The sequence below is a fragment of the Streptomyces sp. NPDC127117 genome (genome assembly GCF_042677325.1).
In the GTDB taxonomy this organism is placed as follows: Bacteria; Actinomycetota; Actinomycetes; order Streptomycetales; family Streptomycetaceae; genus Streptomyces.
The window spans coordinates 112474-164798 of sequence record NZ_JBHXTM010000016.1 but is presented as its reverse complement, the minus strand read 5'-3'; the positions used below and the strand labels follow the sequence as shown (position 1 = coordinate 164798).

At 68.2% G+C, this 52325-nt stretch carries 48 protein-coding genes and 12 pseudogenes (1 of these 60 running past the window's edge); 22 read left to right on the top strand and 38 right to left on the bottom strand.

All coding sequences use genetic code 11. The features are described from left to right. Positions 1–369 (top strand): annotated as a pseudogene (locus tag ACFVH0_RS16945) (LysR family transcriptional regulator); the annotation flags it as partial. Positions 370–685: 316 nt separating this feature from the next. Beyond that, positions 686–1351: a nitroreductase gene (locus ACFVH0_RS16940; RefSeq protein WP_385820844.1), complete on the top strand. Its 666-nt coding sequence runs from the start codon at positions 686–688 to the stop codon at positions 1349–1351. A gap of 1238 nt (positions 1352–2589) precedes the next feature. Here the strand turns inward: ACFVH0_RS16940 and ACFVH0_RS16935 are convergent. Both ACFVH0_RS16935 and ACFVH0_RS16930 read right to left on the bottom strand, forming a co-directional pair. Next, positions 2590–3519, bottom strand: coding sequence for an NAD(P)H-binding protein (locus ACFVH0_RS16935; RefSeq protein WP_385820842.1), 930 nt, complete (start codon positions 3517–3519; stop codon positions 2590–2592). 282 nt (positions 3520–3801) lie between these two features. Next, the gene (locus tag ACFVH0_RS16930) at positions 3802–4026 is read right to left on the bottom strand and encodes a hypothetical protein (RefSeq protein ID WP_385820840.1); all 225 of its coding nucleotides are present in this window, start codon (positions 4024–4026) and stop codon (positions 3802–3804) included. A gap of 204 nt (positions 4027–4230) precedes the next feature. On the opposite strand from ACFVH0_RS16930, the gene ACFVH0_RS16925 reads away from it, so the two are divergent. Then, the gene (locus tag ACFVH0_RS16925; protein WP_385820861.1) at positions 4231–4644 is read left to right on the top strand and encodes a zinc-binding dehydrogenase; all 414 of its coding nucleotides are present in this window, start codon (positions 4231–4233) and stop codon (positions 4642–4644) included. Here ACFVH0_RS16925 and ACFVH0_RS16920 read toward each other — a convergent pair. Next, positions 4601–5185 (bottom strand): annotated as a pseudogene (locus ACFVH0_RS16920) (alpha/beta fold hydrolase); the annotation flags it as partial. The gene ACFVH0_RS16925 and the pseudogene ACFVH0_RS16920 overlap by 44 nt on opposite strands. Between ACFVH0_RS16920 and ACFVH0_RS16915 the strand changes: the two are divergent. After that, positions 5144–5353, top strand: a complete 210-nt coding sequence (locus ACFVH0_RS16915; RefSeq protein ID WP_385820838.1) for a hypothetical protein — start codon at positions 5144–5146, stop codon at positions 5351–5353. The pseudogene ACFVH0_RS16920 and the gene ACFVH0_RS16915 overlap by 42 nt on opposite strands. Before the next feature lie 541 nt (positions 5354–5894). Here ACFVH0_RS16915 and ACFVH0_RS16910 read toward each other — a convergent pair. The 5 genes and pseudogenes from ACFVH0_RS16910 to ACFVH0_RS16890 form a co-directional block, all read right to left on the bottom strand. Then, entirely contained in the window at positions 5895–6602 is a 708-nt protein-coding gene (locus tag ACFVH0_RS16910) for a hypothetical protein (protein WP_385820836.1), read from the bottom strand. 374 nt (positions 6603–6976) lie between these two features. Beyond that, positions 6977–8341, bottom strand: a complete 1365-nt coding sequence (locus ACFVH0_RS16905; protein ID WP_385820834.1) for a glutamate decarboxylase — start codon at positions 8339–8341, stop codon at positions 6977–6979. Between the two features lie 291 nt (positions 8342–8632). Next, positions 8633–8776 (bottom strand): DUF2776 family protein, encoded by a 144-nt coding sequence (locus ACFVH0_RS16900; protein WP_385820832.1) that lies wholly within the window; start codon positions 8774–8776, stop codon positions 8633–8635. A 286-nt stretch (positions 8777–9062) separates the two neighbouring features. Further along, positions 9063–9444 (bottom strand): annotated as a pseudogene (locus ACFVH0_RS16895) (transcriptional regulator); the annotation flags it as partial. Positions 9445–9658: 214 nt separating this feature from the next. Beyond that, positions 9659–10018: a hypothetical protein gene (locus tag ACFVH0_RS16890; protein ID WP_385820830.1), complete on the bottom strand. Its 360-nt coding sequence runs from the start codon at positions 10016–10018 to the stop codon at positions 9659–9661. A 162-nt stretch (positions 10019–10180) separates the two neighbouring features. Here ACFVH0_RS16890 and ACFVH0_RS16885 point away from each other — a divergent pair. Beyond that, a protein-coding gene (locus tag ACFVH0_RS16885; protein WP_385820828.1) for an IS5 family transposase occupies positions 10181–11013 on the top strand; the annotation gives its coding sequence in 2 pieces (ribosomal slippage) (positions 10181–10529 and positions 10529–11013; 834 coding nt in all). On the opposite strand, the gene ACFVH0_RS16880 is transcribed toward ACFVH0_RS16885, so the two are convergent. Continuing rightward, complete coding sequence (locus ACFVH0_RS16880; RefSeq protein ID WP_385820859.1) at positions 11010–11354, bottom strand: DUF2750 domain-containing protein; 345 nt, start codon at positions 11352–11354, stop codon at positions 11010–11012. The two genes, ACFVH0_RS16885 and ACFVH0_RS16880, sit on opposite strands and share 4 nt — an antisense overlap. 81 nt (positions 11355–11435) lie before the next feature. Then, positions 11436–12198 (bottom strand): annotated as a pseudogene (locus ACFVH0_RS16875) (transposase); the annotation flags it as partial. 93 nt (positions 12199–12291) lie between these two features. On the opposite strand from ACFVH0_RS16875, the gene ACFVH0_RS16870 reads away from it, so the two are divergent. Continuing rightward, positions 12292–12843, top strand: a complete 552-nt coding sequence (locus ACFVH0_RS16870; protein ID WP_385820826.1) for a hypothetical protein — start codon at positions 12292–12294, stop codon at positions 12841–12843. 351 nt (positions 12844–13194) lie between these two features. On the opposite strand, the gene ACFVH0_RS16865 is transcribed toward ACFVH0_RS16870, so the two are convergent. From ACFVH0_RS16865 to ACFVH0_RS16820, 10 genes are all read right to left on the bottom strand, one after another. Continuing rightward, positions 13195–15696, bottom strand: a complete 2502-nt coding sequence (locus ACFVH0_RS16865; protein WP_385820824.1) for an ATP-binding protein — start codon at positions 15694–15696, stop codon at positions 13195–13197. Next, complete coding sequence (locus ACFVH0_RS16860) at positions 15693–16109, bottom strand: hypothetical protein (protein WP_385820822.1); 417 nt, start codon at positions 16107–16109, stop codon at positions 15693–15695. The genes ACFVH0_RS16865 and ACFVH0_RS16860 overlap by 4 nt, the downstream gene beginning before the upstream one ends. A 252-nt stretch (positions 16110–16361) precedes the next feature. Then, positions 16362–17378 (bottom strand): DUF4158 domain-containing protein, encoded by a 1017-nt coding sequence (locus ACFVH0_RS16855; protein WP_385820820.1) that lies wholly within the window; start codon positions 17376–17378, stop codon positions 16362–16364. A gap of 459 nt (positions 17379–17837) precedes the next feature. After that, the gene (locus ACFVH0_RS16850; protein ID WP_385820818.1) at positions 17838–19055 is read right to left on the bottom strand and encodes a cytochrome P450; all 1218 of its coding nucleotides are present in this window, start codon (positions 19053–19055) and stop codon (positions 17838–17840) included. Continuing rightward, positions 19036–20268 (bottom strand): acyltransferase family protein, encoded by a 1233-nt coding sequence (locus ACFVH0_RS16845; protein WP_385820816.1) that lies wholly within the window; start codon positions 20266–20268, stop codon positions 19036–19038. Before ACFVH0_RS16845 ends, ACFVH0_RS16850 begins: the two co-directional genes overlap by 20 nt. A gap of 83 nt (positions 20269–20351) precedes the next feature. Continuing rightward, entirely contained in the window at positions 20352–21446 is a 1095-nt protein-coding gene (locus tag ACFVH0_RS16840; protein WP_385820814.1) for a glycosyltransferase, read from the bottom strand. Between the two features lie 334 nt (positions 21447–21780). Next, positions 21781–22074: a hypothetical protein gene (locus ACFVH0_RS16835; protein ID WP_385820812.1), complete on the bottom strand. Its 294-nt coding sequence runs from the start codon at positions 22072–22074 to the stop codon at positions 21781–21783. Then, positions 22071–22364, bottom strand: coding sequence for a DUF6247 family protein (locus tag ACFVH0_RS16830; protein ID WP_385820810.1), 294 nt, complete (start codon positions 22362–22364; stop codon positions 22071–22073). The genes ACFVH0_RS16835 and ACFVH0_RS16830 overlap by 4 nt, the downstream gene beginning before the upstream one ends. Positions 22365–22387: 23 nt before the next feature. Beyond that, positions 22388–22681 carry a hypothetical protein gene (locus ACFVH0_RS16825; protein ID WP_385820808.1) on the bottom strand — a complete coding sequence of 98 codons (294 nt, stop codon included), beginning with the start codon at positions 22679–22681 and terminating at the stop codon, positions 22388–22390. A gap of 25 nt (positions 22682–22706) precedes the next feature. Beyond that, positions 22707–23027, bottom strand: a complete 321-nt coding sequence (locus tag ACFVH0_RS16820) for a hypothetical protein (protein WP_385820806.1) — start codon at positions 23025–23027, stop codon at positions 22707–22709. Between the two features lie 117 nt (positions 23028–23144). Between ACFVH0_RS16820 and ACFVH0_RS16815 the strand changes: the two are divergent. Next, positions 23145–23325, top strand: a pseudogene (locus ACFVH0_RS16815) (transposase family protein); the annotation flags it as partial. 484 nt (positions 23326–23809) lie between these two features. On the opposite strand, the gene ACFVH0_RS16810 reads toward ACFVH0_RS16815, so the two are convergent. The 3 genes from ACFVH0_RS16810 to ACFVH0_RS16800 are packed head-to-tail and all read right to left on the bottom strand — an operon-like array spanning position 23810 to position 26893. After that, entirely contained in the window at positions 23810–24925 is a 1116-nt protein-coding gene (locus ACFVH0_RS16810) for a hypothetical protein (RefSeq protein ID WP_385820805.1), read from the bottom strand. Beyond that, on the bottom strand, positions 24922–26121 hold the full coding sequence (locus tag ACFVH0_RS16805) for a CynX/NimT family MFS transporter (RefSeq protein ID WP_385820804.1): 1200 nt from the start codon (positions 26119–26121) through the stop codon (positions 24922–24924). The genes ACFVH0_RS16810 and ACFVH0_RS16805 overlap by 4 nt, the downstream gene beginning before the upstream one ends. Before the next feature lie 46 nt (positions 26122–26167). Beyond that, the gene (locus tag ACFVH0_RS16800) at positions 26168–26893 is read right to left on the bottom strand and encodes a FadR/GntR family transcriptional regulator (protein ID WP_385820801.1); all 726 of its coding nucleotides are present in this window, start codon (positions 26891–26893) and stop codon (positions 26168–26170) included. Between the two features lie 889 nt (positions 26894–27782). Here ACFVH0_RS16800 and ACFVH0_RS16795 point away from each other — a divergent pair. Then, positions 27783–28502: a site-specific integrase gene (locus ACFVH0_RS16795; protein WP_385820799.1), complete on the top strand. Its 720-nt coding sequence runs from the start codon at positions 27783–27785 to the stop codon at positions 28500–28502. On the opposite strand, the gene ACFVH0_RS16790 is transcribed toward ACFVH0_RS16795, so the two are convergent. Continuing rightward, complete coding sequence (locus ACFVH0_RS16790) at positions 28480–28956, bottom strand: nuclear transport factor 2 family protein (protein ID WP_385820797.1); 477 nt, start codon at positions 28954–28956, stop codon at positions 28480–28482. The genes ACFVH0_RS16795 and ACFVH0_RS16790 overlap by 23 nt on opposite strands. 161 nt (positions 28957–29117) lie before the next feature. Between ACFVH0_RS16790 and ACFVH0_RS16785 the strand changes: the two are divergent. Further along, positions 29118–29480: pseudogene (locus ACFVH0_RS16785) on the top strand (ATP-dependent DNA ligase); the annotation flags it as partial. Positions 29481–29554: 74 nt separating this feature from the next. Continuing rightward, positions 29555–29748 (top strand): annotated as a pseudogene (locus tag ACFVH0_RS16780) (IMP dehydrogenase); the annotation flags it as partial. A 58-nt stretch (positions 29749–29806) separates the two neighbouring features. Here the strand turns inward: ACFVH0_RS16780 and ACFVH0_RS16775 are convergent. The 5 genes and pseudogenes from ACFVH0_RS16775 to ACFVH0_RS16755 form a co-directional block, all read right to left on the bottom strand. Beyond that, on the bottom strand, positions 29807–30439 hold the full coding sequence (locus tag ACFVH0_RS16775) for a DUF2461 family protein (RefSeq protein WP_385820795.1): 633 nt from the start codon (positions 30437–30439) through the stop codon (positions 29807–29809). Positions 30440–30666: 227 nt separating this feature from the next. Continuing rightward, positions 30667–31218 (bottom strand): annotated as a pseudogene (locus ACFVH0_RS16770) (transcriptional regulator); the annotation flags it as partial. Between the two features lie 297 nt (positions 31219–31515). Beyond that, the gene (locus ACFVH0_RS16765; protein ID WP_385820793.1) at positions 31516–32214 is read right to left on the bottom strand and encodes a DUF1326 domain-containing protein; all 699 of its coding nucleotides are present in this window, start codon (positions 32212–32214) and stop codon (positions 31516–31518) included. A 176-nt stretch (positions 32215–32390) separates the two neighbouring features. Beyond that, a complete protein-coding gene (locus ACFVH0_RS16760; RefSeq protein WP_385820791.1) occupies positions 32391–32627 on the bottom strand; it encodes a hypothetical protein in 237 nt (78 codons plus the stop codon). Between the two features lie 254 nt (positions 32628–32881). Then, complete coding sequence (locus tag ACFVH0_RS16755; protein ID WP_385820789.1) at positions 32882–33787, bottom strand: AraC family transcriptional regulator N-terminal domain-containing protein; 906 nt, start codon at positions 33785–33787, stop codon at positions 32882–32884. A 144-nt stretch (positions 33788–33931) separates the two neighbouring features. Here ACFVH0_RS16755 and ACFVH0_RS16750 point away from each other — a divergent pair, with 144 nt between their 5' ends. From ACFVH0_RS16750 to ACFVH0_RS16740, 3 genes are all read left to right on the top strand, one after another. Then, on the top strand, positions 33932–34249 hold the full coding sequence (locus tag ACFVH0_RS16750) for a putative quinol monooxygenase (protein ID WP_385820787.1): 318 nt from the start codon (positions 33932–33934) through the stop codon (positions 34247–34249). Between the two features lie 100 nt (positions 34250–34349). After that, a complete protein-coding gene (locus ACFVH0_RS16745; RefSeq protein ID WP_385820785.1) occupies positions 34350–35318 on the top strand; it encodes an alpha/beta hydrolase in 969 nt (322 codons plus the stop codon). Positions 35319–35370: 52 nt separating this feature from the next. Next, entirely contained in the window at positions 35371–36129 is a 759-nt protein-coding gene (locus ACFVH0_RS16740) for an SDR family NAD(P)-dependent oxidoreductase (RefSeq protein ID WP_385820783.1), read from the top strand. A gap of 203 nt (positions 36130–36332) precedes the next feature. On the opposite strand, the pseudogene ACFVH0_RS16735 reads toward ACFVH0_RS16740, so the two are convergent. The 3 genes and pseudogenes from ACFVH0_RS16735 to ACFVH0_RS16725 form a co-directional block, all read right to left on the bottom strand. Then, positions 36333–37321 (bottom strand): annotated as a pseudogene (locus ACFVH0_RS16735) (1-deoxy-D-xylulose-5-phosphate synthase N-terminal domain-containing protein). Between the two features lie 465 nt (positions 37322–37786). Further along, the gene (locus ACFVH0_RS16730; protein WP_385820781.1) at positions 37787–38749 is read right to left on the bottom strand and encodes an alpha/beta fold hydrolase; all 963 of its coding nucleotides are present in this window, start codon (positions 38747–38749) and stop codon (positions 37787–37789) included. A gap of 169 nt (positions 38750–38918) precedes the next feature. After that, complete coding sequence (locus tag ACFVH0_RS16725) at positions 38919–39062, bottom strand: hypothetical protein (protein ID WP_385820779.1); 144 nt, start codon at positions 39060–39062, stop codon at positions 38919–38921. A 269-nt stretch (positions 39063–39331) separates the two neighbouring features. Here ACFVH0_RS16725 and ACFVH0_RS16720 point away from each other — a divergent pair. Further along, positions 39332–39793, top strand: a pseudogene (locus ACFVH0_RS16720) (IS5 family transposase); the annotation flags it as partial. A gap of 325 nt (positions 39794–40118) precedes the next feature. Here the strand turns inward: ACFVH0_RS16720 and ACFVH0_RS16715 are convergent. Beyond that, complete coding sequence (locus tag ACFVH0_RS16715) at positions 40119–42917, bottom strand: hypothetical protein (RefSeq protein ID WP_385820778.1); 2799 nt, start codon at positions 42915–42917, stop codon at positions 40119–40121. A 732-nt stretch (positions 42918–43649) separates the two neighbouring features. Here ACFVH0_RS16715 and ACFVH0_RS16710 point away from each other — a divergent pair. The 6 genes and pseudogenes from ACFVH0_RS16710 to ACFVH0_RS16685 all read left to right on the top strand — a co-directional run bounded on the left by ACFVH0_RS16710 (position 43650) and on the right by ACFVH0_RS16685 (position 47325). Next, complete coding sequence (locus tag ACFVH0_RS16710) at positions 43650–44273, top strand: DUF6000 family protein (protein ID WP_385820777.1); 624 nt, start codon at positions 43650–43652, stop codon at positions 44271–44273. 81 nt (positions 44274–44354) lie between these two features. Then, positions 44355–44492: pseudogene (locus ACFVH0_RS16705) on the top strand (IS30 family transposase); the annotation flags it as partial. A gap of 17 nt (positions 44493–44509) precedes the next feature. Beyond that, complete coding sequence (locus ACFVH0_RS16700) at positions 44510–44836, top strand: antibiotic biosynthesis monooxygenase (RefSeq protein ID WP_385820857.1); 327 nt, start codon at positions 44510–44512, stop codon at positions 44834–44836. 297 nt (positions 44837–45133) lie between these two features. After that, positions 45134–45421 carry a transposase gene (locus ACFVH0_RS16695; protein WP_385820775.1) on the top strand — a complete coding sequence of 96 codons (288 nt, stop codon included), beginning with the start codon at positions 45134–45136 and terminating at the stop codon, positions 45419–45421. Further along, on the top strand, positions 45418–45744 hold the full coding sequence (locus ACFVH0_RS16690) for a hypothetical protein (RefSeq protein WP_385820773.1): 327 nt from the start codon (positions 45418–45420) through the stop codon (positions 45742–45744). The genes ACFVH0_RS16695 and ACFVH0_RS16690 overlap by 4 nt, the downstream gene beginning before the upstream one ends. A gap of 237 nt (positions 45745–45981) precedes the next feature. Then, on the top strand, positions 45982–47325 hold the full coding sequence (locus tag ACFVH0_RS16685; RefSeq protein ID WP_385820771.1) for an endonuclease domain-containing protein: 1344 nt from the start codon (positions 45982–45984) through the stop codon (positions 47323–47325). Between the two features lie 246 nt (positions 47326–47571). On the opposite strand, the gene ACFVH0_RS16680 is transcribed toward ACFVH0_RS16685, so the two are convergent. Continuing rightward, positions 47572–47886 (bottom strand): hypothetical protein, encoded by a 315-nt coding sequence (locus tag ACFVH0_RS16680; protein WP_385820769.1) that lies wholly within the window; start codon positions 47884–47886, stop codon positions 47572–47574. 119 nt (positions 47887–48005) lie between these two features. After that, positions 48006–48272 carry a DDE-type integrase/transposase/recombinase gene (locus ACFVH0_RS16675; RefSeq protein ID WP_385820767.1) on the bottom strand — a complete coding sequence of 89 codons (267 nt, stop codon included), beginning with the start codon at positions 48270–48272 and terminating at the stop codon, positions 48006–48008. Between the two features lie 364 nt (positions 48273–48636). Here ACFVH0_RS16675 and ACFVH0_RS16670 point away from each other — a divergent pair, with 364 nt between their 5' ends. After that, positions 48637–49086, top strand: a complete 450-nt coding sequence (locus ACFVH0_RS16670; RefSeq protein WP_385820765.1) for a hypothetical protein — start codon at positions 48637–48639, stop codon at positions 49084–49086. A gap of 926 nt (positions 49087–50012) precedes the next feature. On the opposite strand, the gene ACFVH0_RS16665 is transcribed toward ACFVH0_RS16670, so the two are convergent. From ACFVH0_RS16665 to ACFVH0_RS16655, 3 genes and pseudogenes are all read right to left on the bottom strand, one after another. Further along, entirely contained in the window at positions 50013–50381 is a 369-nt protein-coding gene (locus tag ACFVH0_RS16665; RefSeq protein ID WP_385820763.1) for a hypothetical protein, read from the bottom strand. Between the two features lie 87 nt (positions 50382–50468). Next, positions 50469–51092, bottom strand: coding sequence for a DinB family protein (locus ACFVH0_RS16660; protein WP_385820760.1), 624 nt, complete (start codon positions 51090–51092; stop codon positions 50469–50471). Positions 51093–51269: 177 nt separating this feature from the next. After that, positions 51270–51704, bottom strand: a pseudogene (locus ACFVH0_RS16655) (MFS transporter); the annotation flags it as partial. A gap of 528 nt (positions 51705–52232) precedes the next feature. Between ACFVH0_RS16655 and ACFVH0_RS16650 the strand changes: the two are divergent. Continuing rightward, positions 52233–52325 carry the start of a class I SAM-dependent methyltransferase gene (locus ACFVH0_RS16650; RefSeq protein ID WP_385820758.1) on the top strand. It continues 561 nt past the right edge of the window, so the window shows 93 of its 654 coding nt (coding positions 1–93); the start codon lies at positions 52233–52235; its stop codon lies beyond the right edge, outside the window.

The following is a 52325-nucleotide window of genomic DNA, read 5'->3' as shown; positions in this document are numbered from 1 at the left end:
CCGATCCCCTACTCGATCGTCCGGGCCACGCAGTTCATGGAGTTCATCGACGCCGTCCTGTCCTGGACCACCGACGGCGACACCGTCCGGCTGCCCGCCACTCCGATCCAGCCGATCGCCGCCGGGGACGTGGCCGAAGCGGTGGCGGAGGTCGCCGCGGGCGCCCCGCTGAACGGCAGGCGCAACATCGCCGGCCCCGAGGTCTTCAGCCTGGACGAACTGGGCCGGATCACCCTCTCCCGCAAGGGCGACGACCGCACCGTAGTCACCGACCCCACCGCCGGCATGTTCGCCGCCGTCAAGGGCGACGTCCTCACCGACAAGAACGCCCACCTCGCCCCCACCCACTACGCCGACTGGCTCTCCTGACCCGCTCGCCTCCCGCATGTCCTGTCCCAGCCAGCCCGGCAGTCTTTCCGTTGCGCACGCCGGGCGTCGCGCCTTGAGCCGGACGTGGATCCTGCTGCGGTCCCCCGATCCCAGGTCAGGCGGAGGGCGGGAGACTCGCATGCAGCCATCCGGCCCCGACGGAATAGACGCGCCACGCCTCTCGGGGTGGGACGGGCCAGCGGACGCCGCAACGGTCGGCCGCCGGCATGGTGCTGGATGCGCCGATGCCGGTGGTCCCAGCGGTCCCGGATTGTCACTGAGCGGACAGGTGGAAAGATGAGGGAGGCAGATGATCTTGGATGTCTATGAGGCGGTCACGAGCCGACGGGCGGTACGCGGGTTCAGCGACCGGCCCGTTACGAGGCAGGTGCTGGAGCGGGTCCTGTCCGCCGCGGCTTGGGCACCGTCCGGATCGAACGTCCAGCCGTGGTACACCTACGTGGTGACCGGTGAGCCGCTGGCCGAGCTCAAGAGGCGCGCCGGTGAGCGCGTGGCGGCAGCCGACACCTGGGACGAGCGGGAGTACGAGATGTACCCGCCCGCACTGAAGTCTCCGTACCATGAGCGCCGATCCGCCTTCGGCCATGAGCGCTACAGCGCACTTGGTATTGAGCGCGAGGACTGGGAGGCGCGCCAGCGGGCTGCTGCCGCGAACTGGGACTGTTTCGGCGCGCCCGCCGCCCTGTTCTGCTACATCGACCGCGACATGGGCCGGCCTCAATGGTCCGACGTCGGCATGTATCTGCAGACCGTCATGCTGCTGCTGCGCGCCGAGGGGCTGCACAGTTGCCCGCAGATGGCGTGGTCGGTGTATCGCAAGACCGTCGCGGAGATCCTGTCACCACCGGACGAACTCATGCTCTTCTGCGGCATGTCGATCGGGTTCGAGGACGCCACGGTGGGTTATACCCGTACGGGCCGGGCGCCGCTCGACGAGACCGTCACGTTCGTCGAGGGGTAGATTGGCGACTGCATGACGATCACGGTCGGCCGGGACGCCATCCTGATCGGCGACGACACCGGGTTCCTGACCTGATCGCGAACTCACACCCCTGAACTTCCAACTGATCAGCAGGCCCTTCTGCGTGAGCGGATGGCAGAGAACGAGTCGCCATGAGGCGGGTCGCACCTCAGATCCGGACTCACCCACCACAGCCCCACCAGGACTTCGCACCGGGCAGGCGGACTCTTTCGAACGTCTCGTCCTCGCTGGTGGCTGCGCGAGCAACAGGAGATTCACCGGGCTTTGGGCGACCGAGGATCCGGCCCTCCAGGTCAGCTGACACTGCCGAACCACCAGCGCTTGGTGGGCAGCGCCTACATGGGTGCTGCCCACCGGGCGATCCGACACCCCAGGATGAAACGCAATCCACAGGATGAAACATCGGACGAAAACGACCTGTCGGTCAGGCTCCCGTGTGCCGGGCCGCGCATCCTGAGCGTCCCGCGACAGACGGCTCGGTCCAACCTCAGCGGCTGTACGGGGCAGTTGCTGTCGGCCGTGCACCTGCCTGTGTGTCGAGGAGTTGGGAAACGGGGCCAGGGCTCGCGGTCAGGCATGACGGTCACCTGGTGCTTGACCAGCTCCGCTGCGAGGGCCGTGAGGTCCTCCGGTGCCAGAGGGTGTGCTGCCCTGGCTGGCTCGGGACGGCGAGCATCGCCCTGTCGGCCCTCGACGAGCACCTGCACGGCCCTTGGGATTTGCGGCGCCAGTAGGCGCGTTTGCCTTCGGTGGCCATCGGCAAGGCCGGGAAGTCATGTGGGGGAAGCGCCGCTGACAGTCCGTCCGGTTCTGATAGAAGAGCGCGTTCACGACTCCCAGGACCCGGGATCTCCGGTCGCCGACCGTGCCACCCTGTCCTGCTTCCACGCCGTGATCGGCGGCTGATGATGCCCTGGAGAGGCAGAACCGGTCCAAGGTCGGCCTTGGTCCCGGCGACTGCTTGGAGGCGCGCCCGCCTCACGCCGTCGGCGGGAGGCGGTACGGACGGACGAGAAGCGGTCGATGGCTCGGAACGGGGCACGTTGCCCTCCTGGGATCGGCCGAAGCAACGACCCCCCGCGCAGACCGGTCACTCATTCCGGTTTCGAGATCGACACCTGTACCCGTGCAGCGGCCGGACCCGTGCATGATGGCCGGCCGACGCCCCCAGCGGTCAGCCCGCGAGACGCTCGACAGCACACGACGGGGAAGCGGTTTCAGGAGCTGAACAGGCTGGAATTCTTACGGACGAATTCAGCCACCCCTGAAGGAGGTCGTCCGGTGACCTGCTCGACGCCTTCTGCCTTGCGGTCGTATCGGTTCTCCGCGTGAAGGCGTCCCATGGTGGTGATGTGCTGGAAGACGTGGTCGGGCAGCCCCAGCGGCCGCAGATCGTGGTCGACCCATTCCCGCAGGGGAACGTCGGTGTACGTAACCGGTCGGCCCAGAACTGTGGAGACCTCCGCCGCCATGGCGGCGACGTCCTCCGAGCGCGGGCCGGTCAGCTCGTAGGTCCTGCCGATGTGCGGGGCCGGGTCGGCCAGGATCTCCTCCACGACCGCGGCGACGTCGCCGGCCGCCACAGGGGAGGTTTTCGCCCGGCCGAAGGGCAGTCTGATGGTTCCGTACTTCGCGACCGAGGAGAAGCCGACCCGGAACAGGGGATTTTCCATGAACACGGTGGGCCTGACCTGGACAACGGGCAGGTCCGACCAGTCGAGAACCTGCTCCACCAACCACTGCTGCCGCTGCTGCACGGACTCGAAGGTGCTGGTAAGGCCCATCTCGGCGACTGTCAACTGGGACATGTTCACGAACGCTTCCAGGCCTCCGTAAGCACGCGCGACGGCCGCCGCCGTCACGGCAGCCTGCAGATACTGCGCCGACACACCCATGCCGAAATACATGCGTGCACAGCCTTCCAGGGCATCGGCGATGTCGCCCGCGCGCGTCAGGTCTCCGACGACGACCTCAGCGCCGGTCGCGCGCAGCGCCTGCGCCCGCTCGTCGTCCCGACGCACCATGGCCCGGACGGGCAGGTCCCGTTGTCGAAGCCCTTCGACCACGGATCGTCCGACGGCACCGACACTGCCCGCTGCGCCCGTCACCAGGATGGGCGGCACTCCGACTTCTCGGGTGCGGTTCATAGGGGCAGCCTGCGGTCCGCACGACTGCGACGCAACCGGAGCCCGACGAACCTCGGACGCAGGCTCTATCAGTCGCATGCCCGCGCCTTGGAGACGCGATACGGCCGGTCGGCGACTCGCTGCACCGGTTCGGAGTCGAACGGTGGCCTTGAGGAGCGGAAGAGCACAAGGCTGGGGGCTCGAACCGCTCCGAGTCCTCGTCCGAGACCGGCTCCCGGTACTCGCGCAGGTCCTGCAACACCGCCAGCACAGACAGCCCCCGCCTCCTCACCTTCGACCGCACTACAGACACGCCGTACGGGATCGCGAGGGGTCCTGCAGCGGGCCCTCGACCGCCGACGGGCCGTGCTTCGCCCGGGTGTCGGGGCCACTGCTGACCGGCAGCTCGTTCACGTTCCACCAGGCTGCGGGCCGGACAAGGTTCTTCCGGCTGTACGCCGAGAACGCGGCGCACCAGCTCACCGGCTCGGCGATCCTCACCATCACCACCCTGAGAAAGCCCGGCATACGACTGGTCCCGAAGTCGACCCGCGACGATGTAGTGGACGCGCTGCACTGGCCAGATTCCGGACCCTGTCGTCGCTATCCCCGACCAGTTGTACGGCGGCGGCAGTCACCCAGTGCCGCGTACAAGCTCATGCGCAGGGTGGAGTGCGAGATCACGTGCAGGGGCAGGGTGCCAGGCGCCGTACAGGGTGAAGAGTCAGTGCCCTGGGCTGGGGCACGCACAGCATCGCCCCGTTCTCCTTCTGCGGCGCCACCTACCCGGGGGGCTTCACCCTGCTGCCCACGCACGGTGAAATCCTGCGGGAAGTCATTGCCCTCGTCGATAGCGGGACACTCAAGCCCGTCCTTGATCCCCGCCATTTCGCGCTGGACACCGTCATCGACGCTCACGCCGCAGCGGAGACTGGTCGACCACCGGCGGAGTCGTCGTCGACATCGAGGCGTGTTTCCCCGGGCCGTGCAGGACGGGTTGTATCGGCCGGCCCTGCTGATCGGGGGCCAGAGCCACAGGGGCCGAGTGGGCACACCCGGGGCGGGCCCCACGCGCGATCCGCCGCCGTTGGCCCGTCGGCCAACTGCGAAGGAGGGCCGGCAGGTCGGCGTCGAACGTGTCCTTGAAGGCAGCTACCATCGACAGTCCGTGCGGGCCCCCTTCGTACACCGTGAACTTCGCGCCCTTGATGATCTTCGACGACTTCTCGTCGGCGGCCACGATCGGGACGATCTGGTCGTCGCTGCCGTGCACGATCCGGGTCGGAATGTCGAAACGCTTCAGATCCTCCGTCGGGTCGGTCTCGGAGAACGCTTTGACGCAGTCGTGGGCGCCCTTGATGTCTGACTGCATCGACCAGAGCCAGAACGCGTCGCGGGTGCCCTGCGACATCTGGGAACCCGGTCGGTTGGCGCCGTAGAAGGGCGCGCTGAGGTCTTCGTAGAACTGCGAGCGGTCGGTGGCGACGCCTTGGCGGATCTCGTCGAACACCTTGAGGGGCAGGCCCTCGGGATTGGCGTCGGTCTTCAGCACCGGCGGAGGGATCGCGCCGAGCAGGACAGCCTTGGCAACCCGGCCGGTGCCGTACTTGCCGATGGAGCGGGTCACCTCGCCACCGCCGGTGGAGTGACCGACGAGGACGATGTCGCGCAGGTCGAGGAGCTGCGCGCGGCCGGTCGCCCCGTCCCCTCGGCGGCCGGCGCGATGACCGAGGCCCGGCAGGATCAGCTGGATGCGATCGATCCGGGGTGGTACCCGGTATGGGACACCGGGCGGCCACGGCGGACTGGGGGCGGCCGGGGTGTGGGCGACGCCGAGCAGCCGGGACGCCCGTGACCGGCTGACGCCGGGCCCACCCCTCTTGGAGCTCCCGCCCCGCCGACCACGTATTCCTCACTCAGCGACCAACCAGTCCCCACTGCTTGTCCAACACCAGCGTCCGGCCATCGCTGCTCAACACCCCATAGAAGCAACCGAACCGGCCCGGCCCACAGCGCCCAAAACCGGACACCGGACTGAGAACCGCCCCGGACACAGAAGCGAGAACTCCCACACGGACACCTGTGCCACCTCGGTCCTCTCTCGCAAGACGCACGCGATCCCCGCCGGGCCGGACGTGCGTGCAGGCTCCGAACACGTGGAACCCGGCGGTCGACATGACCGGGTTGCGACCGACGCCTCCCCGGTCACGCCGTGACTGCCTCGACCCTGATGCGAAGGCCCACCGCTGTCCACACATAGCGCGCAGCTCCACGTCCCGAGGGGGCGGCACACCGTACGGCGCTCCCATGGGCGGACCGCACCCACTGACGATGTCGTCCCGCATTGCCAAAACACTCGTGACCCCATCGGTCACGGTCTTCCGGGCTTGGCGGGTTCAGGCGAGGACGTTGACGGCTCGGGCGATGATGAGTCCGAGGATGACCAGGGAGACGAGGGACTGGATGGCCATGACGATCTTGGCCCAAGGGGCCAGAGGCATGACGTCGGTAGGGCTGAACGCAGTGGAATTGGTCAACCCGAGGTAGAGGTAGTCGATGTAGCGGGGACGCCAGTGCGCGGGTCTCACTTCGGGGCTGAGGTGTTGGGGAAAGGCAAGGTCGGGGGTGGTGGGCATGTGATGGGCTCGGGCCGCTGCTCCGCCGCTGTCGAGTTCGAAGTACAGCAGGGAGAACGTGAGGACGCTGGAGATCCACACGCTGCCGCCGGCCTGCAGCAGGGCATCGGCGGAGTTGGTCTCTGTGCCACCGTGGATGAGATCGTCGATCAATTGAGCGGTCGACCAGATGGCGCCGCATGCCAACACACTGACCAGGGCGATCGATACCCCGCGCATGGCAGCCGAGCGGCGGCTGATCCGAACCGGGTCGCCCGCGATCAGCGCCACCAGGAGCAGTCCTTCGGCGAGAGGGAGCGCCCAGCGGGGCCCCAGCCGCAGCTCGTCGGGCAGCAGCAGGGTCAGCACCGCGGCGGCGATGACGGCTCCGGCCATCGGCCAGCGGGCCTCGGCGTACGCCGCCTGGCGCGGCTCCGGCCCGTGCGGACTGCTCGGATCGCCGGGATCGGTGGGATGACGTCCTGTCATGTTCGGCTGCCGCGCGTGGTGTCGTCATGCCCACTGGACAGGGGGCCGTCCGGCATTTCCTCACCCCAGTCTCCTCGGGGGCCGGGCGGCGCGTCCGCCCGCTCCGCCACTGAACGTACCTCGAAGCCAGGCGGGGGCACCTTCTGCCGGGGGCGTGTCCCGTACCCGACCGACGCGGGCCTGTCCGCCCCTGGTCCGGCCACCTCTTCTGGACCGCCCGCCCGGCGCACGTGCCGATACCCCGGCCACTCCCGGCTCAGAATGCCGAGGACCTCCCCGCCGACGCGGGGGCGTTCCGTTCCAGGCCGCGCTGACCGTCCATGCCGAGGCGTCACACTCAACCGCCTCCACCCTGGGGTGCCGGGTTGGGGGCGTCAGTAGCCGGTGCCGCGCTTGACCTGCGCCCGCTCGATCTCTGTGGTCGCACCCTTGTGATCCAAGGTGCTGCACGCGTCGGCGATGTCCTGGGTCAGGCGGTCGATCTGGTCACGGCTCAGGGTCTCCTTGACCAGGGCACGCAGGATCTTCACCCTCTCCGCGTTGGGAGGGAGCGTGTACGCCGGTACCATCCAGCCGCGTTCGGCCGAGAGCTGCCAGGCGACGTCGGACTCGTCGTAGGCGTGCTTACCGGCGAGGCGGAAGGCGACCAGCGGCAGCTGCTCGAGGTCGCTGCCGATCACTTCGAAGCGGCCGCTGCTGCGCAGGTTGTCCGCCAGCGCGCGGGCGTTCTCCTGCATCGTCTTCATGACGTAGGTGTAGCCCTGGCGACCCAGCCGCACGAAGTTGTAGTACTGGGCGAGCACCATCGCCGCACCGGTCGAAAAGTTCAGTGTGAACGTCGCGTCGGTCTTGCCCAGGTAGTTCTCGTGGAACACGAGGTTCTTGGGCAGGTCGGACTCCTCGCGGAAGACCAGCCAGCCGATGCCGGGATAGACCAGGCCGTACTTGTGTCCCGAGACGTTGATCGAGCGAACCTGCTCGAGCCGGAAGTCCCATTTCGAGTCCGGGTAGAGGAAGGGCCACACGAAGCCGCCGCTGGCTCCGTCGACGTGGATCGGGATGTCGAGGTCCCGCTCCTTGCGGACCTCCCGCAGGAGCTTGTCGATCCCGACGACGTCGTCCTTGTGGCCGGTGAACGTGGTGCCGAGGACGGCGACGACGCCGATCGTGTTCCCGTCGAGGTGGGCCTTCACATCTTCCGGGCCGATCGTGTACTTGCCCTCGGCAAGCGGCACGATCCGCGGCTCGACGTCGAAGTAGCGGCAGAACTTCTCCCACACGACGTGGACGTCGCCGCCGAAGACCAGGTTGGGCCGGTCGACCGACAGGTTGGCCGCCTGGCGGCGCTCCCGCCACTTCCACTTCAGCGACAGCGCGCCGAGCATGATCGCCTCGGACGAACCCTGTGTCCGGCATCCGGTGGTCTTGCCCGGTGCGTGGAAGAGGTCGGCGAGCATGCGCACACAGCGCTGCTCGATCTCGGCGGAGATGGGGTACTCCGCGTGATCGATGAAGTTCCGGTGGAGGTTCTCGGCGATGATCCGTTGCGCCTCCGGCTCCATCCAGGTGGTGACAAACGTGGCGAGGTTGCGCTGCGGATCGCCCTCCATGACAAGATCCTCATCCAGCAGCCTCATGGCGTCCGTCGCCGTCATGCCCTCCTCGGGGAAGGTCTTCGAGGGAGCGGGCACGGTCAGGAACCGGTTGCCGAACAGGGCCGCGACGTCTCTCTTGGTCATGGCGACGATTCAAACAGTTCCGGAGTCTGCCCCGGCGAATAACACGCCGAGGCAGAACAACCAGCCTCGGCCTCCGTCATATCCATCGATATTGTCGCAGCGGATATCTACGCGGTCACCCTTATCCTGGGTCGCTCGCGACCCTCAATCGCCAGCGAGGTTTCTGCGATCTGGAATTCGGAATTGGCGGCGCTACCGAGACTGGGAAAAGGCCAAGTCCGAGATGAAGGTCGGGCAAGGTTTCCGATATCCCGCGCCATGTGCGACCGAAGAAGAACTTTGATTTGGGGGTCAACAGCTCTCCCAGCTCACGAGCGCCCATGCGGCTATGAAAACGCTTGAGTCGACCACCACTGGTTGGACCACGAACGCCGCCAAGAAGAGACAGGTGAGTGCCGTGAGAATCGGGAGCGAGGGTTGACGTCCCTCCGCCATTCCATGAATTCACGGTCGCGGCCATGGACAAATTTCAGCAGATCACCGAGTGCCGATCATCGGCTTACTGTGAAGGCAGCGAATCGGGGAGCCCGAGTAGCATGAGCCTGGTCAGCCGGAAGGCCATGCGAAGTCCAGTGGACTCACCACCCGTTGTCACGCGGCGGTCAGGTTGCGCATTCCGGCGATGATTCCCGACAAGCCCAGGGCTCTGTCGGACACCTCATGAACGCAGCCAGAGTCGAATGGAGGCCATAGTGACGGTGCCATGGAACACAACGGAGATCGACCGCATGAGCGGGTGGATTTCCACCCTGGTCCCGCGCCCGTCACAGCTGAGACGGGCCAGGAGATGCTTGGCAACGTTGCGGCGGCGCACCCGTCCGGTAGGCGGCGTCGATGCGTTCCAGGTTGGCCCTCGACGGCCGGCGCTTGCCCTCCAGCCACGCCTGCAGGGTCCGGTCGGTCATCGTCAGGCCGGCGTCCTTGGCCGCGGCGCGGCTGTGGTCGGTCTTCGTCAGGTAGTGCAGGCGGGCCATCAGGCCACGCTTCACGGTGACCGGGGTGACGATGCCGCCCGCGAGGTCATCGAGCCGCCGCATGACGGCGTCGCTCCCATTGATACCCCGGGCGCCGAACTTCCCGAAGTCAATGGCGCTCTCCGGCACTTCACACTCTTTCTGCCGAACTCCGGTGGTGGCGTTCAGTCTCAGAGCCCGGCGGCGGCTCCGACGGAGGCGCTGCCTGCGACGATGCGCTGGTGAGCCATGACAGGCACGTAGGCACTCCTCCGCTCACCTGCTGCCGGTCGGGTCTCCCCCAGACCCACGTACGCCCGGCTCTGCGACTGCCCCACTACGCCGGGGCAGTCGCAGGGCCGCCTCATATCCCGGTGGTTTGCGGCTCAGGCCGGCGGCCCCTGTTGGACACCACGGCGCAGACCGCGAAGGTCACACCGAGCAGACCGAAGATGATCGCCAAGTTGCCCTTCGCCTGGATGGCGGCCTGCCGTGCTGCAGTCTCCCTTTCCCAGAGCGCCGCGCCCTGTTGATTGGCCGACTGGTACTGGAAGAGGCACTTCATGTACGGCTGAGTGGGTGCGGCGTCGCGTTCTGCTTCGCAGCGGGGGTCCTCGAAAAGAATCGACGTGCCGCCGTGTTCGCCCTGTGGCTCATCTGCCACCTTGGAGGCCGCGTCCAACGCGACCGCCGACAAGATCACTGCCGTGATCATGCTGATCATGGCCACGACGATGCACAAGACGGCTCCGGCACTACGCCCTTGGGATGTCATGCCCTGGAGAGTAACGACACGCATAAACCACCGCCCCACCAACCGCACTCAGAACTCCTAACGAAATGATCTCCAAGGTGGTTGGATCACCCCGGGACTGATGATCCGGGGGTGCGGGGTGGCACGCCGAAGCCGTGGAACGTCGATGACGAGTTGTGGGCGGTGATCGAGCCGCTGTTGCCCCAGGTCGAGCGTCGGACCCGGCATCCCGGGCGCAAGCGGCATCCGGACCGGCTGGTGTTCCAGGGCAGCTTGTTCGTGCTGCATACGGGGATCACCTGGGAACACCTGCCGCAGGAACTCGGCTTCGGCTCGGGCATGACCTGCTCGCGTCGCCTGGCGGAGTGGACCGAGGCCGGAGCATGGCCCCGGCTGCACGAGGTCCTCCTGGCCAAACTCCGCAGCGTGAACGCCCTGGACTTCTCCCGGGCGGCAGTCGACGGCTCCCACATCCGCGCGCCAAAGGGGGATCCAAGACCGGACGAAGCCCAGTGGACCGGGGCAGGACGGGCAGCAAGCACCACCTGATCACCGACGCCACCGGCATCCCGCTGACAGCCACCTTGACTGGTGGCAACCGCAACGACGTCACCCAGCTGATTCCACTGCTCCGATCCGTGCCGCCGGCGCGCGGGCGCCGGGGCCGGCACCGGCGCCGCCCTGACGCAGTGCTAGGTGACCGAGGCTACGACCACGACAAGTACCGCCGCCTGGTCTGGGATCTCGGCGTGAAGCCGCTGATCGCCCGCCGCGGCATCGAGCACGGCTCCGGCCTGGGCGCCCAACACTCGCTCATGCAGCGCGCGTTCGCTCACCTTCACCGGTTCCGCCGCCTACGGATCCGCTGGGAGATACGCGACGACATCCACGAAGCCTTCCTCGCTCTCGGATGCGCTCCGATCTGTTGGCGGCGGCGCTCTGTGTTGAGCGGCGCCGCTGGCTAATCACCCGCTGCGAGTCGGTTGAGAACTTCCACCGGGGTGAAGCTCCAGCCGACGAGGCGCGGTCCGCTCCAGTTGATGCCGATCATGTATCCCTCGCGGGCAGCATCAGGCAGATCGCGATCGCGCCAGGCTTCCAGGGGCATGGACTCAACACGTAGCCCGTGCCCCCAGATCTCCGCCGCCCGCTGAGCGCGGGCCGTGGTCGACCAGTAGGGAAGACTTCGCGTGCCATCCGCGGAGAGGGGAGCCGGGCTTCCCTCGTCATCCCGGACGAACCAGACCACTCCGCTCTGGCGGGCCTCTCGGAAGAACGCTGCCGCTTGCGAACCACTCTGACTCATGCCACGGGAGCCTAAGGGGTGTCCCGTAAAAATCTTGGAGTCGCCTCGGGCATAGCGGGCCACCGTGCTACCTGCGACCTGTCCGGCGACGGCGAGGTTGTGCATGCGGGCGATGCCGAGCATGGCCTGGTGGACGCCTTCACCTTTGAGGCGCCAGTCGCGAAGGATCTTCCAGGTCTTCATACGCGCGAAGACGTGCTCGACACGGGCTCGGACCTGCTTGTGGGACTTGTCCTGGTCTTCCTCCCAGTCCGGGAGGTCGCTCTGGCCGCACTGTCGGCGGTGCGGGACGACGAGGCCGGTGCCCGGGTAGCCGCCGTCGGCAATCGTGGTGGTCCTGCCGACGGCGGCCTTGGCACCGGATTCCTCCCATGCCTCGCAGTCGTTGCGGTTCCCGGCGAGCGGCCGGCCGACCTCGACGACCAGGCGGGTGTCGGCATCGATGACGACCTGGTGGTCGGTGGAGTACCGGTAGTTCTTCGAACGCTCGGCGATGGTGTGGTCTCGGGTGGGGACCAGTGTGCCGTCCACGATGAGCACGGTGCCCTTGGCGAACCGCTTGCGGGGCTGGAGCGCAAGAAGGGGGCCGAGGTGGTTGATGACTCGGTTAGCCGTGGACTTCGAGACGCCGAGCAGCGGAGCGAGCTGCCGCAACGTCAGGGGTACGCCAATAGGCCGTGAGCAACACCCGGTCCTCCAACGGCAGACTCCACGGCCGGCCTCGGCGGACCACATCAGCTCCATCGCGCCGCAGCGTGGTCAGAAGTTCGCCGAAGCAGCGCGGGCTCAGCCCCACGAACGGGGTTATCCAGGACGGCTCCGATGCCGTGATCACACTCGCCACATCGTGATCATCACTCAGGTCGGCCCTATGCCGAGACAATCCCACAGCTACGCTGATCGGGGCAGTCCACAGCGAGCAAGACCGGGGGAAGCCGTGAACCAACCGCTGCTGTTCCTCGACGTGGACGGGCCGCTCAACCCTTATGCGGCCCAGCCGGAGAGGCGTCCCGACGGCTGCACCACACTCAGAGTTCCCCGGAGCGGCGCCCATGAGGACGACAGGGGCCTTTCGTCCCGACGGCGCCCCCTACGTGTCTGGCTCAACCCGGAGCACGGACGAATCCTGCTCCAGCTCGGCTTCGAGCTGTGCTGGGCCACCACATGGATGGACGACGCCAACCGGTGGATCGCACCGGTCCTCGGCCTTCCGGAACTTCCCTTCGTCGACTTCGGCGACGCCCTGCTCCAAGAACGCCCTGATGGAGTCCACTGGAAGACCGGACCGCTGGTGAAGTACGCCAACGGCCGCCCTTTTGCCTGGGTGGACGACGAGCAGAGCGAGCTGGATCAGACGTACGTGACCGCCCACCATCAAGGGCCCGGGCTCCTGCACCATGTCAACCCGCGGACCGGCCTACGGGAGAACGACTTCCACACGCTCGCCGACTTCGCTGGTTCCCTGGGCACCTCACGAACCATCGACTGAGCACCTCGCCAGCTCTTCAGGTTGCTCCGTACTCGGAGCCAAGATCTTTGCGGGACAGCCCTTGGCGCTGCACCAGGCCCCGCCGGATCAGCCACGGATACGGGCGGTCGACCATGGCCTTGCCGCCGGTCTCCTCCAGCCGGCCGGTGACCGGTCGGCCAACAGCCGCTGCGCCGTGTCCGGTCGCATCGGCAGACCCTTCAGCCGGGACGGCTCACCTTCGCCGCCGCCTCGACCTGGTCCTGCCGCCGGCCGCTCCCACAGCCCCGCGACCAGCCCCAGAACCACTCGTCGGCGCGACGGCTTCGGTGCGCCTCAAAGCAGGGCAAGCTCTCCAATGCTCACCAATGCTCACCGATTCGTGAACGGGAGCCTCTTGGAGTGTTCGGCTTGGAGCTGCGCCAGGTACTCGGCGGCGGAGGTGGCTTCGGGGACGCCGATACGGCGGTAGATGCTCACCGCCTGACGGAGATCGGCGAGGGCAGCGTGGTGGTCGCTGGTGCGTGCGATGCCTTCAAGGGCGTGGGCCTCATCCAGCGGGCTCATGGCCTGGCGTGCCACGTCCAGGGCCTGTCGGTACGTCACAAGCGCCCGCTGCGGTACAGCGGACTTGGCCAGGAGATCACCGGTGCTGTTGAGTACCTCGGCCTCACCCTGGACGTTGCCCGCCTCCTGGAACAGGATCAACGACTGATGCAGGAGGTCACCCGCAGCCGCATGGTTCCCGGTTATGGTCCGTGTCCGGCCCAGCTCCCACAGAGCGGTGGCTTCGCCGTTGCGGTCGCCGAGGAAACGGTGAAGTTCCAGCGCCCGCCGGCCCAGGTCAGCCGCCGCTGCATAATCCTTCATCAGGTTCCGTACCCGGGCCAAAGCGCACAGGGCGTATGCCTCGCCGAGGCGGTTGCCGAGAGAACAGTAGAGATCCAGCGCCTGCTGGCCCAGGTCGGCCGCAGCCGCATAGTTCCCGGTCACGGTCCGTATCCGGCCCAGCTCCCACAGAGCGGTGGCTTCGCCGTTGCGGTGGCTGCGGGCGCGGGAGAGGTCCAGCGCCTGCTGGGTCAGGTCGGCCGCAGCCGCATAGTTCCCGGTTACGGTTTGTATCCGGCCCAGGGCCCACAGGGCGTAGGCTTCGCCGAGGCGGTCGCCGAGGGAGCAGTAAAGCTTCAGCGCCCGCCGGCCCAGGTCGGTCGCTGCCGCATAGTCCCCAGTCTCGTGCCGTAGCCAGCCCAGTGCCCACAGGTTGCCTGCTTCGCCGGGGCGATCGCCCAGGGAACGGTAGAGCTCCAGCGCCCGCTGGTTCAGGTCAGCCGCCGCCCTACAGTCCCCCATGTAATACCGCAGCCAGCCCAGTGCCCACAGAGCGCCTGCTTCGCCGTGGCGGTCATGGATGTGCTGTGCGGCGGTGACGGCGGTCTGGTGGAGGGCGATGGCCTCGTCCCATGGGCCTTGCAGGCGCAGGAAGGACGCCAGTGCGGCGGTGAGGTGAATGGCGCGGGAGTGCTGTGCGGTGGCGGTGGTGTGGTGGATGCAAGCGATGAGGTTGGCGCGTTCGGTGCGCATCCAAGCCAGAGCCTGCTGGTGGGTGGGCAGGTCAGGTGTGGCGGCCGCGGCAGCGCCGATGGTCCGGATGGTGGGGCTGGGGGCGTTGGCGAAGTGTCGGTCGGCGCTCTGGGCGGTGTGCTGGTAGTACGCCAGCAGGCGGCCGATGCCGGCGTCGCCGTCGTCTGCCGGGTCCTGCTCGGCAAGGGTGCGGGAGTAGGCGTGGATGAGGTCGTGCAGGCGGTAACGACCGGTTGCTGGGGAGTCGATGAGGTGGCTCTCGTAGAGGGCTTCCAGATCGCGGCGGGCCTGAGTGAGGGAGATGCCCGCGAGGGCGGCGGTGGCGTAGGCATCGGTATCGGTGCCCGGGTGCAGGCCCAGGCGGCGGAAGAGGCGCTGCCGCTCCGGTGGCAGACCGTGGTAGGAGGTGTCGAAAGCGGCGGCCACGGCGCGGTCGCTGGTGGCGAGTTCGCCCAGCCGGTCGCGGGTGGCGGCGAATTCCTCGGCGAACTCGGCCAGGTTCCAATGGGGGTGGTGTGCGAGGCGGCCGGCGAGCAGGGCGATGGCCAGTGGCAGGCAGCCGCACAGCTCCACGAGGGCGGCGACGGCCTCGGACTCGGCGCTGGTGGTGTGGGGGCGGTGGATCAAACGAGTGAACAGCAGTGCCGCGTCCGCGGGTGAGAGGGTGCCCACCGGCAGGGGGGTGGCACCGTCCAGGGCGGCGAGGCGGCGTCGGCTGGTGACCAGGGCCAGGCAGCCCTTGGCCCCGGGTAGCAGAGGTTCGACTTGTGCGTGGCCGGACGCATCGTCCAGGACCAGCAGCATGCGCTTGCCGGTGAGCCGGTCACGCCACAGCCCGGCACGAGCGTCCAGGCCGTCGGGGATGATGCGGGGGTCGACGCCGACACTGATCAGCAGCGCGGCCAGGACATCGGCGGGGTCGGCCGGACGGTGGCCGGGAGTGTGGCCGTGCAGGCGGACAAACAGCTGCCCGTCGGGGAAGCTGCTGCTCAACTGATGGGCGACGTGAACCGCGAGGGCGGTCTTGCCGACCCCTGGCATGCCGTCGATGGTGTGGATGACCACCGCACCGGACGGCTGGGCTGCGCCTGCAAGCCGCTCGACCTCGGCTTGGCGTCCGGTGAAGCCCGGCACGTCACGCGGCAAGGTCCGTAGCGCGGTGACCGGCGCGGGCGCCATCTCGTGGACGAGGTACTGATCCCGCCCGGCCACGTAGGCGTGTGCGCTGTCCTCGGCACGAGCCTCGATCCGTACCCAGGCTGTCGAGTCGTTGTCTTCAATGGGGGAGGTCATGAGCCGGTGATGTGCTGGTCGCGACCCGCCATGTACACCCGCGCATGGTCCCGGGCCTCCGCCTTCATGACGATCGACTGGACGCCGCGCTGTTCGTCTGGGGGCAGCGCCGGCGCGAGGTGCTCTTCCAGCAGACGCCGCAGTTCGCCGACCCCCGAAGGTTCATCCACGTGCAGATGCTGGAGCCGCAGACGCCACACGCCGGTGAGCGCCTCCTCGATGTCGTGGTCTTGCTGTTCACGGGCATTGAGGATGCCGGCGTGCAGCGTTCCCAGCTCGGCTGCGATCTCGTCCGCCTGCTCGGGATGGAGACGGCGCCACAGAGCTGTCGTAGCTGTTCTGACCTGCTGCCAGGAGTCCGCTGCCATCGCACTCACCAGCGCCGTCCCAGTCGCTGACACGATCGGGTCCATGCCATCCCCTCTTGCAGGAGAACACCGGACAATAACCCTACGAGCACGGAGGGCGTAGGGAGTCGTTGCTCCGGCCATATCGAGCCTTTCCAGGGAAGGGTCTGCTGGGCGGCTGCCGTCCGCGAGACCCTCACCTGAAGGTCCGCTCCCGTGCCGGTTCTGTCTTGTCCACCGCCGAACACCTCCGGGGCGGGCGGCAGGCGCGGGCCGGGCACGGCGGCTGCTGCGGCGAGATGGAGGCGGGTGTCCATATCAAGGTTCACCTCCCCACAAGGGTGGACATGGGACCAGAAGAGCGGGGTCAGGCCGCACCGGTCGCACGTCCAGCAGTTTCATCAGCCCGCGCCGGTAGTGGTTGGTGTACGACGCCTTCAGCGTCGTCTGCACCGTGCGCCGGTAGACCGGACCGCGGCTCTTGAACTCGTGCAGCAGCGCGGCCAGCAAGGTCACCCGCAGCGGTACCGGATGCGTCCGCAGGTGGGAAGGCGACTCCACCGCGGCCCGCGCACGCCATCCGGCCACGACCTTCGGCGCGACGTCGATGAACAGATCCCGTGGCAGGCCGATCGCCCGCACCGCCAGGAGCTTGTCGATCTCGGTGAGCATCGTCTCCAGGTTCACGTTGCCCGACGCTTCCTTGACCTTCGCCGGCACCGGCGGTGCGTCCTCAACCTCCGCGCCGCCGCCCGCAGGTCCGGCGTCGTCCTGGTCGGCACCGGCCGCCAGAGCCACGATCCGCTCGGTGCTCTCTGCGGTCGGCCGGGAGGAGATCAGGGCCGTCAGCGACTTCTCAGCCGCCCGCAGAGCAGCCGCCACGATGCGATCGCACCGGTCCGGCGTGGGCGGCTCGATGCTCCCTGCGCGGCAGCGCGCCAGCAGTTCCACCCGGACCTGCTCGGACCTGCGTTCCTTGTGCGCGACGCGCTCGGCCAGATACGCCGTCAGCTTCTCCGCGTCCGCGACACTGCACTCGCTGAAGCCGAGGTGCTCCCGGATCTGCGCGCGGTGGTACTCGACCGTACGGCCCGTCCAGTCGTAGGACTCCAGCTCCGAGGCGAGAACCTGCACCTGCCGGGCGACGAACTCCACGGCCTCACCGGGCAGCTCTGCCCGGTTCCGGGGAGACCGGCCGTACTGCGTGTAGAACTTCAACGGCACGGCGAAGCCCAGTCGCGTCGCACCACGCTTGCCGGACACGAGCGCCTGCTCGTCCTTCAGCGGCGTCCAGTGTTCGACCAGCTCGTCCAGGTCCAACGGAGTACGGGCCACGATCGCTGATCGTCCCCGCAGAGCCTCACTCACCGCAGCCGTACGGCCCTGGACTCACCCACACGGGTGACGCTCTCGGAATATCACCGCCGTGTGCGGCTGGTGACACGGTTCTTACCAGCACCCCGCGTACCGGGACCGCATCGAGCGGTCCGTGCCCTTCGCCGGCCGCGTTGTGACGAACGTACGCAACGTCGAACGGCTCCTGGGGCAGGCCGACCCGGCCGTGCACCACGGGCAGGGCATGACCTCCGTGTGGCGGGCCGCGACAGCCGCCTGCCGGAAGGCCGAACTCGCTCCCGGCCTGCCCGGCGCCGACGCACCGGATCAAGCCGAGTGCCGGTCCACGCGGACGGAGGGCGGAGGGGCTGGATCCGGCCAGAGGGGAACGCGGGAGGACGAGGCCGCCGGTGCCCGTGGCCGCCGGCGGGTGCCGCAAGGCCCTCGGAGCCCCGGACGTCACCAGACGACCGGCAGGCTCCGCAGGCCGAACACGATGTCGTTGTGCTTGAAGGCGGACTCCGCCAACGGCTCGGCCGGCCGTAGCCCCGGCATGCGGCGCAACAGGCTGGTCAGCGCGATCTGCAGCTCGATCCGGGCCAGTTGCTGACCGATGCACTGGTGCGGACCGAAACCGAACGCCAGGTGCGTGCGGGACGGTCGGCGCAGGCCGATGGTGTCGGGGGCCGTGAACACGGCCTCGTCCCGGTTGCCGGACGGGATCGCGGCGACCAGCCAGCTTCCCGCCGCCACCGCGGTAGCGCCGACGGTGACGTCCTCGGTGGCGTACCGCAGCAGCCCGAACTGGATCACGGACAGGTAGCGCAGCAGTTCCTCCACAGCGGTGCCGATGGTGTCCGGGGCTGCGCGCAGCGCGGCCGTCCGTTCCTGGTCCGCCATCAGCACGAGGGCGCTGAGCGCGATCATGTTGGCGGTCGACTCGTGCCCGGCGACCAGGAGCAGTACGCCGAGCGTGGCCAGCTCCGGTACGGTCGGCGGCCGGTCGGTCGCCTTGCCGCGGACGATCAGCCGGCTCAGCAGGTCGTCCTGCGGCTCGGCCAGGCGTCGGGTGATCAGTTCGCCGAGGTAGCCCTCCAGCCGCCGGGTGGCCGCGTCGCGGGTGGCCTCGTCGGCGTCGAAGCCGATCAGCACCTCGCTGTCGCGCTGGAAGGCCCCGTGGTCTTCGTAGGGCACGCCGAGCAGCTCGCAGATCACCAGCGACGGGATCGGCAGCGCGAAGTCCCGTACCAGGTCGGCGCTCGACCCGGCGAGCATCGCGTCGATGTGCCGGTCGGTGATCCGCTGGACGGACGGTCGCAGCGCCTCCATCCGTCGCATGGTGAACTCGCCGATCAGGAGCCGTCGCAGCCGTGCGTGCTCTTCGCCGTCCAGCTGGATCATCGAGCCCGGGGACGGATCGCGCCCGTCGTAGGAGGGCAGCATGTGCATCGATCCCGCGCCGCGGGAGCTCAGCCGGGGATCCGTGAGCACGCTCCGGATGTCCTCGTAGCGGCTGACCAGCCATGCGTCCATCCCGGCCGGGCAGCGCACCGGGGACACGGGCGAGTGGGCGCGCAGCCGGGCGTAGGTCTCGTCGGGGTCGAAGGGGCGGGAATCCGGCCGGGTGACCGGGAATTCGGGGACTTCGGACGCCGGGTCAGGGCGGGGTTTCGTCATGGGTGACGGCTCCAGGATGACGGAGGGAGCGCGCATCGCGCCGACGCGTACGGGGCCGGCTCTCCTCGTGGACCGAGATGGGTCCGGCGCGACGGCCGCGTGGCCGGCTGAAGCGTCGGACCGCCGGGCGTTCGACCAGCGTGTAGAGGGCCGCCGCGAGGGCGAGGCTGATGGCGGCGGTGAGCAGGATGTGCACCAGCCTCGTCGACGGGTCGGCGGTCACCGCTTCACCCGTGGCGTGCACGCCGTCGATCGGGCCGTACTGGATGACGAGGTAGTGCACGAGGTAGAGGGCGAACGAGATCTCGCCGAGCCACACCATGGTCCGACCGCTGAAGGGCGTGCGCGCGGTGCGTACGTCGGCGGCGGCGCCCGCCGCGATCAGCAGGGCGAGTGCGGACGCGGTCGGTCCGGCGCAGAGTCGGAACACGCCGGGCAGGTGGGACTGGACCACCACGCAGGCGATCGTGAGGAGGAACGCCGGCGTCATGCCCAGGCGGATCCACCTCCCCGAGATCACGATGCGCGCCATCAGGATGCCGAGGACGAATTCGAGAATCCTGGTGAAGGGCAGGCTGTAGGCGAACCAGGACTGCAACTCGGCGATCGCCGGATCCCATGAGGTGGCCGGCCGCGTCGGTAGCGCCAGGGCGGCGAACGGGACGGCGATGATCGCGAGGGCGACGCCCGCCGCCCACGACCACAACCTCGGTGGCCGGATGCGCCCGATGAGGCGGATGAGCCAGGGGAACGCGAGATAGAAGACCAACTCGCAGCCGAGGGTCCAACTCGGCACGTTGATTCCGGTCAGCCCGCCGAGGGCGTCGAAGTTGGGAATCCAGGGCTCGATCAGCAGCAGCGGCGGAATCGTGTTGATCGCCATGATCGGCACGCCCGCCGCGGCCATCAGCGCCACGGTGGCCGCGAAGGTCACCAGGTGATTCGGAAAGATCTTCACCAGGCGTCGGCGCCAGAACAGTCCGGCGGTGTCGTTCGGGTCGGCGACCCAGGTGAGGATGAAGCCGCTGAGCACGAAGAAGAACGCCACCCCGACCGGCCCGAGGGTCGTGATCAGGTACGGCAGACCGGGGTGTATCGATCCGACGATCTGACCGGCCAGATGGGATACCAGCACGGCGAACGCCGCGATGAACCGCATACCGGTCAACGACGGCAGGCGGCTCGGACGAGCGGACGGTTCCGGCGTCTGCATCACCGATTCCCTGTCGACGACGACATCCACGCCACCAAGGTTTCTCGGGTGGCGTCCGAACATGTGCGTAGACCGTTGGACCACTATCGGATGGCCCCGTCGGAACGGTCAAGCAGCGTCTTTCCGGAGCATTGGGAAGCAGCCGGTGGTTCCACCCGGGCGTACGCCTCCGGCGGCACCGGGAAGCGCCTCACCAACTTCTCCATCCAGGCGGCCGGATGGGTGGCCAACGCCGCACCACCGGGGAGGGCACGCGCTTTGCGGATGCCCTCGATCTGTGCCTCGACGGCGGCCTGGGTGGTGTACCGGTCGGCGACCCACTGACGGCCCGCCTGCCGCACCTCGTCCTGGTCGGGCAGGTCGAGCAGCTCAAGGGCCTTGTCCGCCAACCGATCCGTTTCGAGCTCCGGAATCCGCCACGCGGACGGCGATTCGAACAGTTCCGCTCCGCCGCCACCGGCGTAACCGGTCACCAGGCAGCCGCTGGCCATGGCCTCGGCCGGCGGCAATCCGAAGCCTTCGCCCTCGGGCGCTCCCAACGCGATGAACACCGACGTGTCGGACAGGACACGAGCGACCTCCTCGTGGGGAACCGCGTGGATGTCGTACAGTTCGACGCCCTTGGACCGCGGGTCGGCGTGGAACAGACGGCGGAGCAGCGTGCTTTCGATCGGGCGCTTGCGGGACATCCACGCGATGCGCCGAACCCGCTCGGTCGATGCCGGTCGGAACAGCTCGGTGTCAATGACGTTCGGCACCAGGTGCGGTTCGAACTCAGGCAGGGCGCGGCGGAACATGTCGACGCCCGCCTTCGAGATCGTCCACAGAGCCGGCCGGACCGACCAGCCCGGATACGGGCCGGGGTCGGGGCAGGTCAGGAAGTTGACGTAGTGCCCCTGCGAGTAGATGACCTTGTGACCGCCGGGTGCCGGGTCGTGGTCCGGGACCACGCTGACCTCGTGCAGCACGAGCACGTCCTCGGGCCCGAGGTCCAAGGTCATGCCGGACAGCGTCGGCACGTCGTCGTCGAACCACGTGTAGCGGAATCCCGGCGTGGGCGTCCAGCGGAACGCCTCGACGCCGACGGCCCGCAGCAGCGAGACCTGTTGGTTCAGCACGCGAATGCCGCCCAGCGGGAACTGGAACTCGAACGACGCGTAGATCACTCGGCCGGTCATCGTGCCTCCCTGAGAAACTACGATCGGTGAGACCGGACCACGGGGGTTACAGGCGTGGGGGTTGGGCCAGGGAGGTGGCGTCGCCTTCCTGGGGCCGTGGAGCAACGTCCGTACTCAGAAGCTGGGCCTTGCCCGTACTCATACGCTCAGGGTGGCAGCAATGTCCTCCTGTGTCACCGGCCCGACGCGGTCGAGGGACGTCACCCGGCTACCGGGCGTTCTCCAGGCTGCCGGCCGCGCCAAGGAGTGGGACGCAATCACCGGCCGGTCGAGTACAACTGTTCCCTGCCGTCTCCCTGATGGACAAGCGCCGCCGCGGGTTTCGGCCGAAACCCTACGGTCTCCCACCTGGCGGGCCGGTGCCGCTCCCGGGGCTGCCGGGCACGTGAGTCCGGTCCACACGGACGGAGGACAGAGGGGCTGCACGCGGGCACCGAACCCCGTCGCGGCCAGGACCGTGGACGGGCGCCGACGACAGGACGTCGGCGTTCCAGTGGCGGGAGCCCCACGAGTCGGTGGCGGCGGCGTCCAGGACGTCCCACACGGTGTCTTCGGCGTGCTCGGGCAGGGTGTCGAGGACCTTCGCGGCCGGGGCGGAGAAGAGGACCGCGTACGGCTGTCCCGTCACCGGCACCTTTTCCGCAGCTCCGCCATGTCGATGAACTCGCTGTCGTCGTAGCCGGAGGCGACGAACGCGTCGATGGCCGGGGCGTGGGCGAGGCGGCCCTGCCAGTCCTGGACGACTTCGTACAGCCCGGCGAGGGAGAACGTGCGGCGGGACTCCTCCAGGGCGGTCGCCCACTCCTGCTCGAAGGCCGGCACCCAGGTGTCGGCGCGCAGCTGGTCGAGGAGTTCGGCCGGAGCTCGCGGGGCGGGGGTGTACGGGATGAGGGGTGCGTGGTCGGGCAGCGCGCTCATCGGCTGTTCCTCCCGGCGGGTCGTCACCTCACAGTACGCGCGCCGGGCTGCCGTGGATGCGGGCATGCGGTGATCCCCTTGCACCGGGTGGGCAGGGAGCGGGCGACGGCCTGGGCGTGCTTGCGCAGCGGGTGGTCCTGCTTGTCCCAGGCGACGGCCGCATGGTTGAGGAGTTCGGCCGTGGCGCGCTCCAGGTCGCTCGGGTCGCTGGTCAGCAGCCGGTCGGTGGCGAAGGCGACGTCGGCGGCTGGGGTAGAGGCCTCCTGGTCGTGCTCGGGACCATTCCGGCCGATGGCGAGGACCAGGAGGTGACGCACGCAGTGCGGGCGTCGCTTCAATCGGTCACAGACCGGTGACGTCCCGCGCCCTTTTGAGTACGGAGTCGAGCGCGTCCACTGCGGCGCCGTGCCGCCTCGCGCGCTCCGCCCGGTCCGCCGGTACCAGCCGCGCGGCAGCCTGCACGGCATAGGCGTCCGGGTCGCCGAAAGCAGCCTGCGGATGCTCTCCCGCATCCGCGCAGTGTGTCGTGACTTCCTTGACCGCCTGGAGCACCACTGCCCGGTCCACGCCGGGCTGCATGGCCAGCCGTACCTGGAAACGAGCCATCCACTTTTCGCGGTCCTTCTCCCTCGCCGCGTCCGTTGTCCGGTCCTTCTTCGCCACGTGCTCTCCCGGGTAATCGGCAGCCGTCCGTCAAGGGGAGGACGCCTGGGTATCCAGATGGGTTGCACCGGCAAGAAGCGGATGAGTCCCAGGTGACTACTGATCTTTTCAGAATGACAAAGCGGTACGTGCTGGCGTTGTCTGAGCGCAAGCCGTCAGGCCCTGGCACATCTGCGGTGCCGGCCACACCTACGCACAGCTCGCCGTCGGGTTCGGCATCGGCACCACCACCGCGTATCGGTACGTGGCCGAGGCGGTCGAGTTGCCGGCCCCCCTGACCAGCAGTCAGGCACGGGCACCCTCAGCGCATGGCTCTATCGAGCAGCAGTGGTTCAGGCGCAACTTCTGTGACAACGGCCTGTCGATCGCTGTGTCGGCTCGGTATGCGCACGGAAATAGCAGGTCAGCGGGGTGACTCGCGCGAGCACGAGCAGAGGTGGTGTGGCATCACAGAAGTTGTGCCAGAACCCGCAGCAGTGAAGGCGCCTCTCGATGGGTTGGGGAGGCGCCTTCGGTGTCCCGATCCTGGTATCGATGAGTACGGGAGGCAGTGCCCCGCGGAGACCTCCCCGTCGGCAACGGAGCCGGTCGCGACATTCGGGGCCGCTGGAGTGCGTGCGCCCCTCCCGAGCCGCCCGAGAAACGCTGCTCCTCGTCATCAACAGAGCCAGGGTGGGCTATTGAAGCACCTGCGTGCTTCCACTGTCCGGGCCGCTCCGTGGCCCGGACAGTTCGGCCTCGGTAGCCATGCACAATGTCTTGGGGCTACCGCAGGGGGTCAGTCAATGCCGTGTGTATCTGGCAGGTAGCACCATTCGGGGATTGGAATCGAGGAGCACATCGGCAGGACCGAACCGTGCGGCCAGTTCGCGGATTTCTGGATCTTCGAGAAGGTTGAGGCGGCCGTCTTCAATAAAGGGCGTGCCGTCAATGGTGATGGTCGGCTTGTCGAACTGGCAGTCGCAGTGGGCGTGTCCTGGCCCGCTACGGTCAGGCTCCCCTTCCTCGGTCAGGGCGTCCAGGCCAAGGTAGAACGCACCGGCGTGCTTCTCCCGTTCGAACTGGGTGCCACCGCTTGAGCGCACTTTCGGGTTGAGTCCGATCAGGGCGTGCCGCAGGTAGTAGCCCCTTGGTGAATAGTGACGTAGCTCGGTGGCGGCACTCGCGCCCTCGATCGCTGTTACCACGTTGTTGGTGAGTTCGATCGTGGTGGGCTCGGCCGGTGTGCCGGTGACCGTGGACTCCTCGATGACCAGCAGCCCGTCGGTGCGGTTGGGGTAGAAGTTGACGCCACCGTAAGGGAAGGGCCGCCACATTCCAGCGATGAGAGGAGCGTGATGGCCACTGGTGGCGAAGTCACGGAAGGTCACATCGGTGCCTGCAGCGGTGGTTACCCGGATCTCGCCGGCTGCGGCGAGTTGTGCGGTCGCCTTGGCTTCCAAGGCGAAATACAGCTCCAGCGGGAAGCGGGCACCGGTGGCCAGAGCCGATGCGGTCGCGGTCTGGTGCAGTGAGAGGAACCGGGCCTTGCGCTTGGCAACCTCGTCGAAGAACAAGCGGTCGCTGTGCACCTCACCCCACCATGTGCAGGAGAGCACCACATCAGCCTCGGCGTGGATGGCCGACAGCATTGGTGATGGCCGCTCGGAGTCCCAGCCACCCGCGCTGAACGGGGGAACGGCCAGAACGTGCACCTCGGCGTTGCGATAGGCGGCTGCTGCCGCCAGTGCCTGCACCACCACAGGGTCCACCGAGTTCTCCGTCAGGATCAGCACCTGCTCGCCGGCGGCAACGGCGGTGTACTCCATGACGTTATAGGCGCCGGGCATGAGTTCGGTGATGGACAGCGGTGCTGCCGTGGGAGTGTCCAAGTAACTGAAGCAGGTCGTTCCGTTCATGCGGATCGAGTCCTTTCCGGTGCCAGCTGGGCGGTCGTTGATTGCGGGAGGCGGACGTCGCGACCGGCTCCAAGGCCGAAGAGGCCCTGAACGAGGGTCAGCGCGACAAGAAGGCCGAGCGGGACAGTCCACCCACCGGCGAGGTCGTGGGCTGAGCCGAACAGCAGGGGCCCAACGGCGGCCAGGAGGTAGCCGACGCTTTGCGCCATGCCGGACAACGCGGCGGCCTGGGACGCGTCGGCCGCACGCTGGCCTTGGAACGTCAGCGCCAACACCAGGCAGGCGCCGCCGCCAAGGCCGATCAGCACACTCCACGCGGTCGCCATCTCGGGGGCCAGGAGCAGCCCCAGATATCCGGTGGCGCACATCAATGAACCGCTGACGGCCAGCAGCCGTTGGTCAGTGAGTTGTCGGGCGAGTATCGGCACAGTGCTGCTGGAGACCAAACCGGCCACCTGGAGCAGGAACAGCTGCCAGCCGGCGGCGCCTTCGGAGGCTCCGTGGTCGTGCACGATGCTGGGCAACCACGCGATCGTGGTGTAAAAACCGAGGGACTGCAGTCCCATGAACGCACTGACCTGCCAGGCCAGTGGGTAACGCCACAGGGTATGCGCCTGCCCCGCTCCGGGGGCGGTGGATGTTACGGGCCGGCGACGGGCCAGTTGCGGTGCCCAGGCCAGGACCCCGAGTAGCGCCAGCACCGCCCAGCAGCCCAACGCGGCATGCCATCCTCCGGGAAGGTGGTCAGCCAGGGGCACGGACACCCCGGAGGAGACCGCGGCTATCAACCCCATGACAGTGACGTAGAGCCCGGTGACTGCGGCGATCCGCCGTTCGGGAACAGTGCTCTTGACCAGCGAGGGCAGCAGCACGTTGCCGTAGGCGATCGCTGCTGCCATGACCACGGTGCCGGCGAACAAGGTCACCACGCCTGGTAGCGAGCGCAGCACAATGCCGACCGTCAGCACCAGCAAAGCGATCCACAGGACACGCTCGGTTCCGTGGCGCTGCGCACTCCTGCCCACCAGCGGCGACGTCACCGCGAAAGCCAGTAGTGGCAAAGCGTTGAGCAGTCCTGCCGCGGTGCTGGACAAGCCGGTGTCGTGTTCGATCATCGGCAGCACCGAGCCGACACCTGTCAGCGGCGCCCGCAGATTCGCCGCAACAAGCAAGATCCCGACCAGGAGCAACCCCACGCGAGGCGCTCCGCCCTGGTGACCGTCGGATTCGGCCCCGGGAGCGTCAGCGCCTTTCGGAACAGTCACGCTCATGCACCCCCTCTTGCCCCAGCGCGGCGCGACGGCTGATCCGCACGAGCGCGGAGGCGGCGGAGCGAGCAGTCACCGCATCTCCCGCCGCAATGGCCTCTACGAGGGCGGTGTGCCAGTGGTCGTGTTCGGCGGCGATTTCCCTGCCCCAGGTCAGCCCGGCGACCGCTGCGGCCAGCGCGCTCCCCAAGTGCTTGTAGACCTCGGCGAGCAACCCGTTCCCGCCGGCTTCCACCACCGCCAGGTGGAATGAGCCATCGACGTCGGCCAACGCGCTCATCTCACCGGCGCAGTTGGTCTCCTGCGCCTTGTGCAGCAGCTCCCGCAATCGCTTCACGTCTGCGCTCGTCCGACGCTGCGCGGCCAGCCCCGCAGCATGCTCCTCCAATACCGCGCGCAGCTCGAAGACATCGGACAGGTGTGCCGTTGCCGCCCTGCGCACCAGCACTGCCTCCAACTCGCTGGCGACCCGGACGTAGGTGCCGTCTCCGGCGCGGGCTTCCAGCAGGCCCAGATGCACCAAAGCACGCAAGGCCTCTCGCACGGTGTTGCGACTGATTCCGAGAATCGCGACCAACTCGTGTTCGGAAGGTACGCGACTACCGACCGGCCAGCGGCCGGAGGCGATCTGCTCCCGTAGTTGATCAGCGGCCTGAGCGGACAGGGTCGCGGCACGGCGCGGCTCTCTCAACCCCTCCATACAAACCTCCAAATGTTGGACAGCTGCAGATAAACACATGACACCTCCAAGGTGACAAGGTGACCTATGTCACATCACGCGATGCGTGGTCGACGTACACCTCTCGGTGCCCGGCCGGCCACACGGGAACGAGCCCACGCGGCCGGGGGTGGCGGCTTCGGGAAGCTTCGCAGCAGACCGTGCCCCGTCGCCGCGGCGTGAGCCCTGTGACGACCGACGTAGCGGCGGACATCGACCCCCACCTTCGTGACGGGCTGTGAGCTTGACCCTGTCGGGGATCTTGGACGGGGTCAGGTGCCGGGGGTGCGCCAGGACTTGGGCCGGGGTGTCCCGTGCTGGTCCAGGAAGGTCTGCAAGGCCGTCGGCGGTCTCGGTGAAGAGGTATCGTCGGTCACCGACCGGCTGAGTCGCTCGATGTCCACGGCGATGGCTGTGGGTACGTGTTGCAGGTGGGTTTCGGCTGTCCTCGGTAGCGGCACCGGCGCATGCCGTGTCCGTGGGCGGACTCGTTTATGGTGCCCTCGACCCCGGAGCGGACCGCGTAACGGGCCTTCCAGCGTGGCGGAAAGCCCACGGTTCGGGCGCTGCCGACGGCGGTGGGCGGTGGTGCAGTGGGCGCGAGCCGGACAAGGACGGCACTGGCTCTTGGTGAACCGGGCCACGAGCAGCGGGGCCGCGGCGGGCGAGGACGTCGGGTAGGTGCCGTGCCGGCCCGCGCTGACCTGGCCCTGGGGGCAGGTGACCTGTCGGTGGTCGAAGTCAAGGTGGAAGTCGTCCCGGTCGAAGTCTTCGTTCTTGCGGTGCAGCACATTCATCCGCGATCTGCGGCGCTGGGACGACCACGAGATGCTCATGGGCGAACCCCTGCCATTTCCTGTTCCAGCGCTCGATGAACCATGCCGGCGGCTGCATCGGCGCAGGCGTCGTGAACAGACTGCTCAAGAAGGCGTGCAGGCAGATCGAAGGGGACGACCACCGCTTCCACGGAATTCACTTCACGGCCCACGGCTTCCGCAGACTGTTCGCAACCGATCTCGTCAACAGCGCAGTGCCCATCCACATCGATGCCGCGTTGCTGGGGCACCTCAACGTCCAGACCACGCGCGGCTCCATGGCCGTCTTCGAGGAAGACGTCGTGCGGCACTACCAGCAGTTCCTCGCCAACCGGCGCCAACCGCCGTCAGAATCCGAGTACCGCGATCCGACGGCCCATGAGTGGCACGCCTTCGAGGGACACTTCGGCACCAGAGAGGCTCAACTCGGCCTGTGCGGGCGCCCCTACGGAAGCCCGTGCAACCACGAGCACGCCTGCACTCGATGCCCTGTACTACAGGTGAACCCCGAGATGATCAGCAGGCTTGAGGAAATCGAGCAGGACCTCCTTGACCGGCGAGAACGTGCCGAGAGTGAGGGGTGGAAAGGAGAGATTGAGGGCATCGGCCTCACGCTCCAACTACTGCGCCAGAAGCACGCCGACGCCACCCGCTTCGCCCGCCTCACGGGCCGAGTCACGCTCGGCATGCCTGCGGTCCGCCCCGCGACCTCCCATTCGTCTCGCTGGCTTGTTGGCTCTGCGGGAGCGTGGCTTACGACTTGTCGGTTGGTTTGAGGTTCTCGGTCGGCCCGGCAAAGGCCAGAAACAGGGAACGAGAACTGAGAAGCCACAGGCCGTTCAGCTTGAGAAAAGTGTCCTCGTAGTGGCCTACTTGCGTAGGGATCTGTGGGGGCACGTAGCCATTGGTGTAGCCATCGACACGGTATGTCGTGAAGTAGGTGGTCGCCGTCGCTGTTGCCTCGGATGTGAGATTCACCAGGATGTTCGTGCATATCCGGCGCGAGAGACGGTCCGCGGGACGACCGGCGAAATAGGACCGAAGTGCGTCACGGCCCTGGATCCGGCGGTCGCCTTCAGCCCACTCCCAGACCCCGTCCTCCGCGAACAGCTCCGCCACCTCACCCGGGTCGCCGAGGTCGAGCTTGTGGACGAACTCGATGATCAGGCGCTCGCAAGCTCGCTCAGCGACGAGACGGTCCGTGGGATCAAGTGCTTCAGTGGTCGACATCCCCAATGTGTATCAGGGTGGGAAAGGGCATCACGGCACCTTTTTTGACGCCCGCCCGACCTCATCCTCACCCCCGGCCTGCCTCCATGACGATGGTCTCCGCGCAGCGGGAGTGATCCGGACGAAGCCGCCTGGCCATTCTCCGAGTGGTGCAGTTGAGGATCAAGATCCGGCACGTCCGGACCGTCGATGTGATCGTGGGCGGGTGGGTGCCTGGCCGAGGCCGGCTCACCGGCCTGCCCGGCGCCCTGCTGGCAGGAGGGGCACACGCAGGCGGCCCGCGGTATGTGGGCAGCGTCGGAACCAGGTGGAGCGAGCGACGCCGAGCGCACCGCGCTCGCCTCCGCGTCGCTGTGATCGACGAGTGCCCCTTCGAGAGGACGCCGGATGTGGCCGCAGCGCGGGGGGTACTGCCACGCCTGGTCGGCGAGGTCCGCTGCACGAGCCGGACCCGGGCAGGACTGCTGCGGCATCCCTCCTGGCACCGGCTGCGCCCCGACCTCGCCCCCGACGACATCACCTGACCCGGACGCCTCCTACTGCGGCGACTGCAGACCCGTCTGCGGATTACGAAACGCGGGAGTCGCTCTGCCGCCGGATGTTCGACCACGACATCGCGCTGCGCGGGGGCATCGCCCCGGTCCGCGCCCGCATCCCCGAACTCTTGCCGGATGTGCTCTCCGGAGCCCTCGATCCGGGGCAGATCTTCGGCCGTGCCGCCCCCTGGCCGAGGCGCCGGACGGCTATCGGATGGACAACCGGTCGGCGCTGAAGGTGCGCATCACCTTCTGAGCGCTGGGCCGGCGGCACGAGTGTGGTTCCTCCCGTGCCGCGCGGTGCCCTCGTGATGTCAGGCGGCGCGCTTCACGTGGCGGACCAGCCACATCAGCAGCGCGTCCAGGTCGGCGGCGGCCGAGAGGACCCGGTCGACTGCCTCGGGCGTGTGCAGCCACTCCTCGCAGCCGAGCGGACGGGCGGCGATCAGCGAACGATGGCGCAGCAGGTTCGTACGGGAATGGTCCGCCGGATAGCCACGCGGGGGGCGTTTCATCACGTCCCCGGAGATGTCGTAGCCCTTCTTCCGCACGTCCTCAAGGATGGCGGACAGTTCGCGGCCGCTCCCCTCGGAGGCCACGGCGTTGCGGAACGTGTCCACCTGGCCGGGATCGGGGTACCACCAGGCGCCCTGGATCCGCAGGCCGTCCAGGGAGAACCGGAGACCGATCTCGATCTTGCGGCCGAGCCGGATCACCGCGCCCTGGTGCTGCCACCACCAGGAGTCGGTGCGGTAGTGCCAGACGGAGAAGTCCTCGTACCGGGAGTCGGTGTCCGCGACCTCGTTGAGCAGGGCGATCATCGGCTGCCTGACCAGGCGTTCGCGGTCCGCGCGGTAGCGCTCGCGGGTCGCGCGGGTCGGTTCGCCCTGGAGCTGCCACAACACGTCCATGGCCTGCTCCGGCCAGCCGGTGAACTGTTCACGCATGCGCGGAGAATAGCTCACCCATGATCCGCGCGCGGAGAGTGAGACGGGCAGGGACGCGTAACCCCAGACAACGTGGGAGGTGCTGCGGCGCGGCTCGCCGGCCAAGTGGATCTGCCGTGCTCGGTGGGCGAGTTCGTTGAGGAACACAGCGAGTGCAGTTGACATGAAGCGGGCGGTGAGATTGTGCAGCCGAACTTGAGATCCCACAGGCGTACAGGGGTGCTCCAGGCGGCGAAACAGATGTTGGTGACGTGCTCGTACTGGCCCCGCTGGGATCCGAGGCCGACGCTGATGTCTTCTCAGGCGTCGTCCGGACCCTGGTGGTCGTCGGCTGCCCAGGCTTCGACGATGCGGTCCCAGCGGCGGACGTGCATCGTGCGGGTACTCCACCAGCCGTTGGAGTGGCCGCGGTACCTGCGACTGGTTGAGCGGGTGGAACTCCACCCGCGTCCCGCCGTCAGCGCTCAGGTGTCGCAGGAGATTCCGGGCGACGTTCTGGCGGCGCACCTGGCGGTGGGCGGCGGCGATGCGTTCCAGGTTGGCCTTCGATGGCCGGCGCTTGCCCTCCAGCCACGCCTGTGGCGTCAGGTCGGTCACGGCCAGGCCCGCGTCCTTGGCCGCGGCGAGGCTGTGGTCAGCCTTCGTCACGTAATGCAGGGGGCCATCAGGCCGTACTTCACGGTGCCCGGGGTGACGGTGCCGCCCGCAAGGTCGTCGAGCTGCCGCGTGACGGCGTCGCTTCCCTCGATGACCCGGGCGCCGAACTTCCCGAAGTCGATGGTCCTCTCCGGACGGCCACTTCCCCTCCGAACGCGCGGACGCTGTCTTCCTTTTCCTCACCGTCGTATCCGGTTGTACGCGCTGTCGTGCCGTCGAACTTCCTGTTGCCGGCCCATGCCGTGCTGAGGATTCCGCGGCCCTGTTGGGCAACCGGTGTCGGGCAGTATCGGATGCCCCGGGAACTGACTGCGCCATGCAGGGAGAACGTGATCAGCCAGCGAACGGAAGCTCGACGGCGGGATAGTGGCCATGTCTGCGATGGCCGCCTTCTTCACTGTTCTGCTCCCGCCCCGCGGTCAGGGACGCCAGTCGAAGGGGAAGTGCTTGCTGGATCCCCCGCGGTATTCATGGGAGAAGTCGAATCCTTCTGCGCGATCGTTCTCGACGACGCCCCACGTGGCGATCTGGCCGGGGCCGACCTCGGCGCCCGGAGCATTGATCAGCTGGACACGGCGGGAGGGGTCGGCTGTGGGGCCTGTGAGGGCGGTCGCACCTACGGAGACCTTGTCGGCGACACGTGCCCGCCAGTATGAGAGATCCTCGGCGGCGTCGAAGTGGACCGGCGCGTACCGCACCTCACGCAGTTCGCTGATGAGCGAGCCGAACTGGCCCGGCCAGCCGCCGACATGACCGGCGAATATCTGCTCCAGCGCGCCACGCTGAGCCTCGTCGCCCTTGGCGTCGATGTAGAGCATCACCTTCATCGTGGCGTCCGGGTCGCCGACCCACATATTCCCGTTGAACTCTCCCAGTGCCACCACGCCCAGGCCGTCCAGGCGCACGTCCCCGAAGTGACCTTCGTGAACCTGCCAGACGAGCGTGAAGAGGCAGTCCCCGTGGGTCGGCGTCTGGGCGAACGTGCAGGGGCAGGGCAGCGCACAGCTGCACACGTCGAACCACTCACCCCCTAAGTGCCAGTCGGGCAGCGTGCTGTTGTCCGTGTCCGCTCGGACGACAACGGGGACGCTTTGTGATGTGGCGGAAGTGGTGCACATGGTGGTTTCCCCTCAGATCGCCTGTACCCCTAGGGGGTATCCAGTGGCAGGCTAAGACTCGAAACGCCCACGCGTCAACTACCCCAGGGGGGTACCTGATTTCCCGGGGTGCCCGTAGCCGGCGGTAGCGCTTGATCCCGTACTGCCGCCGAAACCACCGACGTCCCCAACATCCCTCAACAGGTTTTGATCCACTGGGCGTCCGTCGCGTGATCGGCGAGTTCGACGCGGTTCCGGCAGGTAGCTGCGGCGAGTGTCTGGCAGGCCTGGGCGAAGTCGGTGGTGGCCGCCGGTCCTGCGTCGAATTCAAGGCTGGCCCGCTGGACGGTAAGTGCGGTGTCGCAGCGGGCGGAGTCGGCACGGCCTGTCAGGCGGCCGTCAGCGAGGAGAGGACAGACGTAGTAGCCGTACACGCGGCGGGCTCTCGACCAGGCGGGCCGAACTCGGGATCAGGGGGCCGGCCGGAGCGGGCTGCGCGGGAACTCGCGGGCGAAAAGCACTGCTTCACTCATGCTGTGACCCTCGCGGTGTGGTGGGATCCGCGGGCGGACAAGCAATTCCTGCTCCGCAGGAGAACCGGTGACCCCATTGAAACGCCCTGAACTGCGGAAACCGTAGAACGATCCTCGCTGCCCCTTGCACGTTCCTCCTCCGCGATCCAGCCGGCTCAGGGAAGGACACCTGCGGGGGTGCGCACGCTGTGACGCAAACGGGCGGCGTCCTGACTGGGGGGCGCGCCGAACTGGCGGCGGTATTCCCGGCTGAACTGTGACGGATTGTCATAGCCGACGCGGTGACCGACTCCGGTGACGTCGCCCGGGTGGGTGGCGAGCAGCAGCCGGGCCTCCTGCAGCCGGATCTGCTTCTGGAACTGGATGGGGCTCATCGCGGTCACCGCCTGGAAGTTGCGGTAGAAGGCGGAGACGCTCATGCCGGACAGCCGCGCCACGTCCTCGACCCGGAAGGGCTGCGCGTAGTGCTCGCGGATCCAGCGCACGGCCCGGGAGACGTGGCTGAGGCTGCTGTCGGCCAGGCCGAGTTGGCGAACCGTCGCACCCTGCTCGCCGCTGATCAGGCGCCACAGGATCTCGCGCTTGACCAGCGGGGCCAGCACTGCCCGGTCGCGGGGCTCGTCCAGCAGGCGCAGCAGCCGGACCACCGCGTCGAGCAACGGGGCCGAAGCGTCGCTGACGGCGATCCCCGACGGGGTGCCTCCGCCGGGGCGGGGAGTGTCTCCGGACCCGGCCCGCAGCAGCAACTCGGCGACGGCGGACGGTTCCAGCACGAGACCGAACCCCAGCGCCGGCTGCTTGGGCTCGGCCTGGGTGAACTGTCCGGTGACGGGCAGGTCGACCGACGCGACCAGGTACTGCCCTGGGCCGTACTCGTACACCCGGTCGCCCAGGGCGAGTCGTTTGGCGCCCTGGGCGATGACCGCCAGCACCGTGCCCGACATCGAGGGCGCCGGCGGATCGGACCGGTCGACCTTCGAGATGAGGACGCCGTCGATGGCGGTGGTCCAGTCGGGCCGGGCATGCCGGGCCAGCAGGGTGCGGAACTCTTCGAGGTGCATGCCTCCATTGCAGCACCATTCGACACCGTGACTCCCGTGACCGAGAGGATCGTGCAAGTACGAGCGAGCATCGTCCTAACGTTTTCGCAGGTCACGTGGGTTGAATGGAATCACCTCACTCCATCCCCGCAGAAGAGGGCATCCATGACCGCCAACTACGGCTTCAACGCCACCCTGACCGCCAAGCCCCGAATGGGCGACCGGCTGGTCGATGTGCTGATGACCGGCCTGAACGAGGGCAGCCCCGGCGCGAGCGAACACTGCGTCGTCTACCTCGTCTCCCGTTCAGCTTCCGACCCCGACACCGTCCACGTCACCGAGGGCTGGACCAGCGAGGAGGACCACCACCGGATCTTCGCCGGCGAGGCCGCCCAGGCCATCGTGGCGCAGATCGACGGACTGCTGGCCAAGGAGTCCGAGTACACCGACTACGTACCGGTCCGCGGAAAGGCCACCTTCTGACCCGCCGATCGATCCCCTGATACTTCCTGCCGCCTCGGTCGCTGCCGGGCGGCCCACTCCTCGCCCGGCCGTCCGCCACCACCCCACGAAAGGCAGCACCATGACCACGGTACGACCTGCCCTTGACCCCGAACTGCGTGAGCTGCTCGCCGACATGCCCCTCATGTCCCAGCTCGGTCCAGAAGCACTCGCGCAACTGCGCCGACTCCCGTCGACACCCATCGAGTCCCTCCTCGCCCACCGGCACGTCGACCGGCGCGAAGTCACCGTGCCCGCCAAGGACGGTGCCCCCATCCCCCTGTCGGTCTTCAGCCCCGCGAACACCGATCGCAGCACCGTCGCCCCCTGCGTCTACTGGATGCACGGCGGCGGGATGGTCATGGGCGACCGCTTCTCACAGATCGACATACCGCTGGAGTGGCTCGACGAGTTCGGCGCGGTCGTGGTCTCCGTGGACTACCGGCTCGCGCCCGAGGCCACCGGCACCGCCCTGGTCGAAGACTGCTACCAGGGACTGCTCTGGGTCGCCGAACACTCCGCCGAACTGGGCATCGACCCCGCCCGGATCGTCATCGCGGGCGCCAGCGCGGGCGGCGGCCTCGCCGCCGGCGTAGCCCTGCTGACCCGCGACCTCGGCACCCCGGCGATCGCCGCGCAGATGCTGATCTGCCCCATGCTCGACCACCGCAACACCAGCACCTCCAGCCGCCAGCACTCCGGCGTCCCCGGCGTGTGGACCGGCGAGATGAACGAGTTCGGCTGGCGCAGCGTCCTCGGTGAACTCGCCGAGGACGGGGTATCCGCGTACATCTCACCCGCGGTGGCCGACGACCTCTCGGGCCTGCCGACCACCTATGTCGACACCGGCTCCGCCGAGGTCTTCCGCGACGAGGCCACCGACTACGCCACCCGGATCTGGGCGGCCGGCGGGCAGGCCGAACTCCACGTCTGGGCGGGCGGCTTCCACGGATTCGATGCGCTCTACCCGCAGGCGCACATCTCGACCACGGCCCGCCGGACCCGCACCGACTGGCTCGCCCGAGTCCTGCCCCCGAACTCCGCCGCATGACACCGACGGCTCACACACAACACACGCACGACGGCACTACAGGAGGAACACCATGAAGGTCGCCATCGTCACGGGCGCCAGCTCTGGCATCGGACGAAGCGCCGCGATCGAGATCGCCAAGCGCGGAACCGGAGTCATCCTGACGTACGGCAACAACCCGCAAGGCGGGCTGGAGACGGCCGCCGCCATCGAGAAGGAGGGCGGCACGGCCGTCGTACTGCCGCTGGACGTAGGTGAGACCGGCACTTTCGCGGCCTTCCGCGACACGGTGACCGGTGTGCTGCGCGACACCTGGCAGCGCGACACCTTCGACCACCTGGTCAACAACGCCGGTTTCGCGCACACATCGTTGATCGAGGACACGACCGAGGAGTCGTTCGACAGGCTCATGCGGGTCCTGCTCAAGGGCCCGTACTTCCTGACGCAGAAGCTGCTGCCCCTGATGGCGGACGGCGGGGCCATCGTCAACACGAGCAGCAACGCGGCGGCGACGGCCGGCTTGGAGCCCGGTTACTCGGCCTACGGGTCGATGAAGGGCGGCCTGAACGTGCTGACCCGGTACATGGCCAAGGAATTCAGCACGCGCGGCATCCGCGTCAACGCCGTCTCGCCGGGATCGACCCGCACCCGGATCGCCGACGACGCCTTCACCCGGTTCCCCGAGGTCATCCCGGCCCTCGCCGCGAGGACCGCGCTCGGCAGGGTCGGCGAACCCGACGACATCGGCGCGATGATCGCCACACTGGTCTCCGACGCGAGCCGCTGGGTCACCGCTCAGAACATCGAGGTATCGGGCGGCTACGACCTCTAGTAGAAGATCACTGAAAATCCGGTGCAGGGCGTCCGGCTGTCGGCTGGGCGCCCGCCCTTGTGCGGTGGCCGGGGTGCGACCCGGCGGCGCTTGCAGCCCCACGCAAACCGCAGTCTTCGAATACGTGACGGGTACCAGCATCGCGCGAGGACATCCCCATCGACCAACTCCCGCTCGTCAACAGGTGACCTCACCCGTGGCGGTCAGGCAGCGCTCGCGTGAGCCGCCTCCTCGCGAAGGTCGCGACGGAGCTCTTTGGGCAGGGAGAAGGTGATGGACTCCCCGGCGGCCTCGACGAGCTCGACGTCGCCGTAGTCGCGCTCGGCCGGCCACGCCAGGGCCTCTTCAAGGGCCGCCGCTTCGTGCCCGTCGACCGGGCCGACGTACACAAACCCCAGGTCGGTGAACAGGTTCCCGCCGTCACGTTCCCCCTCACCGCTCTTCCTCAGTGTGTACAGACGACGGGCCGGCGCGCCGCGGGCGGGAGCGTAGGAGCGGCCCTTGTCGTTGAGGACGACAATCACAGACCGCTGCGGCGCCGCACCCAGGGTGTTGAGCGCCACAAATGCCATGCCGCCGGTCGGCGCCCCGTCCCCGATGGCCGCCACCACCGCCCGGTCCGGCTCACCGGCCGGCTGACGGGCCTTGGCCAGGGCGTCGGCGTATGACAGCGCGATGCAGGCGTGGGGGTTCTCCACCGGATCGTGCTCCGACTCAGCCCGAGCGGGGTATCCGGACAGACCGCCCGGCTGCCGCACGCAGTCGAATCCAGCCGCCCGTCCGGTCAGGATCTTGTGGACGTACGCCTGGTGCCCGGTGTCGAACACGATCGCATGGCGGGGCGAGTCGAAACCCGGTGCAGTGCCGGAGTCAGCTCCACCACCCCCGGATTCGACCCCGGATGGCCGCCGCCCGCGGTCACCTTCTCCGCCAGGAACTGACGGATCTCGGCTGCCGGGGCAGCCAGGCTCTCGTTCGGCAGGGACCGCACAGCCTGCAGATCCGGCAGGGCCAGCAGTCCACTCGGAGAAGGAGCCAGAGCGAGTGATGTCGTGGGCACACCTCCGCGCCGCGCAGGGCGGTGCTGGGCCGCCGTCCGTGCCCTCGACGCAGATGACGAGGAGACACCCCGAGGCGGCCGGGTCCACAGAGGAGCAGCAGAAGCAGCTGCTGGCCCTATCCGAGAACTCATCGGGGATCGTCCCGGCGTGCACCTCTCCGTGCTCCTCGACCACTTCCAGAAGCACGGGCATGGGGAAGGCTGGGAGGTGTCTGGTCCGAGGGCTCGGCTGCCGCTCCTCGGCATCCCCGTCCGCCGCTCCCGTGACGGTGGCCCGCCGGGTGGCGTACGGGGTCCACCGAGACAACCTCCCGAGCCCTTCCCCGGCCAACGCCCACTCATTGGACAAGCCTGAGCCGGCGTACGAACCGTCGGCCGCCCGGAGCGACTTGAGATAGGTGACGTGCGCATCGGCGTGGACGCCGCGTACAGCAGGCCGAGAACCGTCACGCTCGCGGAACAGTACGGATCACTCGTACGGCCTTCGGTTCAGCGCCTGCGTGTACGGTCTCGCCGACCGGCCTCCTTCACGCTCCCGTGGAACCGCGGCGCTGCTGAACAATGCACAAACGGACTGTGGGTCGGGCCTGTTCGCCGTCAGCGGCGGGCGCGTCGCAGCCGGTGGCCGAGGAGAACAGCTCCCGCACCGACGATCAGGGACGCCCCGGCGAAACCAGCGAGGACGGTCCTGGCACGTGCGTCATTCGCGGATCCGCTGGCTGCCAGTGACAGCCGGGCGGAGTCGGGAGCTGCAGCTGCCTGGAGGATGAGGTCGGCGACCGCCTCGGGGTGGGCGATCAGGGACACATGTGAAGAGTTGATCTCCACCGTGTGCGAGCCGGCCCGCTTTGCCTGGAAGCGTTCCTGATCCGGGTTGATGGTCTTGTCCTGTCGGCCTACCAGCGCCCAGGACGGTATCTGCTTCCAGGCCGCGACCTTGGCCTTCTCCGAGAAGGCGGTCGTGGCGGCAGGCCGCTGGGTGGCCCCCAGCAGATTCGCCCTGCTCTCCGGCAGGTCTGCGGCGAAGACCTGGTGGACCTTGTCGCGCTTGAGGTACAGGTCGGTCCCACTGCGACCGCTCTCCTGGAACGGGACGGTCTTGGTGGCGGTGCTCAGTTCACTGGGGAACCGTGCGGCCAGCGACATGCCGCTCTCGCCCACGTCGGGCATCAGAGCCGACACGTACACGAGCGACTTCACCTCGGGGTTTCCGGCCGCGGCCGAGCTGATCACGGCGCCGCCGTAGGAGTGGCCCACCAGCACGACGGGGCCCTTGACGCTGTTCAGTACCGAGGCGATGTACGTGGAGTCGTTGTGCAGACCGCGCAGCGGGTTGGAAGGCGCGATCACCGGGTAGCCGCTGCGCTCAAGGCGCGAGATCACCCCGTCCCAGCTGGAATTATCGGCGAACGCACCGTGCACCAGGACCACCGTGGGTTTCGCGCCGGAAGTATCGCCGTCCGCGGCGGCCGGGACTGCCGTCGTCGTGCACAGGACCAGGGCACATCCGGCCACGATGACGTGCGCGCGCGATATGCCGGAGATCGCCAATGAGGTCATGCTGTTCTCGCCTTCCTCGATGCCAACGGCACCTCAGCGTTCACGCAGGGGCGCCGCCGGGCCCGGCAGCAACCCCCAGCCAGGTGAAAGGCGCGTGCATCGGAGTGATTGGCCGGCCTCGCCCGGCGTGGCAGTGACGCGCTTCCGGGTGCGGAGCCGGGGTCGTCGGTCACCTCCGCACCCAGGAAGCGCTCGGAGCGTCGCCCGACGCGCTCGCCACCTGGTCGGCATCGGCGATCTCGTCGCCGTCCGGCAGCAGCGATGTGGCACCGATCGGTACGGCAGACACCGCGAGTGCGAGCACGGCGGCCACGCAGTGGCGCAGTCTGCGTGTATCACGTGGGTCCGGCGCGCCAGCCGGCCGTTCCCAGAGCGGCTGGACCCCGCTCAAGGCGGCGCCCGCCGTGCGAGCCGGGGAGACCGGTCCTGCGAGCCCATGGGGGCCTGTGGCGATCCGTACCTGGGTCGCGCCGCGATCGCCTGGTGCGGGACGGAGCAGTCGCTCGCAGAACCCGCTGGCCTCGATCTTTCGTGACGGTCCGTCGGTTCCTTGGATGGACGGGCGTGGATCGGCTCCTCCCGCGTCAGGGCCGCTCGGCGGGGCCCAAAAGCGGCCCCGGCCCGGTCGACCGAGCGCGGCCGGGCAGCAAGCACCACGTACTCGTCGACGGACAGGGCATCCCGTCGGCCGTGTCGCTGACCGGCGGAAACCGCAACGACGTCACCCAGCTGATGCCCTTGCTCGCGAAGATCCCACCGGTCCCGGGACTCGTGGGACGACCACGCCGACGGCCTGAAACCCTGCTCGGCGACCGCGGTTACGACCACGACAAGTACCGCCGTCAGGTCTGGGCCGCGGGCGTCAAACCAGCGATCGCCCGCCGCGGCGTCCCGCACGGCTCCGGCCTCGGCGTTCACCGCTGGGTTGTCGAGCGCACGATCGCCTGGCTCCACGGCTTCCGACGCCTACGCATCCGCTGGGAACGACGCGACGACATCCGCGAAGCCTTCCTCGGCCTCGCCACCTGCCTCATCACCCACCGGCACGTCCAACGCCTTTGTCAGGACCTCCAAGCCGGTGATCACGGGCTTGGCCTCGGATCATCCGTGTCGCGGGCCTATCAATGCCTCAAGGCTTCCGGCGCCGAGCGCCGCTCCTCACGGGGCTGGATGACTCGACGCGGGGTCATCTGGAGCATGGGAAATCGCCGGCGCCGGAAGCCTGGCCGGCCGATTGCCGACCGAACGCAACCGAGGCGAGCCGGGGCGAAGTTTGTCCACGTCGACGAGGGGCCACGTTTGCGCAGTACGAGGGGAACGCGTGGGGCACGCCGCGCCATTGCGGCCAGGGCTTGCCCGCAGCGCCGGGCTAGTTGATGACGCCTTCCTGCAGAGTGCCACCCGCGTAGGAGCTGCCGCCGTCCTTTGCCTTCACGAGAACATAGCGGAGCTTTCCGTGATCCAGCGCCTCCTCCAGGTCGCGCGCCAGCTCGCCGTCCCGCGGGGACTTCGTCTCCCGCTCCTTCATCGCCTCGATGATCGTCTCCACGTACTCCCTGGTCATCTGCTGGACCATCTTGTTCTTGTGACGGCCCTTCCCCTGACGCCAGTCGGGATCCCCCGTTGGCGCCTTGGCCTCGACGATGAGCAGCGTGCCGTCGGGGAGCAGGTACAGCTGGTCGAATTTATCGGCACCATTGGGGGTTTTGGGCAGGGGGATCCACTGGGCTCCCGGGAATTCCTCCGGAATGACGTGGTAGCGTGCCGTGCTCTCGCCGAGCCGCTCGGCTATGCGGCTGTTGTTGGGCGTGACGCCCAGCTCTTTCCGGTAGTTCTTCAGCGCCTTGTCGCGTGTCCGCTCATTGGCCGGGGTTCCATACTTCTTGTACTTCAGTTCCGCGTTGGTGAGATCCACGGACGTCTTGCGATGGTCAGCGATCTTGTCGAGCAGGCTGCTCCGTTTCCTGTCACCGACCGAGGCCGGGCCGAAGAACTTCGCGGGGGACAGCTTCGCGCCGGGAGCCGAGGGCAGCTTGTCCTTGGAGATCCAGTGGTTCTCGTTGTCCTTGGCGAGTATCGGCAGCGTGACGCCGTTCTCCGTAGTGGACTTGCTCCACCGGTGGCCGTCGTCTCTGTAGTTGGCGGAATACCAGACCGGGTCGTACCTGGCCTTCCAGACCATCTCATCCTGGATGTACTTGTGGGGGGCGACGGCACTGCTCAGCAGCTCGTTGCAGGTGAACACGCTGTTCGTACGCTGCGGGGTGCCGTCCGGGCCGGGCGGATAGGTGGTGAACACGGCCGCGTCGAAAGCGGGCCCGCCCGCGCCATTGCAGTGCTTGTCGAGCTTGAGCTTCTTGAACTCCTTCGCCAGTGCCTGCCGGTCACTGCCGGCCAGGACGGTGGCGGCGTTCGGGTCGATGTCGATCCAAGCGACCTTGTCGAAGCCGGGCGGGACCACCCCGGTACCGGAGAGTTCGTTGATCGCCGCCGCGAAGGCCTTCACCACCGCGTCCGTGCCCCCCGACACGGCCTTGCGCTGGATGGTCTGTTTGCCAGTCAGGTTCTGGAGGTCGGCCTTGTACTCGGCCGAGGAACCCTCGGGTTTGTAGGTGTTACCCCAGACGACCTTGTTCCCCGCGCGCGCCAACTCGCCCGCATACTGCAGCGCCCGCCGGTCGGAGAGGGAGAGCTGAGCTGTCTTCGCTTCCAGTTCGGCAATGCCGCTCTCGCCGGAGACTCTCAAGTTGTTGGTGTTCACGACCAGGTCGTAGAACGGCTCGAACGCTCCCTGCTGCTCCAGATTGGCCACCGTCTTGCCGGCGTTGCTGAGCCGGCTCTCGCGGACCTCGGGGCTGGTCCGCGGACCGATGTCGGCCGTCATGGCGTCGAGGAGCTGCAGGACGGGCTTGCCCTTGCTGTCGTTGGCCCGCTCGCCCAGTGGCTCATTGAGCTTGAAACCGCGGCCCATCAGCCTTTTGACGAGCGCCGGGTCGTCGCCCATGACGCTCGCTTCGTAGAAGACCGCGGACCAGCTCACCTGGATCGTCTGGCCGGGCGGTGCCGTATTCGTCGCCGTAGCCGTCAGCGTGCGGTTCCCGCCGGGAGGAACGGAAACAGGACTGTTCAGGGGCGTCTGTCCGGCTACGGTCACTATCACCGTGCCGCCGGCCGGAGCGGTGCCCTGGTTGGTCACGTTCACGGTGGCCGGGCAGCTCGGAGTGCTGCAGAACGATGCCGTGAGCTGTACGGCCACGTCCGTCTGGGCCGCCACACGTTGGCTCAGCGGTTCGGCCTGCTCGTGCGAGGTGTCGACCCTGCGTACGTTCTCCGTTGTGTTCTGCACCTGGGCCTTGTCGGGCTCGCTGACCGCAGACGACAGGGCCGGGGCGGGCGCGGGCTCACCGGCCGCCGTCGGCACGTGACCTGCGGACTGCACATGGCCCACGGACCGTGCGGCACCGTCCTGCGGGCCGGAGCGGAAGACGGCAGTGCGCGCATCCGAGGCGTCCGGCGCAGATTCGGGTGTGGCGGCTCCTTGAGATCCAGCGGAACCCGGCAGGCCGACCGAGAGCGGCCGGTACGGAGGGGACGCACTCACCACGAAGCGCAGGGTGCCGTCGGTCAGTACCTTCGCCGGACGGCCGTTCACCGACGTGGCGCCGCTCTGGCGCCATGTGGACGGCCGCCCGGACGGACCGTCGGTGTCCTTGCCCGAGAGGGCGTCGGCGAGCGCCGTCGGAGTCATCCGGGACAGCTCGGCCAGGCCGATCACCCCCTGCGGCGGGTCGGCCACCCAGGTGTTGGCCAGCGCTTCGGCGCTGCCCGGCTCGTGCTCGAACCACCACTGGCTGTTGCCGCGCAGAAGGGTTCGCTCGGGGCTCACAGCGAGCTCCGCGTATGCCCCCGAGTCTCGGCTCAGGGTTCCGTACGTAGTGCCGTCGCGGGCGACCGTCAGACGGAAGCCGATGATCGCGCCGTTGCCGTTCACCGTGGTCCCCGCATAGGTGACCCCGCGCCAGGCACGCAGGCTCTTCGTGGCCGCCGAGGCCAGCTGCGGGGGCGTCTTCTCGTGTGGCCGGAGCACAAAGGTCATCAGACCGGCGACGAGCACCATGACCAGCGCCAGGACGCCCCAACGCCAGTACCAGCGACTGGAGATAATCAACCGGACAAGCGCTCCAGCCGCCCGGGACGCCCTACTGCCCGCTGGCGGTGGCGAGGTGTGCGGGGCCTGCGGGGGAAGTGGTGGGAACGAAGGGTACGGGGGAAGAGGTGGTTGCGGAGGTGGTTGCTCGGACGGTACTGATGCGCTGTCCCGTGCGTCCACATCTGCCCCCGGTCCAGGGGACCGGGCGACGACCCCACCGGGTCGTGGCGCGATGGTCCCGATTCCCCATTCCTGATTTCCATCCCAATCCCCCTTTCAAACAAGCTTGTTCGCGCCACGTGGCAGGTTCCCGCCGCTCCCTGGCCCTACGGCCACTGATCACCTCACGGTCCAGGCCGGAGTTCGGCCCGAGGAGCGCCGACCCGGGCTGTATCAGCCAGGTTCCAACGACGTCCGCAGCCGGTCAGCGATGTTCCGCCGAACCCCCTCCCAGGCCGACCGCCTGTGCTGGAAGCCCATGATCACAGGCTTGGCGCCAACCGCTGTAATGGAAGCGTACGGAAACAGGGCCGGGAACTCCTCACGCAAACCGTGCAGGAGGGTGCCGATCTCGGCGGCAGGAGTTCCTCGGCCACTTCGAGCGCCGCAAAGTCTCCATCGGTGCATGCGGCCGCGCGTTCGGCACCCCCTGCATTCACGAACACGCCTGTTTCTCTGAACCAGCGATCGCTACTCGGGGCTCTGGGTAAACCGCTGGCAGTTGGGTCCTCGCCGGGCAAAGATGCAGCCATGCGCTATGCCAACACGGACCCCGAGCTCAGGGACCTGGTCCGCCGATTCGTCACGCCCGGCCGCCGGTACATGCGGCTGGGTGGAAGCGCGCTGCGGTTGAGCGGGCCTGAACGCGACCTGTTCGCGAGGGAGCTGGTCCAGGCTGCCCGGGAGATCACTCCCGCTGAGCTCGGCATCCTTCTCGAAGGCGGTTGGCGAGAGTGCAGGACTGCCTCCTGGCTGATTGCCGTAGCCGGCAGGACCGAGTTCCGCAGCCGCATCGGCGAACTCCTGCTGGCCAGCGGAGGCCCCTACGGCGGGGCCTACTGCATCACTCTTGCCACCTTCGGCACCAGCGCGGACGCCGATCTGGTCTGCAGATACCTTGAGCGCTACTTGCCTCGACCCGACCTCGTCTACGACCGGACCTTTGCTCTCAGCACACTGCTTCACCTCGATGCCGTCCTTGGAACCGAGCGAGCATCCCCATACCTTGCCGTCGGCGGCCTGTGGCAGCAGTGGACCGATGCCACGCCGAACACGGTGCGGGATCCGCAGGAGTACCAGCAGGTCGTGGATCAGCTCTGTTCCTTCGCCGGCGAGTGCGCTGAACTCTTTACCAGAACGGAAACCAGGCACTGAGCCTCCCGACGTGACCGCGGGACGGCTGACTGTCCGCCGCCCGCTGGTCTGGCCCGACCCCGCCCAGCGCACCTCCTCACGGGCGCGGACCTCCGCACGTTCAGCCAGGCCGACCTGGTCGCCATCGCCCATGAGCTCAACCATCGTCCGCGCAAGACCCATGGCTACCGCACTCCGGCAGAGGTCCACGCTGACCTCCTGAACAGCGGCAATGCGCTGACCGCGGTTTCTACTCGATCATCGACTACACCGTCGACGGACGCGAGACTCAGGCCGAGCTGGTGAAGGTCTTCGCCGAGATCCAGGATCAGTGGGTGAGCTTCTACCCCGGCTATTGCTCGGCCCGATTCCATGTGAGCACGGACGGCACCCGCGTCTACAACATCGTGCACTGGGCAAGCGAGGCCGACTACCGCAATTTCGTCGAGCGCTCCGAGACCGAGGGCCGGATGGCGGCCATTGAGAAAGCGCTGGAAGGACTCGTCGGCAAGGCCGAACCCCGCATGACCGGAGTCCCCACCTACACGGTCGTGCGTGAAGTGGGACCGCGGACGCGTGACTAGCACTCCAGCCGGACTTCGATGTATGCCCTGGTCAACGGCTTTGGGGCGGGGATTGTAGAGGGGCGGTATCGAGTGCGGCGCGGGTTCGCCCGGCCCGTCCCGCGAAGGACTGACCGCGCCGTGTGCAGTGACAGCGGTGGGACAGCGGTGGGACAGCCATTGCATGTGATTGGTGACGCACCTGCCTCCGTGTGGGAAATAGGGCCGGAAGAACTCTTCTTGCGGATCGGGCACCGCTTTCCCCGCATCGGGCCCAGACGCCGGATGCGGGACTACGTGCGGGGTCCGCTCGGACCCGTGGGGCGCAAGAGCTCCTGGCAACTGGCCGAATTCGACGGGCATTCCACCCCTGACGGGCTGCGGCACCTCCTGGCGAAGAGCCGCTGGAAGGCCGACGAGATACACGACGACCTGCGGGGTTACGTCGCCGAACACCTCGGCGCCGACGACGGCATCCTGATCATCGATGACACCGGCTTCGTCAAGAAGGGCATCGCCTCATCCGGGTGCAACGGGAGCACTGCGGCACCGCCGACGACCGCAGCGCGTGCGTCGCCGTCACTGCGCCGGGCGGCCTGCAGGTGAGGCAGCTGGACGGCGTCCGCACCTTCGAGGACGCCCGAGGAGGTCGGGACCGGATCGTCGAGGTCACCTTCAACAGCCAGGACTCCGCCCAGTTCTCCGATCTGACCGGGCAGGTCGCAGGCCAGCCGCAGCCACGCAACGAGATCGCCGTCGTCATGGGCAACCGGATGCTCGCCAACCCCGTCATCATGCAGCGCTTGGCAGGCCGCACCATCCAGATCGCCACCCATCTCACCACAGCACAAGCCCGGATCCTGGCCGAAGCACTCGGCGCCCGCCGACCCCACGATGACGAGCATTCAGCACCAGGTTCCCGCCCATGAACGTCCAGTGGACGCGGTCGCGCCGGGGGCACCGACTCTGTTGCTCAATTCGTCTGGGTTCGGGGACCGCTGATGCGCGAGGGCGACTTGCCCGGTTCTTGACGTTCTGGTGGTGAGGCTACGGGCACGGGAGGTGCTGACGACCAGATGCTCAGGAATATGGAGTTGCGGGCGGCGGCCCGGCTGACCGAGGCTCTCGGGATCCGTTGCCACGTTGCAGGCCGTTAGCCTGTCGGTATGTCAGAGCGTGTCATGTCCGGTCGTACGGACGGCCTGATCACCCTGGTTGCCGCGGACGCTCTGTGGGTCGATTTGACGGCCGACAGTGCTGTGCCGACGGCTTCTGGGACATTCACCTGCTCTCCTGCCCGTGCCCAGGTGGGGTACGTCCTGCTCGGCGGCCATGTGGTGGCCACGGTGAAGGCGAGCAACGGTCAGTGGAGTGTTCCGGAAGTTGAGGTGCGCCGGGCGGCCGCGGAACTGAACGCGGTTGGGATGGATCGGCAGGACCTGGTCCGCATCGGTCCGTTTCGTGGGGCACCGAGGCAGGAGTGCAACGAGGAAACGCCGCTGCGTTGGCGCCAGCGCATCAAGGGGGAACTGCAGGAGCTGGGCGGCCCCGAGCGGGCAGCACGACGTGAAGTCGGCCGGCCGTACCATCTGGCGGGGATCGACTGGCGACAGATACTCGTGGAGCAGACCCGCGACGGGACGCAGCGCACGTGGTGGCTGCCGCGCGCTGTGGTCAGGCTGCTGGACGCGGCCGAGCACACCGAAACGCAGTGGGTGCAAGCCTCGCGGACCCGCCAGGCAAGCGCAGCCGGCACCGAACCGCCCTCCCACCCCCGGCAGGCCCGAGACGCCGACGGCCGGCAGACGACGAGCCCCGAGGGCCCCACCACCTCACTGCGCCCGTACAACAAAGAGCTGGAAGGCCAGCTGTACTCGGCTCTCAGCAGGAAGCCCGGCACCTCCCGCAAGGTGGCTGGGTGGGCGTGCGCCGTCTGCCGCACTGCGCCCGCAACCGTGCTCGACCACTGCCACGAACACGGCTACGTCCGCGCCCCCGTCTGCCAGTCCTGCAACACACAGGAACGCCCCGACCACCTGTACAGCAATGACATCCGCGTGGCCAACCGCTACACACGCCTCTTCCACACCGACACCGACGACTGGCTCCGCCACTGGCACCGCTGCCCCGGCTGCCGCGCACGCACCACCCTGCCCCTGCCGCACCTCGCCGCATGGACCGCCCGCATAGCCTGCCGATCGCTGCGCCCGACCCACCGCGCCCCCCGCGGGCGCAAGCCCTGCGGTGTCCTGCGCGTGTCCTGGACGGGCAGTCAGAACGCGCCCCGTTCCTGCCTGCTCACTGTCGCCGTCGACTTCTGCCCCTCCGGCGAGCACCGTGTCCTGGCGCGAGTCCCCTACCGCGAAGCCGCCGAGCGGTTTCGTACCTGGTTGGCCGAGACGGCCCCTGCCGTGGCCGCCGCGGCCGGTCCTGACCGCCTGGACGGCCTCCCTGCCCGGTTCCGGCCAGTCATCGCGGACACCAGCGGCGGGGACCTGGAACTGTTCTGAGCGGGCACCGGGAGACCTGACACCCCACCGTCACCTCGCAGCTGCCGGCCCTCGGCACGGTCACCCCGATCAGGAAGCCGCAGCTTCCACTCTGTTCGGCGGGCCGTGCACCAGGCGCTGCCCCGGATGCGAGAGGAAGTGGCCGGTCTGACGGCCCAGGCGCGGCCGCTGATGCCTGCTTACTGGCAGCCGCGCCCGGTGGAGCACCGTTCCGTCCCGGGCGGCTGCCGGTGCCCGCAGGTTGGTTCAGGTCGCCTGCAGTTCCTTGAGCCGGGCCGCGTAGGTCAGGGCGATCTGCACGATCTCGTCCGGGTCGGTGGTCTCCAGCCGGTTCAGGTCGTCCACGGCCTGGTCCCGGGCCGTGCGCCACTCGGCCACCACGTCCGGGGTGTGGCGGCCGAGGTTCCTGCGGGCGTCTACCAGGCGGGCGTTGTACCAGGTGAACCTTCCCCTTCGGGCAGTGGTCCGATCGGGCCGGTGGCGGGTGCCGATCTCCTCTTTGAGCAGTGCGAAGAAACTCTCGGCGGCGGCATTGTCATAGCACGAGCCGGTTCGTCCCATGCTCTGCCGCAGCCCCAACCCGCCTATTTCCCGACGGAGTTCGTCGGAGGTGTACTCCGATCCGCGATCGGAATGTGCGATGCAGCCGGGCTGGAGTCGGCCACGTGCGGCGGCCGACGTCAGCGCGTCGACAACCAGGGGGCGCGGTGGTGATCGGCCATCGAACAGCCGACGATCCCGCGGGTGGCCAGGTCCAGCCAGGTCGCCAGATACAGCCGGCCCTCGTCGGTGGGAACGTAGGTGATGTCACCGACCAGTTTCCGGCCCGGGGCGTCGGCCGTGAAGTCGCTGCCGGTCAGGTCCGCGGCGGGCACCGCCCTCTTCGCAGGACGGGTCAGCGACCGGCGCTTGCGCCGGGTGACCCCGGCGATGTCGCGCTCACGCATGATCCGCTCCACTCGCTTGCGGACCGGCAACGCGCCCCGCACCATGGCGACCGGCGCATCGCCGGCACACAGAACGTCGCCGCCGCACTCCGGGCCAACTCCCGCGACCCGAAACGCCCGCTCGCCCCATATGATCACAAACTGGACATCACGCAACTACGCCAGAGCCCTGGGCGTAGCCGTACCCGTAACCCGGCGGGACAAGGGGAAGGTGAGGGCGCGAATATCGCATGGAGGTATGGGAGTTAACCCTCACGCCGCCTCCACACACACTGATGTCCAGTGCAATGTCACATGGCAACTGCATCCTGAGTGCATCAGTGATGCCTATGAACGACGCCTCTGAACAGGGAGCACTACCCTCATGTCTCGTATCGCTCTGCTCGCCACCGCGGTCGTGGGCCTGGCCTTGTCCGGCGCGGCCCCGGCCACCGCCGCACACGCCCCCACCACCACTGCCACCACCGTGACGTGCGGTCCGTCCGCCCTCCGGGTGGGCTTGTCGACCAAGGTCTGCGCCGAAGTCACCGGCAACAGCGTGCAGTTGTACGGCCAGATAAGCCTGGCGGGCCCGCCCAGCCCGGGCTCCACGCTCCCGGTCAAGGACCTGACCATGACCCTCACCGGCAGCGCCGTCGACGGCACCTCCCTCGGCCACCTGGTGCAGCCGGTCCGTTTCCAGGCCGCGACCACCCAGGTCCGTGGCGTCGGCGGCACCGTCCCCTGCGGCTCGGCCGTCCACGCCGAGTTCACCTCATCCGCCCTCGGCTATCCCTCCAGCCCGGTGACCCTGAACGTTCCGGTCACCTGCTGATGAACGTCCGACACCATGAGCAGGCTGCACGGCCGGAACCGGACGCGGAGCCCTCTTGCGGCAGCGAGGGCGGTTGCTTCGGACAGCCCTTGAATTCCCCGGCCTCCCACGCTGTGCGGCAGATGGCCCGCCAGGGAGCGGCCCGAAGATGAGGTGACCCCGGCAAGGGGTTTCTCCCTGGCGGGCGGGTGGTCGACGGGCATGGTCAACGGGCGTGGTCAACGGGGCCCACGGCGCTGGCTACTTCCCTACGACCCCCTCCGCAACGCCCGGCCCGAGGAACCGCCGGCCTCTCACGCGGGCGCAGTGTCGACCCCGTGCTACGCGGTCGTCCTACACCCCCGCCGAGATGATCGATCCACAGCGGAAGATCCTCGCCCGGGGTGCGGAAACCGCCGCCCGCCACGCCCAGGAGCCGCGCGAGGGCTGAGCGGAGGAGCAGGACAACGCAGGAGCTCCGCCGGATGATCGGGCGGGGCTCTTTCGGCCGGCGGTCTTCATCAATCCGGGCTTGTTCTGCGACGTGCCCCAGCCAGTTCGCCGGCTTCGTCGGCGCGGCCGGTCCCGGGGGTCCGCCGCAGGAACGGGGCGCGGCCGGGCGCGTGCCGAGTACGCCTCGGGCGCGTAGTTCGTCAAGGTCGGACAGGCGCTCTCCGGGAAGAGCGTCGAGCAGGTCGGCATGGGTGCCATGGTGTGCGACGACGGGATTACATGGACGCTTACGTTGCCCCGGTCCAGAGTGTCCAGGCCCGCCGTGAATGACGCTGCAGGGCGAGTGGCCATGACGGATCGCCCCTGCCCACTCCGTCCTGCGCGGCAGGAAACCTGAAGGTCCGCCCTGAAACGGATGCGGGACGGAAAGCCGGATGCCGCCGCGCTCGGTGAGCTGTCCAGGAAGTGGGCGAGGACTGCCACCCGTCCCAGTCCTACGCGGCCGGGGCGCTGGAAGCCGGGCGTATGAGCGAGCTGGAGCAGCTCGGGATGGTGTGATCGGAGCAGAAGGCGGCCTGGGCGGACAGGGGCTGCCGTCGCCAGGGAATACGTTGCGGTGCACGGGCGCTTCCTCCCTCGCTGTACTCCTCACCGATGATCTTCAGCTTCACGCCGCCCATACCGGTGCCGAGGTTCGCCTCGATCCGGAACTTGATGCCGCCCTTGAGGTCCAGGTCGACGATGCCGAGCACGGCCACCTTCAGCGGCACGTCGATCGCATAGCTGGAGCAGGGGATCTCCAGCCCGATCGGGAGAAGCTGACCATGGGGGAAGACACCGAAAGTACCTGCGGGGATGGGCATCCCGCGCCGGGCGACGCGGACATGCTGTCCGAGCAACGATGCGCCGCACTACCTGGCCTTCCTCGGCCTCGCCGCCGCCCTCTGCTGCTACAAGCGACTCCTCCGACTCACTACATAGGACACGGTCCAAGCCTTGGTTGGTGCGGCCGTCCTGGCGGCCTGCTCGATCTTCGCCCAGTGGGCTGCACGGGCTTTCTCGTCGATCTGCTTCTCGTGTTCGGCGCGCACCCCGGTCCGGCCGTCGAGGCCCTCGCGCAGGATGTCGGCGTGCCCGGTATGCCGGATGGACTCGCTGAGGACATGGACCATGATGGCGAACAGGTTCGTGTTGGGATAAGGCTCCGGCCACCACGGCACGTGGCCGGGGACGTCGAGGGGAAGCTCGTTGATCGTCGCGTCCGAGTGTTCCCACGTGCGCCGGTAGAACCCGATGATCTGATCTCGGGTCTCGTCCTCGCTCGCCCACAGATCGCTGCCGTCGGAGTCCTGCCAGCGGGGCAGCGGTTCCGGGGAAGGGCGGTCGAAGACCTCGCCGAAGTACCTGGCCTCGACGGTGGCCACGTGTTTGACCAGGCCGAGGAGGTTGGTCCCGGTCGCCGTCAAAGGTCGGCGGGCGTCGTATTCGGACAAGCCGTCGAGTTTCCAGAGCAGCGCCTTGCGGTCCCGCCGCAGTCTCCCGTGCAGATTGTCCTTCGCGAATTCATCGATCATGCGGCATGAACCTTCCATGAGCTGCTCGTGGTCTCAAGATCCCGTACGTGGTCCGCAACGACTGGCAGAGCCGGGGCTCAGGACTTCTTGCACAATGTGCTACCGGGAATGACTGTCTGTCAGAGAGACATGGGGGTGGGGTGCGTGACGGCTCGCGGCCGACCCGACCTGCGACGGTTACCGCGCAGGAGAACTGCACGCATGCTGATCGGTGCCGTTCTCTGATCCCGTTGAGCAGTCCGGGACGGGGACCGGGGAATCGGGCGGGTGCCAGGTGAGAATCCAGCCGGCGGTAAGCGCCGCCGCGCCGCCTGCCAGGGCGATCGCGCCGCCTGTTCCGATGCCTGCGGCCACCGAGCCGAAGCAGACCGGCCCGACGCCCTGAAGCGTCATGCTGCCGGAGCCGAGGAGACCGAAGGCCTGGCCCTGGCCATCCTGCGGCAGGGCGTCCAGGAACGGCCGTTGCAGGCCGAGACCGTAGGCGAATCCGAAGCCGCAAAGCAGTAGCAGACAGGACGAGACGCCCACTCCGGGCTCGGCAGCGAAGCCGACCAGCGGCAGTCCCATCAGCACGGTCAACGGGACTACCAGTCGCTCCCGGGTGGGCGGCCGGGTCGGCGTAGCGGCCGTCCCGAGGCGGCGTGGGCGATCAGTGAAGAATCGTTGCCTCCCAGTAGGTGTCACCCCCGAAGGCGGGATCTGGCATTCCGGTCGGTTCTTGATCTGCGAGAGCCGTTTCAGCAGGGGGGTGCCGGACCCGGTCACCGAGTTGTCCCACCCGGGTACTGCACGGCGGGCGGGGACGGCCTGGTGGGTGGATCTGGCCGGGCGGGGGGCTCCTCTTCCACCGGAGCCGTGCATCGCCGACTGCGGTCCTGTGGCGGTGAGGCGGGCGGAGAAGCTGCTGAAGGGGGTGACGTGCTCGCGGGCGTGCCGGACATCCCTCACGCGGATCCGTAACGGCGGCCGGGGTTCGGGGCGGCCGTGCGGGTGCTGCGGCGAGCCCATTACGGCTAGTGCCGTGACCGCAGACGATCACCGGCGTGGTGTGACGGCCGGGTGTCGGCAGCGGTGGATGTCGCGCAGGTCAGCTGAAGGTCGTGCCATGGTCTGTCAGTTGCCTGGTCTAGGGTCGCCCGCATGGCTGAGCCCTCCTTTCTGACCGCCGTCCGCGAGTCGTACGACACGGTCGCCGCCTATTACGTCGAACGCGTCCCGCCTCCAGCCGAGATG

Coding starts and splice junctions, on each gene's coding strand:
- ACFVH0_RS16935 (WP_385820842.1), bottom strand. CDS start 3,519: ATGAACCGCACCCGAGAAGTCGGAGTGCCGCCCATCCTGGTGACGGGC.
- ACFVH0_RS16930 (WP_385820840.1), bottom strand. CDS start 4,026: ATGCCGGGCTTTCTCAGGGTGGTGATGGTGAGGATCGCCGAGCCGGTG.
- ACFVH0_RS16910 (WP_385820836.1), bottom strand. CDS start 6,602: ATGACAGGACGTCATCCCACCGATCCCGGCGATCCGAGCAGTCCGCAC.
- ACFVH0_RS16905 (WP_385820834.1), bottom strand. CDS start 8,341: ATGACCAAGAGAGACGTCGCGGCCCTGTTCGGCAACCGGTTCCTGACC.
- ACFVH0_RS16900 (WP_385820832.1), bottom strand. CDS start 8,776: ATGGCGGAGGGACGTCAACCCTCGCTCCCGATTCTCACGGCACTCACC.
- ACFVH0_RS16890 (WP_385820830.1), bottom strand. CDS start 10,018: ATGATCAGCATGATCACGGCAGTGATCTTGTCGGCGGTCGCGTTGGAC.
- ACFVH0_RS16880 (WP_385820859.1), bottom strand. CDS start 11,354: ATGAGTCAGAGTGGTTCGCAAGCGGCAGCGTTCTTCCGAGAGGCCCGC.
- ACFVH0_RS16865 (WP_385820824.1), bottom strand. CDS start 15,696: ATGACCTCCCCCATTGAAGACAACGACTCGACAGCCTGGGTACGGATC.
- ACFVH0_RS16860 (WP_385820822.1), bottom strand. CDS start 16,109: ATGGACCCGATCGTGTCAGCGACTGGGACGGCGCTGGTGAGTGCGATG.
- ACFVH0_RS16850 (WP_385820818.1), bottom strand. CDS start 19,055: ATGACGAAACCCCGCCCTGACCCGGCGTCCGAAGTCCCCGAATTCCCG.
- ACFVH0_RS16845 (WP_385820816.1), bottom strand. CDS start 20,268: ATGCAGACGCCGGAACCGTCCGCTCGTCCGAGCCGCCTGCCGTCGTTG.
- ACFVH0_RS16840 (WP_385820814.1), bottom strand. CDS start 21,446: ATGACCGGCCGAGTGATCTACGCGTCGTTCGAGTTCCAGTTCCCGCTG.
- ACFVH0_RS16830 (WP_385820810.1), bottom strand. CDS start 22,364: ATGAGCGCGCTGCCCGACCACGCACCCCTCATCCCGTACACCCCCGCC.
- ACFVH0_RS16810 (WP_385820805.1), bottom strand. CDS start 24,925: ATGAACGGAACGACCTGCTTCAGTTACTTGGACACTCCCACGGCAGCA.
- ACFVH0_RS16800 (WP_385820801.1), bottom strand. CDS start 26,893: ATGGAGGGGTTGAGAGAGCCGCGCCGTGCCGCGACCCTGTCCGCTCAG.
- ACFVH0_RS16795 (WP_385820799.1), top strand. CDS start 27,783: ATGAACCATGCCGGCGGCTGCATCGGCGCAGGCGTCGTGAACAGACTG.
- ACFVH0_RS16790 (WP_385820797.1), bottom strand. CDS start 28,956: ATGTCGACCACTGAAGCACTTGATCCCACGGACCGTCTCGTCGCTGAG.
- ACFVH0_RS16775 (WP_385820795.1), bottom strand. CDS start 30,439: ATGCGTGAACAGTTCACCGGCTGGCCGGAGCAGGCCATGGACGTGTTG.
- ACFVH0_RS16765 (WP_385820793.1), bottom strand. CDS start 32,214: ATGTGCACCACTTCCGCCACATCACAAAGCGTCCCCGTTGTCGTCCGA.
- ACFVH0_RS16755 (WP_385820789.1), bottom strand. CDS start 33,787: ATGCACCTCGAAGAGTTCCGCACCCTGCTGGCCCGGCATGCCCGGCCC.
- ACFVH0_RS16750 (WP_385820787.1), top strand. CDS start 33,932: ATGACCGCCAACTACGGCTTCAACGCCACCCTGACCGCCAAGCCCCGA.
- ACFVH0_RS16745 (WP_385820785.1), top strand. CDS start 34,350: ATGACCACGGTACGACCTGCCCTTGACCCCGAACTGCGTGAGCTGCTC.
- ACFVH0_RS16740 (WP_385820783.1), top strand. CDS start 35,371: ATGAAGGTCGCCATCGTCACGGGCGCCAGCTCTGGCATCGGACGAAGC.
- ACFVH0_RS16730 (WP_385820781.1), bottom strand. CDS start 38,749: ATGACCTCATTGGCGATCTCCGGCATATCGCGCGCGCACGTCATCGTG.
- ACFVH0_RS16710 (WP_385820777.1), top strand. CDS start 43,650: ATGCGCTATGCCAACACGGACCCCGAGCTCAGGGACCTGGTCCGCCGA.
- ACFVH0_RS16685 (WP_385820771.1), top strand. CDS start 45,982: ATGTCAGAGCGTGTCATGTCCGGTCGTACGGACGGCCTGATCACCCTG.
- ACFVH0_RS16680 (WP_385820769.1), bottom strand. CDS start 47,886: ATGGGACGAACCGGCTCGTGCTATGACAATGCCGCCGCCGAGAGTTTC.
- ACFVH0_RS16675 (WP_385820767.1), bottom strand. CDS start 48,272: ATGCGTGAGCGCGACATCGCCGGGGTCACCCGGCGCAAGCGCCGGTCG.
- ACFVH0_RS16670 (WP_385820765.1), top strand. CDS start 48,637: ATGTCTCGTATCGCTCTGCTCGCCACCGCGGTCGTGGGCCTGGCCTTG.
- ACFVH0_RS16665 (WP_385820763.1), bottom strand. CDS start 50,381: ATGCCCATCCCCGCAGGTACTTTCGGTGTCTTCCCCCATGGTCAGCTT.
- ACFVH0_RS16660 (WP_385820760.1), bottom strand. CDS start 51,092: ATGATCGATGAATTCGCGAAGGACAATCTGCACGGGAGACTGCGGCGG.